The sequence below is a fragment of the Aquitalea magnusonii genome, from assembly GCF_003202035.1.
GTDB lineage: Bacteria > Pseudomonadota > Gammaproteobacteria > Burkholderiales > Chromobacteriaceae > Aquitalea > Aquitalea magnusonii.
Genome location: NZ_QJKC01000007.1, coordinates 169,644 through 222,024, shown reverse-complemented (window position 1 = coordinate 222,024; position 52,381 = coordinate 169,644). Strand labels below are relative to the sequence as shown.

Sequence of the window (52,381 nt, the reverse complement as noted above, 5' to 3'; positions counted from 1 at the left end):
AATCGTGCTGGGAGCCCGGTGCAATGCCTTTGCAATGGCCCTGGCACTCTCTCCCTGCTGTTTCATTGCCATGATGAACCCGCGTTCTTCGGCACCGAGGTGCTCATAAGTTCTTTGCATGCAACAACTTAACCTTTAATTGGTTGGTGTTGCACTTAGCTCTTGAAACCGCCCAGTCTTCCGGCAGGCCTTCCTTCAGCGTGGATACATAGCTGGCGGTACGCGGGTTTTGCGGCTGCAAAAACAACTGGCGGCTGCTGCCTTGATCCACGATGCGGCCATCTTCCAGAAACACCACGGTGTCGGCCAGCGTGGCTGCCAGTCGCAGGTCGTGGGTGGCAATCAGCATGGTCATCTTGTTGGCGGCCAGTTGGCGCAGCACAGCCACCACTTCGCTGGCCAGCTCCGGGTCCAGTGCCGAGGTGGGTTCGTCACACAGCAGCAGGCCGGGGGACTGGGCCAGTGCGCGGGCGATGGCCACCCGTTGCTGCTGGCCGCCGGACAGGGTGCCGGGCCAGGCATCGGCCTTGTGCGCCATGCCTACTTGTTGCAGCAGCTCGCGGGCGCGGGCTTCGGCCTGGGCGCGCGGCCATTTCTTTACCACCAGCAGGCCTTCCATCACGTTTTCCAGCGCGGTGCGGTGCGGAAACAGCTGGAAGTTCTGGAACACCATGCCGGTTTGCAGGCGCAGGCGATGAATGTCCTGACGGCCCGGCTGGGCATGGCCATGGCCAAACTGCAGGCTGGCATCGCCCAGGGTAATCTGCCCGGCGCTGGGGGTCTCCAGCAGGTTGATGCAGCGCAGCAGGGTGCTCTTGCCGCTGCCGGACGGGCCGATCAGTGCCGTCACCTGGCCAGGTGCCACTTGCAGCGACACGTCCTTCAGCACGTGCTGGCTGCCAAAATGCTTGTCGATATTGTGCAGTTGAATCATTTCGTCTCCTGGGCCTGGTGCAGGTGCTGGCCAAAGCGGGCTTCCAGCTTTTGCTGGCCGGCGGACAGCACGGAGCTGAACGCAAGGTAGATCAGCGCGGTTTCGGTATACAGGATCAGCGGTTCATAGGTGACCGAGGCAATGCGCTGTGCGGCCTGGAAAATTTCCGGCACGGTCAGCACTGCTGCCAGCGAGGTGTCCTTGATCAGCGAGATAAAGGTATTGGCCAGGGGCGGCACGGCCACGCGGCTGGCCTGCGGCAGGATGGTGCGGCGCATGGCCTGGGCCCAGGTCAGGCCGATGGAATAGGCGGCTTCCCACTGGCCGCGCGGTACCGCCAGCAGTGCGGCGCGGATGACTTCCGAGGTGTAGGCACCCACATTCAGCGAAAAGCCGATGACGGCGGCGGGCAAGGGGTCGAACACGATGCCGGCCTTGGGCAGGCCGTAAAAAATCAGGAACAGCTGCACCAGCAAGGGCGTGCCGCGGATCAGCCACACATAAAAGCGGAAGCCGTCCGCCAGTGGCCTGGGGCCATACAGCCGCACCAGCGCGGTGACAAAGCCCAGCGACAGGCCACAGGCAAAAGACAGCAGGGTAAGCGGTACGGTGAACACCAGCCCTGCATACAGCAGCGGCGGCAGCGATTCCACCATCAGTTTCAACCATTCAGGCATGTGCTGACTCCATTATTGTTATCGTGTTGTGCAAAAAAACTTGCCCCGCAGGACGGGGCAAGCTGGCAAGTCCGGGGCGGAATGCGCTTAGTGCGACACGTCTTCGCCAAAATACTTGAAGGAAATCTTCTGATAGCTGCCGTCAGCCTTGATGTCAGCCAAGGCCTTGTTGATGGCGGCCTGCAGCTGCGGGTTGCCCTTGCGGAAAATGATGCCGGAGAAGTCGGCGTCCTTTTCGGTGGCGGCAATGCGCAGTTTGGAATTGGGCTGGTGCTTCTTGTAATCCAGGAAGGACAGGCTGTCGTTGATGGTGGCATCCACGCGGCCGGAAGCCAGCAGCTCCAGCGAATCGTTAAAGCCTTGTACCGGGACGACTTCTGCACCGAAGGATTGCGCCAGCTTGCCGAAGTTGCTGGTCAGGGTATTGGCGGACTTCTTGCCCTTGAGGTCGGCAAAGCTCTTGATGGGGCTGTTGCCATTCACGATCAACGCGGCCTTTGAGGCGATGTAGGCGTTGGAGAAGTCGTACTTGGCCTTGCGCGCTTCGGTAATCGACACTTCGTTGGCCACGGCGTCGTAACGGTTGGCATCCAGGCCGGCAATCAGGCCGTCCCATTTGCCTTCGATGAATTCGGCTTTCACGCCCAGCTTGGCGGCCACGGCCTGGGCAATTTCCACATCAAAACCCACCAGCTTGCCGCTGGCATCGTGATAGGTAAACGGGGCGTAAGTGCCTTCGGTGCCCACGCGGATGACACCGGCGGATTTGATTTTGGCCAGGTCTTCGGCGGCGGCGAGGCCCGGCAGAACGGTGGCGAGCAGGGCGGCAATGGCAAATCGTTTCACAATGTACTCCTGGCTGTTGTTTTGTTTGTCATCCCGCCATCCGGCGGTCTGGAAGGACTATAACAAGCCAGGCTTATTTCCAATAAACAAGAATTTACTCATTCATTATCAGAAAATTGAATAATGATTTACGCCATTCCTAACCTCTCCGCATCGTCTTTCTGGTGATGAACTCGGCCCAGCCTGCAAGTCAGGGTATGCTATGCCATATGACTGAAATGGCGGGCTGCAGGAAATTGGCGCGCCGGAAAACATTTTTCACTTTTTCATATTGAGTGCATAAGGTATGGGCATGGTGTGGTCGGCTTGGCAGGATGGCCCAGTTAGTAATAGGGGAGTATTCAACAAGAAGTTGCAGCGGGCCTGGCACAGGGTTTTCCTGGCGCTGTTGCTGATTGTCGCCGCGATGACGGTACAGGCGGAAACCCTCGCGGAAACCCAGCCCGGTAATGCCCGGCCGCTGGCGTGGCAGATTGACCCGGTCAGTACTGGCCGCCAGAGCGAGGCTGGCGAGGTAAAACTGAACCTGGCCATTCACCTGCCAGCCGACGGGAAAATCAGGCATATCGTGCTTTACCCTTCGCCCAATGGTCAGCCTGCGATAAAAAGTACGGCAGGCGGGCCGCACATAGACCTGAACGGGCCATGGATACGGACCAGCGCAGTTCTTGAGCAAAAAGGCATTGCCGTGGCCTTTGCCGACCCGCCGGACGACGCTGCAGGCCATATGCCTGAGAACCGTCCACCCTTGTCACTGCGTCGCGATTTGCAGGCCGTGCTGGATTATCTGACGACCAGATATCCGGGCGTCCCGGTCAGCCTTGGCTTGTTTGCCGGCGAAGCCGTGCCGGTGCTGGATGTGGTATCCCGCCTTGAAGGTGTGCATGGCGTCATCGTGGCCAGTGGCGGTTTTCTCAAGGCCAGAACCAAAGACTGGCATGGCATAAAAACCCCGGTCTTGCTGATTCATGCACCTGGCGCGCAGTGCGATGCCGCCCCATATCCGGAGGCCGAATATCTGGCACGTCTCAATGGCTTTGCACTGGTACAGGCGCGCTATCCGCACCGCGAATGGAAGCCGGGCTGCGGCAAAGACAGCCAGCATGTGCTTGCTGCACTGGATGAAGAATTTGCCGCCCTGGTGGCCCGCTGGCTGGATGGCGCGGCGGTGGCTGCGTTCATAGGCCATGGCGACATGCTGCCAGCCTGGCACGAGGAAATTGTCCACTATGCCGTCCCCGCAGTACTGGGACATGTCGAGCTGGAAATGACGCTGTTGTTTCCGGATGGGACGGGGCCGTTTCCGTTGCTGGTGTTCAACCATGGCGACATGGAACTGGATAGCCCGCATGTACGGGACAAGCAGCGCTTTCGCGACATGATCGTGGCGCGCGAGTTTCTCTATCACGGCATTGCCGTGGCCTTTCCCTCACGCCAGGGCGTGGGGCTTTCCGAAGGGGGATTGCAGAATCATTTCTCCATCAACGATGCCGCGCCACTTTACAAGGCCAAGGCCCAGTCGGCAGATATCGTCCCGGCCATCGATTATCTGAAAACAAGAAAAGAAATCGACCCGGGGCGGATCATCCTGTCCGGGCAGTCTGCCGGTGGGTATTGTGCGATGTATCTGGCTGGCATCAATCTGCCGGGGGTGATTGGCGTGGTCAATTTTTCTGGTGGGCGTACCACGAACAAGACAGCCAGCGGCGGGCCGGAATATCGCAACCAGATGATGATTGATGGCTTTGCCGAGGTGGGAAAAACAGCACAAGTGCCGGCCTTGCTGGTTTTTACTGAAAACGATAGCCGCTATTCCGCCAATACCATCCAATCCTCACAGGATGCTTTTGTCAGTGCGGGGGGCAAATCCACGTTGCTGCTGTTGCCGCCCATTGCCGGCGACGGGCACTTTGTCTTTCACCAGCCACAGCTATGGCGCGCGGCCTTGAGCAAGTATCTGGGCGACATCGGAATCCGGCCGCTGTCGCAGCAGGAGCGGGGAGTACAGGCAGATCCTTGAGGAATCTGCCCGTACCCATGGCTGCCGTGCTCAGCCAGCCGCTGGTGCTTGCTCAGGACTGCGGCAGTGTGGTGGCCGCTTGCCATTCATTGCCATACAGCTCCGGTTCGGCATATTGCTGCAGTCGGGCATAGTGCTGATCGATGTCTTCTTCCAGCAAGCTGGCAATCAGGCCGGAAGCCAGGCGCTGTGCGCCGTCGCTGACTTGCGTGATATCACCGGCGCTAGCCCCTTGCGACAGGGCTGCCGTGTAGTTGAAGCAATGAATCCGCTCCAGTCCCGGCAGGCTGCCGGGCTGTTTTTCCAGAAACTGGTATGGCGAGCCAAGATAAGGCGAGCCTGCCAGCTCACGATCGGGCGCGCCGGGCAGGCTGGGGTAGTGGTCCTGCCACAGCCGCACATGGCCGGCGACGCGGGCATATTCCGGCCGCTGTGCCCAGTCGGTGCAAAAGCCGGTGCAGAAGATGACGAAGTTGGTATTCACTTCGCCCAGATTGCTACTGAGCACCACCTTGTCATCCACCAGTCGGGCGGTTTCCACCTGAATGCCAAAGTGAAAGCTGGCATTGGGGTGCTGGGACATTCGTAGTACTCCAGTGTTTCTTGAATAGGGAAGGCCAGAAGGCTGGCTGAATTGCTGCACTCTGAACCGGGGATGCCCGACTATGTCACTTCGCGGCCGTTTTGGTACTGATCTTCACTTTTATTGTCATCGCTGATTTGCAGGATTTTTGGCACTGTGTGCGCTTTGATTGCCACGGGCTGCTTAACTCACAGCGATCTGACGCGTCCTTGCCGCCACCTTTCCCAGTGATGGAGGAGGGTGTTTCCATCCAGTTTCAGGTTGCCTTGCTGCGATCTGAAAATAAAAACCCCCTGCTTGATGGCAGGGTGCGGTGACGGCAGGCTTTGGCCAAAACCACCATTGGCGCAGGACGGATTGATGGACTGGTTCCTCCTGTCCAGCCGTCACCCGCTGATGGCGACCAATGCCGGGACGATCCAGTTGCCAGTGCCAGGCCAGGCTGGATTTCCGCTAAGCCCCCCTGGCTGGCCGCCAGTCTGGCTAGTTGCAACTGGCCAAGCGCAGCGGGCTGTGCTGCCCGGTTAGTTGCAGAGTCAATGTAACCGGTCCACCCACCGCCTCCAGTAGCAGGATTTCACCACGGGCCTTGCCCGGCTGCCAGCTGGTACCGCGCCCCAGAATAACATCCTGGCCACAGTAGCTGATCCAGATGCGCCCCTGCTGTACCTGCAAGGACTGCGGCAGTTGACCGCTCAGACGTATCAGTTCGCCACGCTGCAATATCAGTGTGCTCATCTTGCTGCTCCCTTGCTGTTGATGAACAACAGCTTAGAGGGTGAAGCACGGTCCCCGGTAGCCACACAGTTGCCGATATATCGCCATGACAGTTGCTGTTTTGCGGCAACTGTACTGCCTGTTTTTGTGCGTAACTGTCCGTGGTGAGCTGCCGGCAATCCCTTATCATGGCTGCATGGATACCCAGCCCCTCTACCTGCAACTGGCGGATGATATTGCCGCTCAAATCAGCGCCCGCGTGCTGCGTGCCGGCGAACGTCTGCCTTCCCTGCGTGAGATGAAACTGCGGCGCGGACTCAGCCTGAGCACGGTGCAGCAGGCTTTCCGCCGGCTGGAGGACCTGGGGCTGGTGGAAGCCAGGCCGCAGTCCGGCTACTTTGTCCGCTATCGCAGCGAGCCCGGACATGCGCTGCGACTGGCCGCCCCTACCGAAGTGGCGGTCGATCCGCTGCTGTGGAGCTATGTGGAGGACCAGTCGGAGCAACGCACCGAGCGGATGCAGGGCTTTCGCAGTGCCGTTGCGCCGCATGCCCTGTTGCCTGTTGCCCAGTTGCAGCGCTACACGCTGGATTGCATGCGCCGGCACCCGGATTTGCTGTCCGATTATGGCCGGCCCAGCGGCTATCTGGATTTCAAGCGCCAGATTGCCCGGCTGGCCATGGAGTGGGGTGGCCAGCTGCACCCGGAGCAGCTGATTGTGACCCAGGGCACCATCGAGGCGCTCAATCTGGCTCTGCGTGCCCTGACCCAGCCGGGTGATGTCGTGGCGGTGGAGTCGCCGGCCTATTTTTCTCTGCTGTACACGCTCAAGGCGCTGGGCCTGCGCGTGGTGGAAATTCCTACCGACCCGGTCAGCGGTATTTCGGTGGAGGCACTGGAGCTGGCCACGCGTGATGCTGCCATCAAGGCGGTGATTCTGGTTCCCAATTTTTCCAATCCACTCGGCGCGCTGATGCCGGACGCTGCCAAGGAAAAGGTGGCCGACATGCTGGCGGCGCGCGGTATCCCGCTGATCGAGGATGATGTCTACGGCGAGTTCTACTATGGCCGGCAGCGGCCACGCCCCATCAAGGCCTTCGATCGCAGCGGCAATGTGCTGTACTGCGCCTCGCTCACCAAGGATGTGGCACCCGGCCTGCGCATAGGCTGGATAGATCCTGGTCGCTATCGCAGCCAGGTGGAGGTGCAGAAATACCTGAGCACCCATTCCACGCCCACCCTCAATCAGGCGGTGCTGGCGCGTTTTCTTGCAAGCGGTGCCTATCCGCGTCACATGCGGCGCTTGCGCCGTGCCATCGCCAGCCAGATGCAAGGTTTGTTGCAGGGCTTGGCGCAACATTTTCCGGCAGACGTGCAATACACGCCGCCGCAGGGTGGTTTTGCCCTGTGGCTGGTGTTCCCGCAGGGCTTCGACAGCCTGGCCCTGCATCAGCAAGCGCGGCAGGAGGGCATAGGGCTGGCACCCGGCCCGCTGTTTTCGCCACGTGGCGACTACCGCCACTGTCTGCGGCTGTCGTGTGCCGAGCCCTGGACCGAGGCCCAGCAGGCCAGGCTGGTACGACTGGGCGAGCTGGTACGCCGGCAATATGCCGACTAAAGCTGGCAGGCAGCCGACCCGCCATGGCTGCCAATGCCGCAGACCGCGGGGGCCAATCAGCGCATCTGCCTGAATTGGCTGCTGCGGAGGATGACGCAGCCGGTTTTTTGTAATGACTCCCCTGATTGGCTGGATGGGCTGGCTGGCCAGATTAAGCAAGCGGGTCTGCAATGTGCGCTAAACAAACCGGTCGCCCAAATCAGCACGGATTTGATGTGTATCGTAAATGATGACCAGCTTTTCAATCAGGCCTTGCGCATTGAAGTCAAAGACATCGATGCAATCGAAACAGACCTTGCTGCCATCACGCAATACCCAGTCGTAGCGGAAGTAGGCATTGGCGGAGTGCTTGCCTTGCGTGCTGTGGAAAATATCCAGCAAGGTAATGCGGCTGTTGCCGGATGCGTCGGCCAGTTTCGCGTAAAACGGCCTTGGACTGACCCAGCCCAGCAAGGGCGAGTAGATGCGGGCATCGCTGGCAAACAAGGCGACAACACCGTCTACATTGCCCTCTTCCAGTTGTTGCAAGTACTCTTGCAGTTTGCCGGCAAACTGCTTCGCTTCTGCGTCAGACATCGGTTTCACCTGTTTCTCATTGGAAGCCAGACCTTAGCAAGGATGATCGTGAGCGGCATATCGACTAATTCTGAAGAGGGGGATGCAGAGCATGCATACCCCCTGGCCACCTTGACGCGGCCCTTGCCGTCCATGATGGGATTGCAAGCCTTTGTCGCGGTGGCGAAGCTGGGCAGCCTCACCCGTGCCGCCCGGCAACTGTGTCGTACCCAGGGGGCGGTCAGTCGACAGATTCAACAGCTGGAACAGTTTTATCAGCAGCCGCTATTCCAGCGCACACCCAGTGGCATGAGCATGACCCCGTATGGCGAACGCCTGTATGTGGTGGCGAACAAGGCACTGGGGAGCTTGAGCGGTTTCTCCTGCCATTCGCCGCAGCAGCCGGACCGGTTCCGGCTGCGTTTGCCTTCCACCTTTGCCTTGCGCTGGTTCCTGCCCCGCCTTGCGGCCATCCAGCGCTGCCTGCCGGCTATCCAGCTGGAAATCAGCACCACGGTGATCGATAAGCCAGAGTTTGGCACCGGTGATTTTGATGCCATGATTGTGCGGGGACATGGGCAATGGCCAGGCTTGAGGTCGGAGCTGCTGTTTGCCGAGCAGCTCACCCCGATGTGCAGTGCCGAGCTGTCGATGGATCTGCCGCAGCCCGCTGAGCTGGCGCAGCAGCGGCTGATCCACGCCAATGGTAGCCAGCAAGAATGGCAAGCCTGGTGGCAAGCCTATGCGACAGGCCCCATGCCGGGGCAGCAGCTGTATTTCGACTCTCTGGACGCTGCGGTGAATGCCGCCGCACAGGGTTATGGTATTGCCTTGGCTGACCCGCGATTATTTCAGGATCAGCTGGGGCAGGGCGCCTTGGTCATGCCATTTCCCCAGTGGTGTAGCGGGGAGTATGGCTATTATCTGGTGCACCCTGCGTCAGCTGCCGACCTTTCGCCGCTACGCTTGCTGGCCGCAACCCTGCACTCGCTGCTTTGCAATACCGGTTCGACTACCGGATAGCGGCGGATACCTCTCCGGTGACCATGATGGGCATGCTGGCAACGCCTGCAATATCCCGGGCGAATTCCAGAAAGTACGCTTCCCCCGCCAGGGTGCGGCCATCACGCGTCTGGCCGTGCATGGCCGGTGCTTCATCGCTACCCCCGGACAGCTCGATCAGATCCACGCCCAGCGGATTCACCCACTGCACCACCTGCCGGGCATCATCCGCACTAAAGCCACCGCGCATGGATTGCAGGCTGAATGCCGCTAGAGTCACCCCGCCATCCCTGGCTAGACTGCAGGCGCAGTCTGACGGCGTTGCTGAACCCCGTTGCGCCCGGCATGTTTGGCGGCATAAAGCGCTTTGTCGGTGGCGGCTAAAAATGCTTGTTCGCTGTCGCCGCTCTGCCACTGGGCCAGCCCCAGGCTGACGGTGGCGTGCAGCGCACGGGCGCCATGGGCCAGTGGCGAGCTGGCAATCGTATTGCGGATCGCTTCGCACATGATGAAAGCCTGCTCCATGCTGGTGTCGGGCAGCAGGATGGCAAACTCCTCGCCGCCAATGCGGCATACCAGGTCTTGTGCACGTACCTGGTGTTGCAGCAGTTTGGCAATGTGGCACAGCACCTTGTCGCCGGTGTCGTGGCCGTAGTTGTCATTGATGCGTTTGAAAAAATCGATATCCAGCATGGCCAGGCAGAACGGGTGCTGGTCCAGCTGGTGGCGGAATTGCAATTGCGCCAGCCTGGAATAAAAGGCACGCCTGTTGGCCAGACCGGTCAGCATGTCGGTGCTGGCCATCAGCTGGATGCGGTTGACCAGCGCATCAGAAAAATGTTCGCCAGCCAGCAGGGCGACAAACAGAATGATGGAGCCTGACAGCAGCACACCCAGATTCAATAGGCTGATCACCGTGGGGCCGAGGGTCTGCACGCTTGGCGTGGCGGGCCACTGCATGAATTGGAAAAAGGAAAACCACCCCAGGCAGATTGCGCAGACGATGGTCATGCCGCGGCGATCGCTGATGGGGACGATGAGTGGCGCAGTCAGGAAAAACAGCAGGAAATAAAAGTGCGAGCCGAACAGTGTGCCCTGTCCGCCAAGAATGCCCGCCAGCACCGTGGTCTGGCAGATAAAGCAGGCTTTCCAATAATGAGGCGGTTGGCCGCAAGCCTGGCGCCAGCGGAACCACGCCACACCGGCGGCGGGGATGGGCATGTCTTGCAGGCAGGATCGGGCCAGCTCGCCATTGCCCAGCACGAGAAACAGCAGGTAGTAAAACAGCACCATCAACAGCACCAGCGCAGGAACCGCATTGGTAATGTATTGCCGCCGCCGCAGTGTGCCGTTCAGTGCGGGATCCACGCCCGCAGTGATCCAGCGCCACGCCAGGGTGAGGGCAATGGGTGGCTTGGGCGTGGTCGTTTGATGGGGTAGGCCCATGGCGGCTCATCCAGATTATTCATCGTCTTTTTATTCAGCATAGCGAAAAACCGGAAAATCACTGTGATTGCTTTGGTGACCTGTCATGGTCCGTATAAAAGAGTCCGCCTGCTGCGGTACCGGCCATTGACATGACCCTGCATGGGCAAGCCTTTGCGCCGCGATTCGCCTGCATACAAAAACAGGGTGCATGTTATACTGCGCGTTTTCGCAATGGGATGCGGGCCTGATCGTTGCTGCGCGCGCACAGCAGGGCTTGCACTTGTAGCCGGGGCTTGTGGCCCCATATAGAGCCGAAGCCTCCCAAGGGTTTCACCTGTTTTCCAAAATACGAAATGTTCGCGCAAAGGCCGAACTCGTATTCAGATGACTAGTTAAGGATTGAACATGCAAGTACAACTGGAAACGTTGAGCAATCTTGAGCGCCGCATGAACATCGCTCTGCCGATGGCTGCCATTGATGCCCAAGTCACCGAGCGCCTGAAGCGCGTGGCACGTACTGCCAAGATTCAAGGTTTCCGCCCGGGCAAGGCTCCGCTGAAAATCGTTGAAGCAAACTACGGTGCCCAGGTACGCGAAGAAGTGCTGGGTGAGCAGGTTCAGCAAGGTTTTTACAGTGCAGTCAGCGAACAGAAGCTGCGTGTTGCCGGCTATCCGCGTTTCGAGCCGGTAGCGGCCGAAGGCGATGTCGAGAATTTCAAGTTTGCCGCGACCTTCGAGGTTTACCCGGAAGTCAAGGTTGGCGAGCTGGCCGACAAGGAAGTCAAAAAGCCGACCACCCCGGTGACCGATGTCGAAATCGACAAGACCATCGACATCCTGCGCAAGCAGCGTACCCGTTACAACCGTGTTGAGCGCGCTGCCGCCGAAGGCGACCGTGTGATCATCGACTTCAAGGGCAGCATCGATGGCGTGCTGTTCGATGGTGGTTCCTCCGAGAACTTCCCCTTTGTATTGGGCCAGGGCCAGATGCTGGCCGACTTCGAAACCGGCGTGACCGGCATGAAGGAAGGCGAAGTCAAGAACGTGGAAGTCTCCTTCCCGGCTGACTACCATGGCAAGGACGTTGCCGGCAAAACCGCCGTCTTCGAAATCACCGTGAAGAATGTTGCCGAAGCGACCCTGCCGGAAGTGAACGAAGAGTTCGCCAAGCAGCTGGGCATTGCCGATGGCGACGTGGAAAAAATGCGCGCCGAAATTCGCAAGAACGTCGAGCGTGAAGTGAAGCGCCGTCTGCAGGCCCGCACCAAGGAAGCCGTAATGCAGACCCTGCTGGATGCCACCGAAATCACCCTGCCCAAGGCACTGGTGCAGCTGGAAATCGGCCGTCTGATCGAGCAGGCACAGCGTGACATGCAGCAACGTGGCATGAATGTCAAAGACATGCCTTTCCCGCCGGAACTGTTTGCCCAGCAAGCAGAACGCCGCGTGGCCCTGGGCCTGATCCTGGCTGAAGTGGTTGACGCCAACAAGCTGGAAGCCAAGCCGGAACAAGTGAAGGCGATGATCGAAGAATTCGCCGACAGCTATGAGCATCCGGAAGAAGTGCTGACCTGGTACTACGCCAGCGCCGACCGTCTGGAAGGCCCGACCTCCATGGTGCTGGAAGACAATGTGGTGGAATTCGTTCTGTCCAAGGCCAAGGTTGAAGTAGAAGAATTGTCCTTTGATGCCCTGATGGGTAGCAACGCCTGATAACGACACAAACGGAGTTGGTCGATGAAATCGATGATTGAACCGCAAGGGCTGGGCCTGGTGCCCATGGTAGTGGAGCAGAGTGGTCGTGGCGAACGTGCTTATGACATCTACTCGCGACTGCTGAAGGAGCGTATCGTGTTCCTGGTAGGGCCCGTCACCGACGAATCGGCCAACCTGGTTGTGGCGCAGATGCTGTTCCTCGAGTCGGAAAATCCGGACAAGGACATCTACTTCTACATCAATTCGCCAGGTGGCTCGATTACGGCGGGCATGTCCATTTACGACACGATGAACTTCATCAAGCCGGACATCTCCACGCTGTGTATCGGTCAGGCAGCCAGCATGGGGGCCTTCCTGCTGTCGGCAGGGACTCCGGGCAAGCGTTTTGCCCTGACCAATAGCCGCGTGATGATTCACCAGCCCCTGCTGTATGGTGGTGGTCTGAGCGGCCAGGTGACCGATATCGAAATCCATGCCCGCGAGCTGGTGAAGGTAAAGGGCAAGATGAACGAGCTGCTGGCCAAGCATTCCGGCCAGACCATGGAACGTCTGCAGGCAGATACCGAGCGCGACAATTTCATGTCCGCCGAAGAAGCCCGCGAGTACGGTCTGATTGATAAAGTGCTGACCTCCCGCAAGGATGTCACGGCGTAAGCAGTGGAACTAGCTAATGGCTGATAAAAACAGCAACGAAAAACTTCTGTATTGCTCTTTCTGCGGCAAGAGCCAGCATGAAGTCCAGCGTCTGATCGCCGGTCCCCAGGTCTTTATCTGCAATGAATGTGTCGAGCTGTGCAATGACATCATTCGCGAAGAACTGGAAAAGGTGGTTGGCGAAATCGGCGATGCCACGGGCACTGCCACCGCACTGCCCACTCCGCAGGAAATTCGCGCGGATCTGGACCAGTACATCATCGGTCAGGATTTTGCCAAGAAGACGCTGTCCGTTGCCGTGTACAACCACTACAAGCGGCTGTACACCCCGGCGGGCGACAAGGATGAAGTCGAGCTGGCCAAGAGCAACATCCTGCTGGTGGGGCCTACCGGCTCCGGCAAGACCCTGTTGGCACAGTCGCTGGCACGGCTGCTGGATGTGCCTTTTGTGATTGCCGATGCCACCACGCTGACCGAAGCCGGTTATGTGGGGGAAGATGTCGAGCACATCATCCAGAAGCTGCTGCAGAAATGTGACTACGATGTGGAAAAGGCGCAGCGCGGCATTGTCTACATCGATGAAATCGACAAGATTTCGCGCAAGTCGGAGAATCCGTCCATCACGCGTGACGTGTCGGGCGAAGGCGTGCAGCAGGCACTGCTCAAGCTGATCGAAGGTACGGTGGCTTCCATTCCGCCGCAAGGTGGGCGCAAGCACCCCAACCAGGAATTCATCCAGGTTGACACCACCAATATCCTGTTCATTTGCGGTGGCGCATTTGATGGTCTGGAAAAGATCATCCGTCGTCGCTCGGAAAAGGGCGGTATTGGTTTCGGTGCGGAAGTCAGTTCGCGGGATGACAGCAAGTCGACCTCGGCCCTGTTCAAGGAAGCCGAGCCGGAGGATCTGATCCGCTTCGGCCTGATTCCGGAACTGATCGGCCGTCTGCCGGTGGTGGCTACGCTGGAAGAGCTGGACGAAGAGGCCATGGTCACCATTCTGACCCAGCCGAAGAATGCGCTGATCAAGCAATACCAGCGCCTGTTCCAGATGGAGTCGGTGGAGCTGGAAGTCCGTCCGTCAGCCTTGCGTGTCATCGCCAAGCAGGCACTGATCCGCAAGACCGGTGCACGGGGTCTGCGTTCGATTCTCGAACGTGTGCTGCTCGACACCATGTACGAACTGCCGTCCATGGAAAATGTTGAAAAAGTAGTGGTAGATGAAAAGGTTATCGAAAAAGGTGAGAAGCCTTTGTTCATCTATCGCGACAAGGGCGACGAAGTTCAGTCGGCCTGAGCTTTTCGGCTGTGATGGAAAACCGCCCGTCATGGGCGGTTTTTCTTTTGTGTTGTCGCCAAACTGATTTAGTATGGGGTGTTGATTTTCAGCGTGCATGCCCCATCTTTCATGCATTGTTTCACGTACGCAAGGTTAGGTGATATGCCCCAACCCGCAGAACTCCGCGAAGAAACCACATTGCCCTTGCTCCCGCTTCGGGATGTGGTTGTTTTCCCCCACATGGTCATTCCGCTGTTTGTCGGAAGAGCCAAGTCGATCCGTGCGCTGGAAAGCGCCATGGATGAAGGCAAGCAGGTGCTGCTGGTCGCCCAGCGCTCGGCTTCCAAGGACGAACCTGAGGCCGACGACCTGTATGGCGTCGGCACCATTGCCTCTGTCCTGCAAATGCTCAAGCTGCCTGACGGCACGGTCAAGGTCCTGGTCGAAGGGCGCCAGCGAGCGCTGATCAGCCAGGTGGCTGAAGATGGTGGCTGCTTTGTCGGCACCATCACGCCGCTGGCCGCGGATGGCGAAGACTCCACCGAGTCCGAAGCCATGCGTCGTGCCCTGCTGGCGCAGTTTGAACAATACGTCAAACTCAACAAGAAGATCCCGCCCGAGGTCATGACCTCGCTGGCCGGTATCGAGCGTGCCGGCCGCATGGCCGACACCATCGTGGCGCATCTGCCGCTCAAGCTGGAACAAAAGCAGGAAGTGCTGGAGATGTTCGACGTGCGCGCGCGTCTGGAACACCTGCTGTCCCAGCTGGAGGGCGAGATCGACATTCTGCAGGTGGAAAAGCGCATCCGCGGCCGCGTCAAGCGCCAGATGGAAAAGAGCCAGCGCGAGTACTACCTGAACGAACAGGTCAAGGCCATCCAGAAAGAGCTGGGTGATATTGATGAAGTCAGCGACCTGGACGAGCTGGAAAAGAAAATACGCCTGGCCGGCATGCCCAAGGAAGCCAAGGACAAGGTCAGTGCCGAGCTGAAAAAGCTCAAGATGATGTCGCCGATGTCGGCGGAAGCCACTGTGGTGCGCAATTACATCGACACCTTGCTCGAACTGCCCTGGAAGAAGAAAACCAAGATCAACAAGGATGTTGGTAATGCCGAGGCAGTGCTGGATGAGGATCACTTTGGCCTGGAAAAGGTCAAGGAACGCATTCTCGAGTATCTGGCGGTGCAGCAGCGCGTGGACAAGCTCAAGGCGCCGATTCTCTGCCTGGTCGGGCCGCCGGGGGTGGGTAAGACCTCCCTGGGGCAGTCCATCGCCCGTGCCACCAACCGCAAGTTCGTGCGCATGGCACTGGGTGGCGTGCGTGACGAATCGGAAATTCGCGGTCATCGTCGCACCTATATCGGCTCCATGCCCGGCAAGGTCTTGCAGAACATGAGCAAGGTCGGTGTGAAGAATCCGCTGTTCCTGTTGGATGAGGTAGACAAGATGGGGGCCGATTTCCGCGGCGACCCGTCATCCGCCTTGCTGGAAGTGCTGGATCCGGAGCAGAATCACTCCTTTGTCGATCACTATGCCGAGGTAGAGTACGACCTGTCGGATGTCATGTTCGTGGCTACCGCCAATTCGCTGAACATCCCGCATGCCTTGCTGGACCGGATGGAAATCATTCGTCTGGCCGGTTACACCGAAGACGAAAAGGTCAATATTGCCCTGAAATACCTGGTGCCCAAGCAGATCAAGGCGAATGGCGTGCAGGAGGGTGAGCTGGTGCTGCAGGAATCGGCGCTGCGTGACATCGTGCGTTACTACACCCGTGAAGCTGGTGTGCGTAGCCTGGATCGCGAAATTGCTAAGATCTGCCGCAAAGTGGTGACCTCTACCTTGCTGGGCAAGAACAAGGCGGCCAAGGTCACGGTTACTGCCAAGAACCTGGACAAGTACCTGGGTGTGCACCGTTTTGATTACGGCGTGGCCGAGCAGGAAAACCGTATCGGCCAGGTGACCGGGCTGGCGTGGACCGAGGTGGGTGGCGAATTGCTGACCATCGAAGCCGTGTCGCTGCCGGGCAAGGGCAATATCATCCGCACCGGTCAGCTGGGTGAGGTGATGCAGGAGTCGATTACTGCGGCAATGAGTGTGGTGCGCAGTCGTTCGCGCACTTTGGGAATCAAAGCCGATTTCCATGAAAAACATGACATGCACATACATGTGCCGGAGGGTGCGACACCCAAGGATGGACCGAGTGCAGGGATCGCCATGACGACCGCGATAGTTTCCGTTCTGGCGGGAATTCCGGTACGCTCTGACGTTGCCATGACGGGTGAAATCACCCTGCGCGGCGAGGTTCTGCCGATTGGCGGCCTGAAGGAAAAACTGCTTGCTGCGCATCGCGGCGGAATCAAGCATGTGATTATCCCGCATGGCAATGCCAAGGATCTGGTGGACATTCCCGCCAACATCAAGCAGAAGCTGGAAATTCATCCTGTGAAGTGGATCGACGAGGTGCTGGCTCTGGCGCTGGAACGCCAGCCGGAGCCTTTGCCTGAAGAAGCCAAGCCGGACGAGTTGCACCCTGCGCCGGAAGGTGCGGCCGGTGTATCCGTAATGACGCATTAAAATCAGTATGTTGCAGCAGTAGTGAATTTACCGGGCCGCTAGCGCTTTCCAGCAGGGTTTGCGAAATGGCAATATTCCGCTGGAAGCCGCTTGACACAAGGATTTTAGCCTTGCTATAAAGCAAGCGGTTTTTATCCGAATTACGTAGACCGAAGAACGACGAAAGGGGACTTACGTGAACAAGTCTGAACTGATTGATGCAATCGCCGCTGAAGCCGATATTTCCAAAGCTGCAGCTGCCAAGGCACTGGATGGTATGGTTGCCGCTGTTACCGATGCTCTGAAAAAGGGCGATACCGTGACTTTGGTAGGTTTTGGTACATTCTATGTTGGCGAGCGCGCTGAACGCAGCGGTCGCAACCCGAAGACTGGCGAAACCATCAAGATCCCGGCTGCACGTTCTCCGAAGTTCCGTGCTGGCAAAGCACTGAAAGACGCGCTATAATTTGCAACCTTGTCGTTAGCGATAACGGCGAGGTTTTATAGCGGGCGTTTAGCTCAGTTGGTAGAGCGTCTGCCTTACAAGCAGAATGTCGGCGGTTCGACTCCGTCAACGCCCACCACAGTTTGGAGTGGTAGTTCAGTTGGTTAGAATACCGGCCTGTCACGCCGGGGGTCGCGGGTTCGAGTCCCGTCCACTCCGCCAGAATCTACAGAAAAGGTGAACGTATTCAGTCGTTCACCTTTTTTTTTACCAATGGGGTGGCTTGCGCCGATATCGCCATGTTCGATTTTGTTCAGAATAATAAAATTGCCATTCAAGTCATTCTGGGTGCGGTAGCGCTGACTTTTGTCGGCTTTGGTGTGGGTAGCTACTCCTCAGCCGTGGAAGATCCTTATCTGGCCAAGGTTGGCTCGGCCAAGATCTACAAGCGTGATCTGGACCGGCTTCTGGAAGGGCAGCCCAGCGATGCGGCAACCCGCCAGCAAGCCATGGACGACCTGATCCGCCAGAACCTGCTGCTGGCCGCCGCGCACGATGGCGGAGCCGTGGTCACGCCTGAGCAATTGCGCAAGGTGATTGCCGGCATCACGGAGTTGCAGGAAAACGGCCAGTTCAGTGCGGCGCGCTACAAGGAATTCCTTGCCGCGCGCAATATGTCGCCTGAGGCTTTTGAAGCCAAGATCAGCCGCGACATCATGTTGCAAAACCAGATCAACAATTTTGCCGGTACCGGCTTTGTTTCGCGCAGCATGGTGGAGCGTCTGGGCAGTCTGATGGCTGAAGAGCGCCAGGTTCGCCTGCTCTTGCTCAAGCCCGCCGATTTTGCCGCCCAGGTGAAGACCGATGACAAGGCGCTGCAGGCATTTTACGATGCCAATGCCAAGCGTTTCCGCAGTGCGGAAGCGGTCAAGCTCGACTACGTCGTGCTATCGCCGCAAGCGGTGGCTGCTGGCCTGGCGGTGAGCGACGCCGAGGTCAAGCAGTATTACGAACAGCACAAGGCCGAACTGGCGGGAGAAGAACGCCGCGCCTCGCACATCCTGCTGACTGTTCCCAAGGATGCCAAGCCGGCTGACAAGGCCAAGGTCAAGGCAGAAGCAGAAGCCTTGCTCAAGCAATTGCGTGCCGATCCGTCCAAGTTTGCTGACATTGCCAAGGCCAAGTCGCAGGACCCTGGCTCGGCAGCCAATGGTGGCGATCTGGGCTTTTTCGCGCATGGCGTGATGGTGAAGCCGTTTGATGATGTGGTGTTCCGCATGCAGCCGGGCAAGATCAGCGAGGTGGTGGAAACCGAATTCGGCTATCACATCATCAAGCTGGACGAGATCAAACAGCCCGATTTCGCTGCAGTGAAAAGCGCGGTTGAAGCCAAGCTCAAGCAGCAGAAGGCCGCAGGCCAATTGCGCAGCATGTCGGACAAGCTGGCCGAAGTGGCTTACCAGCAGGCTGACTCGCTCAAGGGTGTGCAGGATGCGCTGAAGCTGGAGATCAAGCATTCCGACTGGTTGTCCCGTGACAAGAAACCTGCCGATCCGGCCCTGGCCAATGCCAAGGTACTGGATGCTGCTTTCAGTGATGATGTACTGAAAAAGAAGCACAACAGCGAACCGGTGGATATCGGTGGCGGCAACCTGCTGGTAGTGCGCGTGGCTGATCATCAGCCGGCACGCCAGCAAACATTGGCCGAAGTTCGTGAGCAGATCAAGGCTGAACTGATTGCGACCGAAGGTGCCAAGCTGGCCGAGAAACAAGGTCAGGCCTTGCTGGCACAGCTGAAGGCAGGCAAGGCGGTGGATGCGCCCAAGTGGGGTGAGCTGCAGGCTGTTTCGCGTCGTAACCCGGGGGCGCTGCCGACTGCTGATGTGCGGGCAGTATTCGCCGTGGCGGCCAGCCCGCTGCCGGCCTTTGCGGGTAGCAAGCACGACAACGGTGACTATGCCATCTATCAGATTGCCAGCGTTGCTGCTGGAGCCCCGGTGAATGATGCGGAGCGAGCCCAGCTGGCCGCGGCGATGGAACAAATGTCGGCGCGTAATCAGCTTGGTAGCTATCTGGAGACCTTGCGCCAGAAATATCCGATTAAGATGGGTAAGCAACAGCTGAATGATCAGAGCGAGCAGTAATTGGCTTACGAAAAAGCCGACCTTATGGTCGGCTTTTTTTGTTTGTCGCGCTGGTGCCGGACAATAAAAAAGGGCCGTTAGGCCCTTGTTCAGAACTCAAGTCTGCTTAGGCAGCGAAGTTCTTGGCAGCAAAATCCCAGTTCACCAGCTTCCAGAAGCTGTCCAGGTAGTTCGGACGGCTGTTGCGGTAGTCGATGTAGTAGGCGTGCTCCCATACATCACAGGTCAGCAGCGGGGTCTTGTCGGTGGTCAGCGGAGTGGCGGCGTTGCTGGTGGAAACCAGATCCAGCGAGCCGTCGCTGTTCTTGACCAGCCAGGCCCAGCCGGAGCCGAAGGTGCCAATGGCAGTCTGGGTAAAGGCCTTCTTGAACTCTTCAAAGGAACCCCATTTGGCGTTGATGGCATCAGCCAGCGCGCCGGTCGGTTCGCCACCGGCATTGGGTGCCAGGCCGAACCAGTAGAAGTTGTGGTTCCATACCTGGGCGGCGTTATTGAAAATGCCACCGGAAGATTTCTTGACGATTTCTTCCAGCGAAGCGTTTTCGAACTCGCTACCCTTGATCAGGTTGTTCAGGTTGGTGACGTAGGTCTGATGATGCTTGCCGTAGTGATATTCCAGGGTTTCCTTGGAGATGTGGGGGGCCAGCGCATCCAGTGCGTATGGCAGTTCCGGCAGTTTGTGTTCCATCATGCTCTCCTTGTTGAGAATTGGGCTTGCAGAATTGCGTAAGCCGAATCTAGTGGGATGCGGTATGCCCAAGTGTACTGGAATCGCCTGTTAATCGCCAATAGTTGACTAAATAAGTAAAGTAAGAAAATGAATAAGTCATTTGACGTCATCGTGCTGGGTGCCGGAGCCGCCGGCATGATGTGTGCCGCTGTCGCGGGCCAGAATGGACGGCAGGTTTTGTTGCTGGATCATGCCGAAAAGCTGGCGGAGAAAATCCGCATCTCTGGTGGCGGTCGCTGTAACTTCACCAATAATGCGGCCCGGCCCGAGTGTTATCTATCAGAAAATGCCCATTTTTGCCGCTCGGCATTGGCGCAGTTCGGCCCGCGTGATTTTCTGGCGTTGGTGGAAAAGCACGGCATTGCTTACCACGAGAAAAAACTGGGCCAGCTGTTCTGTGATGATTCCAGCCAGCAAATCATCGACATGCTGGATGCAGAATGTACCCAGGGTGGAGTGGAGCGGCGCATGGGCGTGACCGTGAAGACGGTCAGCAGCGGCGCTGCGGGTGGCTTTGTACTGGATACTTCCTTGGGATGCTTTGAGGCAAGGTCGCTGGTAGTGGCGACCGGCGGTTTGTCCATTCCGCAAATTGGTGCTTCGCCACTGGGTTATCGCATTGCCGAACAGTTCGGTCTACCGGTGACTGGTTTGAGCCCAGCGCTGGTGCCATTGACCTTTCATGTTGACGATGCGGCAGCCTTTGCTCCCCTGGCCGGGGTGTCGCTGGATGTGGAGGTGCGGGCCGGCAAGGGGCGCTTCCGTGAGCAGGTGCTGTTCACCCACAAGGGGCTGTCCGGGCCAGCCATTTTGCAGATTTCTTCCTATTGGGAGCCGGGCATGGAGGTGGTGCTCAATCTGCTGCCCGATTGTGATGCGCTGGCATTTCTGGAGGAGCGGCAGGGTAGTGAGCAACTGCTCAGCAATGCGCTGGCAGAGCTGGGCTGGCCCAAGCGTTTTGCCGAGGCCTGGCTGGCGCGGCAGGGCTGCCCTGTACGGCTGAAGGAGCTGACGCCGAAGAAACGGTTGCAACTGGCCGAACAGCTGCACCACTGGCGTATCAAGCCCAATGGCACCCAGGGTTACAAGAAGGCGGAAGTCACGCGTGGTGGCGTGTCCACCAAGGCCCTGTCCTCCAAGACCATGGAGGCAAGGGAGGTGCCCGGTTTGTATTTTATCGGCGAGGTGGTGGATGTTACCGGCTGGCTGGGTGGGTATAACTTTCAGTGGGCGTGGTCATCCGGCTATGTGGCAGGTAAAAACTGCTAGAATTGCCATCTGATTCCCTGCTGTAGCCTGTAGCACATTTCATTGAGTCTCCATGACCGAACAGTACGAAAATTTTGACGGCGCCATGGCGTCCCTGCGCACCCCGCCGCACTCGACCGAAGCTGAGCAGTCGGTGCTGGGTGGCCTGATGCTGGATAACGGCGCCTTTGACAAGATTGCCGATGTGGTATCGGAGGCCGATTTTTATCGGCATGACCACAAACTGATTTTCAAGCACATTGCCCGTCTGATCGAGTTGGGCCGTCCGGCCGATGTGGTGACGGTGTCCGAGGTGCTGGACAAGAATGCCGAGCTGGCCGACATCGGGGGCCTGTCTTATCTGGCCACGCTGGCGCAGAATACGCCGTCGGCCGCCAATATCCGCCGCTACGCCGAGATTGTGCGTGAGCGCTCCATCATGCGCCAGCTGGCGGTGGTTGGGGCGGAAATTGCCGAGTCGGCCTATGCGCCGCAAGGGCGCGATGCGGCCCAGTTGCTGGATGAAGCCGAGGGCAAGGTGTTCCAGATTGCCGAGTCCACCGCCAAGTCCAAGCAGGGCTTTCTGGAAATGCCCGGCCTGCTGAAGGAAGTGGTCGAACGTATCGACATGCTGTACAGCCGTGACAATCCGGACGAAGTAACCGGCATTCCCACCGGTTTTATCGACCTGGATGCCAAGACCTCCGGCCTGCAGCCAGGAGATCTGGTGATTGTGGCCGGCCGGCCGTCCATGGGTAAAACCGCCTTCTCCATGAATATCGCCGAGCATGTCGCGGTCGAGTACAAGGCCCCCGTGGCGGTATTCTCCATGGAAATGGGCGGGGCACAGCTGGTGATGCGTATGCTTGGCTCGGTAGGGCGGCTGGATCAGCATGTGCTGCGTACCGGCAAGCTGGGTGACGAGGACTGGCAAAAGCTCACCTACGCGATTGGCAAGCTCTCCGAGGCGCCGATGTATATCGACGAAACCCCGGCATTGACGGCGCTGGAGCTGCGTGCACGGGCACGGCGTCTGGCACGCCAGCATGGTGGCAAGCTCGGTCTGATCGTGATCGACTATCTGCAGCTGATGTCGGGCTCTGGGCGTGGCGACAACCGTACGGCCGAGCTGGGTGAAATTTCGCGTGGCCTGAAAGGTCTGGCCAAAGAGCTGCAAGTGCCGGTGATCGCGCTGTCGCAGCTGTCGCGGGCGGTGGAGCAGCGTCCCAACAAGCGGCCGATGATGTCCGACCTGCGCGAATCCGGTGCCATCGAGCAGGATGCTGACATCATCATCTTCATGTACCGCGAAGAGTATTACAACCCGGAAAATGCCGAGGTGAAAGGCATGGCCGAGGCGATTATCGGCAAGCATCGTAACGGCCCCACCGGTGCCGTGCGACTGGCCTTTGTCGGCAAGCATGCCAAGTTTGAAAATGCCGCCACGCTGGGTATCAGTGGCTGGGCGGATAGTGATGGTTAAGCGGTGGGATGGCAGCGTGCGGTGCCCGCTGCTGTCTGGCCTGCCAGGGAAAGGAAACTCATGAGTTTTTTCGACAAGCATGTTTTTGTCTGCTGCAATCAGCGCGCTGCGGGTGAGGATTGTTGCAATAATCATAGCTCCAGCGAGTTGCTGGCCTATATGAAAGACCGGATCAAGGCGCTGGGCCTGGCTGGTGACGGCAGGATCCGTGTCAACAAGGCGGGCTGCCTGGGGCGCTGTGACCAAGGGCCGGTCATGGTGGTCTACCCGCAAGAGACCTGGTACACCTTTGTCGACCGCGAGGATATCGACGAAATCATCGATGAGCATATGGTGGCGGGACGCATTGTGGAAAGGCTGAAAGTCTGATGCTGAAGGCGCAAAACAAGCTGCTCATCGCCGGGCCTGCCGGTGCGCTGGAAACCATCGTGGTGTCGCCGTCAGGCCAGGCCAGTGGCATTGCAGTGATCTGCCATCCCAACCCGCTGCAAGGTGGCACCAATACCAACAAGGTGGTGCAAACTGCTGCCAAGGCGCTATCCCAGCTGGGCTACGTCTGCTATTGCCCCAACCTGCGTGGTGTAGGGGCCAGCGAAGGCCAGCATGACCATGGCCTGGGTGAGGTGGATGATGTACTGGCCGTGGTGGCGCATGCGCGGGCGCAGCAGGGTGATTTGCCGCTGGCCTTGGCCGGTTTCTCGTTTGGTGGTTTTGTGGCGGCCAGAGTCCGCGCCGTGATCGAGGCCGACAAGCTGCTGCTGATGGGTGTTGCCGTGGGCAAGTATGCCATCCCCACGCCGGCCGTGCCGAATGACACCCTGGTCATTCATGGTGAGGAGGATGAGGTCATCCCGCTGTCTGCCGTGTTGGACTGGGCTCGGCCGCAGGATTTGCCGGTGCTGGTGTTTCCGGGAGCCGGACATTTCTTTCACGGTAAGCTGATCAAGCTGGCGCAGATGATTCAGCGCTGCTGGTAAGCCGGTTCTGCCGACATGAAAACAGCCAGTCTTTTGACTGGCTGTTTTTGATTAGCGATGCAGATCGCCGGCCGCTTCCGGCTGGTAGGTCACTTCCAGCACCGTCAGCCTGGTCTGGCCTGCCAGTGTGGGCCAGTCTATGCTCTGGCCTTCTGCCAGACCTAGCAGAGCCGCGCCGACCGGGGCCAGTACCGATACGTGGCCAGCAGTGCCATCCGCCTGATTGGGGTAGACCAGCGTCAGCAGTTTTTCTTCGCCGCTTTGTTCGATGCGCACCCGTGCCGTGCTGTTCATGGTGATGATGCCGGCCGGGATGTTTTCCGGGTCTACCACCTCTGCGCGTTCCAGTTCTGCTTCCAGTGCCGCCAGGGTTGCCTTGTCCTGTGCGGGAAGTCGCTCCATCCAGGCGGCCAGCCTTTCATAGTCCAGGCTGGAAACGATAATGGCCGGTTGGGTCGGCATGGTTTTACTCCTTGTTCATCAATAAAAAACACAGGATGACAGAGGTCATCCTGTGCGGGTCGGTTAGCCTTGCTACCGGTTGTTTGCTGAAACTTGGAGTGCTGCCGCGCGATAAAGTTGCCTGACTTAGCCGAGCAGGCTGAGTGCACTGCGCTGCGAGATATTGGCCTGCCCCTGGATGGCCAGCGCAGCCTGGCCAAGTAGCTGTTGCTGCACCAGTTGTGCCGTTGCGGCGGCATAGTCGGTATCGCTGATGCGACTGTTGGCGGCCTGCGCATTCAGCGCGGAGTTCTGCAGATTATTGATGGCTGCGGTGAACTGGTTGCTGCTTGCCCCAAGCTGGGTGCGTGAGCTGCTGATGGTATTCAGATCCGTCTGGATATGACTCTGCGCGGCCAAGGCGCTGGCCGGGTTGGAAAGGTCGATGGTGCCGGTGGCATTCAGATTGGCATTGTAGCTGTGCAGACCGCCACTGGCGGGGCTGGCACTCAGGTCTGTGGTGTTTACGCTGATCTGGTTGCTGCTGTTGCCATCAGGGCCAATCTGGAATTGCAGGGCATTATTACTGCTCAGCAAGGGGGTGCCGTTGTACTGGGTGTTCTGGATGATGGCCGAGTTGCTTTGGGTCAGCTGATCGGCCTGTTGTTGCAATGATTGACGATTGCTGCTGCTCAGGGCAGCGTCACCGGCCTGAATCGCCAGATCCTGCAATTGCTGGCTATTGTCCTGTAGCTGGCTTAGTGCACCGTCCGCAGTCTGCACCAGGGAAATGCCATCCAGCGCATTGTTGCTGGCCTGGTTGTCTCCGCGTACTTGTGCTTCCAGTGATTGTGACAGGGCGGTATTGGCTGCATTGACGGCGGCACTGCTCAGCTGGGTGCCGGAAGACAGTTCAGCCAGCGTCTGTTCTGTCTTCTTATGCGATTTGTCCAGTTGAGTCTGTGCATTGAGTGCAGAGAGATTGCTACCGATGGTAAGCATGTCGAGCTCGCTTGAATTGCTGTCGGATCATGCAGTTACTATAGGCCCTGTTGCTGGCCTTAACCAGCATTTACATGAAAAACACCCGCTATCAGCGGGTGTTTACTGTGGTATTGCTAACAAAACTCAGCGGCTGGCTGGTTTGGCCGGGGTGCCGGCTGACTGGGTCAGAACCTCATACCCGGTTTCGGTTACCAGAATGGTGTGTTCCCATTGTGCAGACAGACTGCGGTCCTTGGTGGCCACGGTCCAGCCGTCAGCCATCATGCGCAGGTGACGCTTGCCCTGATTGATCATGGGCTCGATGGTGAAAATCATGCCAGCTTGCAGTTCCAGTCCGGTGCCCGGGCGACCGTAGTGCAACACCTGCGGTTCTTCGTGGAAGCGTTTGCCAATGCCATGGCCGCAGAATTCCTGCACCACGCTGTAGCCGTTGCTTTCCGCGTATTGTTGGACGGCGTAGCCGATATCGCCCAGCGTGGCGCCCGGCTTGACCTTTTCAATACCGCGCCACATGCATTCGTAGGTGATCTTGCACAGGCGACGGGCATGTTCGCTGACTTCGCCGACAAAGAACATGCGGCTGGTGTCGCCGTGGTAGCCATCCTTGATCACGGTGATGTCGATATTCATGATGTCGCCGTTTTTCAGCGGCTTGTCATTGGGGATGCCATGACACACCACGCTGTTGATCGAGGTGCAGATGGACTTGGGGTAGGGGTTGTGGCCATCCGGGGCGTAGTTCAGCGGGGCCGGAATGCAGCCTTGCACATTGACCATGTAGTCATGACACAGCTTGTCGATGGCTTCGGTGGTCACGCCCGGTTTGACAAAGGGGGTGATGTAGTCGAGTACTTCGGAGGCCAGCTTGCCGGCGATACGCATTTTCTCGATATCGGCGGCTGTTTTCAGTTCAACGCTCATTGTGGTGGTCTTGGTGTGTGCGGCAATGTTCCATTCTAGCAAATGATGAAAAAACGGGCATCCATGTGGATGCCCGTTTTGCAGTTTGTTGCTAAGCGGTATGCAGCTTAGAACGCAACTTTCAGACCAACACCGAAGGCTTGCGGGTCGACACCTTGGGACAATACGCCGTAAGTAGTGCCGCTAGAGGTTTGTGCTGTACTGGTGTAAACCGGGGTGTTAGCAAAGTTTGCCTCTTGCTTGCCCTTATTTGTGATCTTGGTGTAGTAGCTGAACAGCTTGGTGGTCTTGGACAGGTTGTAATCCAGACCAAGTGCCCATTGGTGAGCTTTATAGTCATCCTCTGTGCCTGCGGTTGCACCTTTCAGGCGACCCAGCGAGCTGTACTCAATTTTAAATGTAGCTGCGCCATAATCTTGACCAAGGGAAATTGTCCAGTCGTCTTGCTTCAGAGATGCTGCCCCAGCTGTGGACTGGTCCAAGCGACCAAACTCGTAACCAGCACCTACAAATGTACCCGTCGCAAATTTGTAGCTGGTAGCCAATTTGGTGTAAGTGATATTGGCGCCACTCAAAGCACCTGTTGTGTACGCCGAGTTTTGGAAAGAGTTCAGCGCAATGCCTGTGTCATTGGTACGATCCCAACCGAGGGCAACTTGCAGACCACCATTGGTGTAGTTACCAGCAAGAGAGATGCGCGATGCATTGGTGCCATTTTTACGGGTTTCATCAACACCATAAGACGCACCAACCTGGAAGCCGGACCAGTTCGGCGAGAAGTAGTGAACCGAATTTTTCAGACGGGCTTCGCCGCGGCTGTAAACGTTGGAGGCACCGTTGTTCTCAGCAGTGCTGTCGCCGAACAAGTTCAGACCGATGTTGGTCATGGACTTGTAAACAGAGTCGTTGTAGCCCAGGATCACTTTGCCAGCATTGGAATTATCCAGGCCAACAAAGGAGTTACGGGTGGCGAAGGTAGCGGTTTGGCCAATATCGTTAGTGCCGCCTTGTTCAAAGTATTTCAGGCTTTGCTCAACCTGCCATACGGCCTTGGTGCCATTGCCCAGATCTTCAAAACCCTTGAAGCCGATGCGGGAGTTGTCATCGACGATACGAGTACGGGATTTGTAGTCAGGTTGGTTAGGGTTAGTAGCGCCAGTGGCTTTGGTGGACTCAATGCTGCTGCTGATGAAACCGTAGATGGTTACATCGGCGTGAGCGGCGAACGGAACGGCGAACAGGGTTGCAACCAGTGCGGCTAGGCTTTTCTTTTGCATCATCAGTGCTCCATCAGGGGTTTTGTGTTTCGTTATGCGTACTGGTTGTGGCGAAACTCTATGCTTGAGCCGTCCAGCACCTCAGTACTGTCGAAGTTTAACCACAAAATGTGACGCGGATGTTGCAGAAAAGATGCAAAGCTCTGCGGGAAAAAAGCGATGTGTTGTTTTTACGCTAAAAACTTGTTCGGATAAACCTCGTCGATTAGTGTCCGACAATCAACAATGCGCAAGTCATTGTCTTTGGCAAAGTCCATCAGGAACTGAAAAACCTGCGGATCGATCTTTTGCAGCTTTTTGTCGACGGCGACGCAGCGCACGCCTTCCAGCAGCATGGGGCGAACATAGGCGTGGTAGGACAGCTTCTGGTCGCCGCCAAAGGAGGCCAGAATGCCTGCCAGGCGTTCTGCCCAGTCGCTGGGACGGAAAGTGCGACCTTCGGAGGTCAGCCCCTGGATGACTACTTCATATGGATTACAGATCATGGTGATGAACCGGAGTGTGCTTTTAAGGTGTGGTCTCTGTATTTATCTATAGCAAAGACAGTGTTGTTGTTTTGGACTGTCTTTGATGCAGGGCAATAGCGGGTTTACCCGCAATTTTACCCGAAAATCAAATGCGCTTGAATGGCGGTAGCGAGGCAAGTAGTTTTTTTCCGTAACTTTGTTTCAGCAGGCGGTTGTCCAGAATGGTGACGCGACCATAGTCGCGCTCGGTGCGGATCAGTCGGCCCACGGCCTGGATCAGCTTGATGGAGGCCTCCGGCACGGTGAGTTCCACAAAGGGATTGCCGCCGCGTTTTTCAATCCAGCGTGACAGGGTCTTGCCCACCGGGTCGTCCGGCATGGCAAAGGGCAGCTTGGCAATGATGACGTGCACGCAGCTTTCACCTGGCAGGTCCAGACCTTCCGAGAAGGAGTCCAGGCCGAAAATCACACTGGCCTGACCTTGCTGCAGCCTGTTGTGATGGGTTTCCAGCAAGACGGATTTGGGAATTTCCCCCTGGATCAGTAATTGGCTGCGCAGGGTTTCCGGCAGTGCTGCAGCAACATCCTGCATTTGCTTGCGCGAGGAAAACAGCACCAGGGTGCCGACCGCTTCGCCGGTATCGACCAGTTTGGGCAGCCACTCGACGATTTCACGGGTATGGCCTTGCGGGTCTTTCGGGCTGGCCAGCATGGGCGGCAAATAGAGTTCACCCTGCTCGGTGAAATTGAATGGTGAGTCCAGCGCCACGCAACTGACTTGTGGCAGCCACTTGAGCCCGGTTTGCGACAGCAGCAAATCAAAAGCACCCAGCGAACGCAGCGTGGCGGAAGTCAGTACGGCGCCCGCCGCACGACGCCACAGGGTGGCCGCCAGACTGGCGGCGGCACTGACCGGCGAGGCGGAGAACAGATAGTCGCCCTTGCCCTCGGTGCGCCGGGTGATCCATTTGGCGATGGGGGGGGAGGCTTCGTCGGTTTCTTTCTCGAACAAATCCCACACCGCCATCAATTGCTCGGCGCGGCCATTGAGAAAGCCGATGTCAGCGGCAGCCTTGTCAATCTGGGTGGTGTCGCTGCCTTTTTCCTTGCGCGCTTCGGTCAGGGCATCGTTCAGTGCCGCCAGATGCTTGAAGATGGCGCGGGCGGCAAGCGCCATATTGCGGGCGGGTTCTTGCAGGCGTTCCGGCAGCTGACCATCGTCCATCAGCCAGGTAGGCTCCATGTTTTCGCTGCTGGCGCTGAGGGCTTCTTCACCACTGAGCAGCCATAGCCATTCATTGAGCGTTTCCATGCAAGCGCTGGCGGCATCCATGGCCTGGGTGGTGATTTCCACCTTGCCGGTCAGGGTTTCCACACGGGCGGCCGTAGGCGCAACCTTGTCCAGCCAGCCCATGGCCTGCGCCAGCGAGTGTTCGGCCGAGAACTGGTTGATGGCCTTTTTGGCCAGATGGTGTGCCTCGTCAATGCAGTAATAGCTGTCTTCCGGCGCAGGCAGGATGACGCCGCCACCCATGGAGACATCGGCCAGCATCAGGTCGTGGTTGGCCACGATGACGTCGACGGTTTCCAGGGTGTCGCGTGCCAGGTAGAACGGACATTCCGGGCGATTGGGGCAGGCGGCTTTCAGGCAGCCGTGGCGGTCGTTGGTGACGCGGCTCCACAGGCTGTCTTCGATGATGTCTTTCCAGGTGTCGCGATCGCCATTCCAGCGGCGGTAGTAAAACTCGTCCGCCATGCTGCGCAGGGCTTCGATTTCTCCGGCCTGTGGCTTGCGGTCCCACAGTGCCAGCATGGGGTCGGGTGCCAGCAGTTGCCCCTGGGCGTTTTCTGCGGTGAGGGCGTAGATGCGTTGCGGGCACAGATAACGGCCACGGCCCTTGGCCAGGGCAAAGGTCAGCGGCAGGCCACTGTTTTCCACCACGAAGGGCAGGTCGCGATTGACCAGTTGCTCCTGCAGGGCGACGGTGGCGCTGGTCACCACCAGCTTCTTGCCGCGCGAGCGCGCCATCACGCCGCCGGCCAGCAGGTAGGCCAGGCTTTTGCCGACACCGGTCGGGCCTTCGATCACGGCGATGCTTTCGCCTTCACGATTGGGGTAGGCATCACCCTGTTTGTCCAGGCTGCGCGACAAGGCATTGGCGATTTCCGCCAGCATGCGGCGCTGGGCCGCGCGTGGTCGGAAGCCGGGCAGGTTGTCGGCAATGGTGCGGTAGTGATCGCGGATGGCGTCTTTTTCAGCATCGTTCAGCATGGCGCGATTGTACCGCAAGCCAGTGCCGTGCTTGCGGCTAAAGCGTCACGATTTTTCGTCTGTGCGCAAATGCTGCTTTGCAAAATGACGCGCTGCTCAGCTTGTGGATACGATAGCCAAAAAACAATTCAGCCAGAGAGCCAGCCAGCATCGCCGCAAATCCGGGAAAACGGATGGTGACAGATTGGCCGTGCCGGCTCTCAACGCGTACGCATGGACAGACAGACAATAAAGTACGCAGCGTTCTACACACAGGAGAAATCAGTTCATGACACCCGTTAGCCGCGTTCTGGTGGTAAGCGATGATGCAAAGTGGCAGGCCGATGTGCTGGCCGGGCTGGGGGCCGTGGCCGTGCGTCTGGAGAATCCCTACGGTTTGACCTTTGTCGGCGCGGCGCGCCTGAAGGAGGCCATGGATGTGATACGCCGCGACGGCGATATCCAGGCCGTGCTGGTGGACAAGCAGTTGCAGGAAAAGGGCATCAGTCAGGCTGCGGTCCAGCTGGCCAACCAGATCAGCGACTTTCGTCCCGAGCTGTCGCTCTATGTATTGCTGGTGGATGACGATGAAAGAGTGCTGGTGGAGAGTCTGGCCAGTCATGCGGTGGATGGTTATTTTTACCGTGACGAAACCGATTACAACGGCTGGTTCCGCATCCTGACTGCCGAACTGGCGGAAAAATCGGCCACGCCGTTTTACGACAAGCTCAAACAGTATGTGCGCATGGCCAAGGATTCCTGGCACACGCCGGGCCATGCCGGTGGCGATTCGCTCAAGGGCAGTCCGTGGGTAGGGGATTTTTACGATTTTGTCGGCGAGAACATGCTGCGTGCTGACTTGTCGGTTTCCGTGCCGATGCTGGATTCGCTGCTGCACCCGACCGGGGTGATTGCCGAGTCGCAAAAACTGGCGGCCAAGGCTTTTGGTGCGCGCAAAACCTATTTCGCCACCAATGGCACCTCCACCTCCAACAAGGTGATTTTCCAGACCTTGCTGGCGCCGGGCGACAAGCTGCTGCTGGATCGCAATTGTCACAAATCAGTCCATCACGGGGTGATTTTGTCCGGTGCCTTGCCGGTGTATCTGGACTCCTCCATCAATCGCCAGTACGGCATTTTCGGGCCGGTCCCCAAGGCCACCATTTTTGCCGCCATCGAGGCCAATCCGGATGCGCGGGTGCTGATCCTGACATCCTGCACCTATGATGGTCTGCGCTACGACCTGGTGCCCATCATCGAGGCCGCGCACGAGAAGGGCATCAAGGTAATCGTGGATGAAGCCTGGTATGGCTTTGCCCGCTTCCATCCGGCATTCCGCCCGACGGCGCTGGAGTCCGGTGCCGACTATGTCACGCAAAGCACGCACAAGATTCTGTCGGCCTTCTCGCAGGCCAGCATGATTCATGTGAATGATCCCGGTTTTGACGAGCATCTGTTCCGGGAAAACTTCAATATGCATACCTCCACCAGCCCGCAATACAACCTGATTGCCAGCCTGGATGTGGCGCGCAAGCAGGCGGTGACCGAGGGCTATCGCTTGCTCGACCGTACCCTGAAACTGGCCGAGGAATTGCGCGACAAGATCAACTCCACCGGCGCTTTCCGCGTACTGGAGCTGGAAGACCTGCTGCCAGAGGATATCCGTGAGGATGGCATCCGGCTGGACCCCACCAAGCTGACCGTCGACATCACCCAGTCCGGATTTACCACCGACGAGCTGCAACACGCGCTGTTCGAGCGCTATAACATCCAGGTGGAAAAATCGACCTTCAGCACCATTACCTTGCTGTTGACCATGGGCACCACGCGCAGCAAGGTGTCGCGGCTGTACGATGCGCTGCTGCGCCTGGCCAAGGAGAAACGGCCGCCGCGTGCGCTGGGGCGCATGCCGGAAATCCCGCGTTTTTCCCGGCTGGCCTGCCTGCCGCGTGATGCCTTCTATGAGGCGGGCGAACGGCTCCCCTTGCTGGATGATGATGGCCGCCCCAATGCCGAGCTGAATGGCCGGGTGTGCTGTGACCAGATCGTGCCTTACCCGCCCGGCATCCCGGTGCTGGTGCCGGGGCAGCTGATTGACGACAGTATCCTGTCATACCTGGCGCGTCTGCAAAAGACACAAAAGTCCATAGAAACGCATGGATTGGCGGAAGATGGTGGGGAAATGTATGTCAGAGTGCTGAAAGATAGGGAGTTATCGCATTTGCCTGACAGATTGTTGTTCAGCTGAGAGCTTGTCAGAACGGCCAAATTCCGATAAATATAACAATTGTCGCAAATATGTAAATTTTGCATCCGTTTGCTACGGGATTGCGACACCAGTTAACTGACTTGAGACCAGCGTGTAGTAATGTGCCATTGCGCATGAAGACACACACCGTGTTCTATGCGTGATGGCCTTTTTTTTTGGAAATCTTACCCATGAAGCCAGTAGGACATTACCTGCAATTCAGCGACCTGAACCACGAGGAGTATCGCCACATCTTCGAGCGTGCCAAGGTACTGAAGCGACGACACAGCGAAAAACAGCTGTATCAGCCGCTGCTTGGCCGCGTAATGTCCATGATCTTCGAGAAGAATTCCACCCGTACCCGGGTCTCTTTTGAAGCCGGCATGGCACAGCTGGGTGGCCATGCCATGTTCCTGGACACCAAGACCTCGCAGCTGGGGCGCGGCGAGCCGATCGAAGACACGGCACGGGTGCTGTCGCGCATGAGCGACATCATCATGATCCGTACCTTCGAGCAATCGCTGGTAGAGCGTCTGGCCGCGCATTCCAAGGTGCCGGTCATCAACGGCCTGACCAATGAATACCACCCTTGCCAGATCCTGGCCGACATCTTCACCTTCATCGAGCATCGTGGCTCGATCAAGGGCAAGACCGTGGCCTGGATTGGTGACGGCAACAATGTCTGTCGCACCTGGCTGCAGGCGGCCAAGATTCTTGGTTTCAAGCTGAAGGTGGCCACTCCGGTAGGCTATGAGCTGACCGTGCTGGATGGCGAGCATTATGGTCCCGAACATTTCGAACCCACCCACAGTGCCGTCAAGGCGGTGGAAGGTGCCGACCTGGTGACCACCGACGTGTTCACCAGCATGGGCTACGAGGCAGAGAGTGCTGCCCGTCTGGAAGCATTCGCCAGCTATCAGGTGAATGCCGAGCTGATGAAGCATGCCAAGCCGGATGCATTGTTCATGCACTGTCTGCCGGCCCACCGTGGCGAGGAAGTGACCGCCGAGGTCATCGACGGCCCGCAAAGCGTGGTATGGGACGAGGCGGAAAACCGCATGCATGCCCAGAAAGCCCTGATCGAATATCTGCTGCTTGGTCATCAATACGACTGAAGCTGCAGGACAACCCACTAGATTCGCTGGAAAGAAAACGCATCATGTCTGACATCAAAAAAGTAGTGCTGGCCTACTCCGGTGGCCTGGATACCTCCGTCATCCTGAAATGGCTGCAAGACGTTTATCACTGTGAAGTGGTCACCTTCACCGCCGATATCGGCCAGGGTGAGGAAGTGGAACCGGCCCGCAAGAAAGCCATCGCGCTGGGTATCAAGCCGGAAAACATCTTTATCGAAGACCTGCGCGAAGAATTCGTGCGCGACTACGTTTACCCGATGTTCCGTGCCAATGCCATCTACGAAGGCGAGTACCTGCTGGGTACCTCCATCGCCCGTCCGCTGATCTCCAAGCGCCAGATCGAAATCGCCAACGCAGTGGGCGGTGATGCGGTATCGCACGGTGCCACCGGCAAGGGTAACGACCAGGTGCGTTTCGAGCTGGGCTATTACGCCCTGAAGCCGGACGTCAAGGTGATTGCACCGTGGCGCGAATGGGACCTGCTGTCCCGTGAAAAGCTGCTGGCCTACGCTGAAAAGCACGGTATCGACATCAGCAAGAAAAAGAACGGTGGCAGCCCGTACTCAATGGATGCCAACCTGCTGCACATCTCCTACGAAGGCACCGTGCTGGAAAACCCGGCGGCCGAGCCGGAAGAAGATATGTGGCTGTGGACGGTCAGCCCGGAAAATGCCCCGGACCAGGCCGAATACATCGAGCTGAGCTACGAAAAGGGTGACATCACCGCCATCAATGGCGTGGCCATGACCCCGGCCCAGGTGCTGACCGAGCTGAACCGTCTGGGCGGCAAGCACGGCATCGGTCGTCTGGACATCGTGGAAAACCGTTACGTGGGCATGAAGTCCCGTGGCTGCTACGAAACCCCGGGCGGCACCATCATGCTGAAGGGCCATCGCGCCATCGAATCCATCACGCTGGACCGCGAAGTGGCCCACCTGAAGGATGAGCTGATGCCCAAGTACGCCAAGCTGATCTACACCGGCTACTGGTGGAGCCCGGAGCGTCAGATGCTGCAAGGCCTGATCGACGCTTCGCAAGCCACCGTCAATGGCTGGGTACGCCTGAAGCTGTACAAGGGCAATGTCATCGTGGTGGGCCGCGAATCCAAGACCGACTCGCTGTTCGACCCGAACATCGCCACCTTCGACGAAGACGGCGGCGCTTACAACCATGCCGACGCGGCTGGCTTCATCCGCCTCAATGCCCTGCGCATGCGCATTGCTGCCAACGCCAAACTCAAGCGCGGCTGATTGTCCGCCTGCTGAAACAGCCGCCTGCGGGCGGCTTTTTCGTTGGCAGCAGTTGCTGGCCTGTGTGTAAAAGTTGAGCTGCCAGGGGATGCGGCGTATCGTAGTGGCTTCGTCCGGGATGGCCCGGTCACTGCCGCGGCGATTCAAGCGCCGGCTGCACCGCGCAGCCGCAACAATGAAGGAATGTCTGGGTGTCTGAAGATCAATTTACCGATATTTCCATGGCCGTATGTCTGTCAGGGCTGATCATTTTCATGGGTTTCATCATCTGGGACCTTGGCAAGAAATCGCAGGCCGGCAAGATGGGGACGGCCATCCTGTTTCTGGTGCTGGGTTTCGGTGTGTTCGGCTTTATCTTCAAGAACGTGCTGGTGGAATTCCTGGTGCTGAAATAAGCCGGCAGGGAAAAACAGCAACGGGTTGGCCATGGCCAACCCGTTTTGCATGGTGCCGGTCAGGCGCCCGCTTAGCGCGTCGGTGCCAGCATCAGCCGCAGGCCCAGTGCGATGAAGACGCCGCCGGCAATACGGTCCAGCCACTGGCTGGCCTTGGGCGTGCGGTTAAGCCAGCTGCCGATGGCTCCGGCAAAGTAGCCCAGGCTGCCAAACAGCAGCGCAGCCTGCGCGGTAAAGATCAGGCCCAGAATGGCGATCTGCCAGCCGCTGTGGCCCTGTGCCGGATTGACGAACTGCGGCAGGAAGGCCAGGAAAAACAGCACCACCTTGGGGTTGATGGCATTGGCCAGCAGGCCTTTGCGAAAGTGCGCCGCCAGCGGTGTGCCATCTGCCGCACCATCCGCTGCCTGCAGCCGGCTGCCACGGCTGCGGATGGCATGCCAGCCCAGATACACCAGATACGCGCCGCCAGCAATTTTCAGCAGGCCGAAGGCGAGGGGCGAGGCGGCGATCAGCGCGCTGACGCCGATGGCAGCCAGCACGGTATGTGTCAGGCAACCCAGGGCACAGCCCAGGCCAAAGGCCATGCCCTGGCGACGGCCTTTGGCAATGCCCAGGCTCAGCACCATCAGATTATCCGGGCCGGGGGAAAGGGTGATCAGCATGGCGGCGGCGGTAAAGGCCGCCAGTTGTTCCGGGGTGACGATCATGGCGATGTTCTCAAGTTAACCCAGACAGCATCATTCAGTATTTTCTGGTAGCGGGCAAGCCGTTTGCTTCGCCGTGGCCAGGTGATTTCACCGCAGCCCATCCCAATGAAAACGGCCATGCCGGGCATGGCCGTTGTACTGGGTGATCGCCGGCTCAGGCGGTCTTGTCCAGCGCGTTTTCAATTTCACGAATATGCGCCTGATGTTTCTGGATGCGCTCGCCGACCGGTGGCCCCTTGAACTGCTTGCGCACCCCCAACACAAACCAGAAGAACAGCAAGACCAGTAGCAGGGCGATGGTGAGGTAGAGCACCTTCTCATTGGGTGGCTGTACGCCGACAAAGGCCAGGATGGCACCGCCAATGGTGGCCAGCAGGGCAATCGGCTTGGAGGCGGCACCCAGGCTGAAAGGGCCTTTGTGAGTCCAGCTCTTGCCTTCGGCAAACAGGCCGGCCGTGGTGGGCAGGATGTAAGAAATGTACAGGAATACCGCAGAGCCGGCCGACAGCACGGTAAAGGCATCGCCATACAGGGTGGCGACAATGGCCAGGATGGCGCTGACCCAGATGGCCAGGCCCGGTGTGCGGTGTACGGGATGGACCTGTTTCAACTGGTGGGAGAAGGGCAGGCCGCCGTCACGGGCAAAGGCATACATCATGCGCGAGGTGGAGGTCAGGCAGGCCAGGCCGCACAGATAGTTGACCAGGAAAATGCCGATCCCCAGTAGCGCTTTCAGTGCCGGTGGCAGGCTGCTGAGCAGCAGGTCGAAAAAGCCCATGCCGGCTTTGACCCCGGCCTGCATGTTTGGCAGCACCAGCACAAAGGTGCAGATCAGGATGTAGCCGAACAGGGCCGACCACAGCACCGAGCGGATGATGCCCTTGGGCACATTGTGCGCGGCCTGGTGGGTTTCTTCCGAGGTATGCGCCGAAGCGTCGTAGCCGGTAAGGGTGTAGACGGTCAGCAGCAGGCCGGACAGGAAGAGCATCAGGCTGCTGTCGGTCTTGGGCCAGGTGCCGCCGTCGGCTCCGCTGAAGTTGGTAAAGGTGAACAGGCGCGAGAAATCCAGCGGGCCCGGTGCATAGGCCAGCAGTGAAACCGTCAGCAGCAGGGCGATGGCAAAGATCAGATAGCCGGACATGTCGGTCAGCCGGGTAGTGAGCTTGATGCCCAGGTGATTCAGCCAGGCCTGGCTTAGCGTGATGCCGGTCAGGAACAGCGTCTGCTCGGTCCAGGTGAGATGGTCTGGATTGATGCCCAGCAGGGGGGCGATCAGGGTTTTGAAAAAGGGGTCGTATACGCCGAAATTGACCGAGGCCACCACGAAGATCAGCCCCAGCAGATTGATCCAGGCGGTTACCCAGCCCAGCCCCTTGCCACCCAGAATGGACGACCAGTGATAGAGCCCGCCGGCGGTGGGGTAGGCGGAGGCGATCTGGGCCATGGCCGCGGCCACGATGCTGGCAAACAGCGCACCCACCGGCCAGCCTATGCCGATGGAAGCACCGCCGCCAGCGCTGATGCCGGCGGGAAAGGCGGTGATGCCGCCAGCCAGTATGCAGATGATGGAAAAGGAAATGGCAAAGTTGGAAAAGCCGCTCATGCGCCTGGAGAGCTCCTGAGCGTAACCCATGCTGTGTAACAGTTTCTCGTCCTCACCCTGCGGTGCGGAGCCGTGCTGATCTCGGTTCATGATGATCCTCTTGCATGTGTTGACCTACACTGTATGAAAATGCACTGTGCTGAGACTTCACCCTTTGCTGCGCCCGCGGCAGACGGCGGGCAACAGCGCGGCCTGCGTCCGGCCTTGCCGTGGCGGCAAGAGCCATACCCATCTGCCTTCTGTCCGTGTCTGTTGCGCGGCGCCCTGCGCGCCCGTGTTGCCGGGAATGCGCGGCAATACCTGCCGCTCTTGCTGTCGGCTTTAGTGACTGCGTTTGCTGCTCATGCGGACCAGCTCATCAAACAGCCCTTGCTGGCTGCTGTCTTCCCGTGCAGATAATTCCGGATGCCACTGCACGGCAATCAATTGCGGAAACCCTGCCACCTCGATGGCCTCGATCACGCCATCGGCAGCCCAGGCCACAGCCTGCACGCCCTGGCCCGGCTGGTCGATGGCCTGGTGGTGCCAGGACTTGGTGGCCACTTCGGTGCTGCCCAGCAGCCCGGCCAGGCAGGAGTCGGCCGCCACCCTGACCCGGTGCAGCGTGGGGTCGCGCGGTGCCACCCGGTGCTCCACCGCCTCGCCCACCACATCCGGCAAATGCAGGTGCAGTGTCCCGCCCAGTACGGTATTGAGAATCTGCAAGCCACGGCAGATGGCCAGTGTCGGCAGCTTGCGTTGCAGCAGGGCTCGGGCCAGCGCGGTTTCGGTGTGGTCACGCTCCGGACTGAGGTTGTAAATGGTGGGGTGATCGCCGCCGTCGAACAGTTCCGGGTCGATATCGCCGCCGCCTATCAGCACCACGCCGTCCAGCGCATCCAGCCAGCTGTCGATGGCGGCAGCGCCCACGGGCGGCAGCAGTACCGGCGCCCCGCCCGCGCGAACCACCGCATGCACGTAGTCCACCGGGGTGTGATAGCCATGGCCCTGGCCGGCGGGGTAGGTGGTCAGGCCGATGAGCGGGGGCTTCATGGCAGCTGGCCTTGCACGGCAGCCAGATAGATGGCGCTGTAGTCGCTGGCACTCAGCGGCAGCGGATTGCCACCATCGCTGGGGTCGGCCTTGGCCATGCGGCCGATCTCGCTGGCCTGTTCTGCCGGAATGTTGATCTGCCCCAGGCTGTGCGGGATGCCCAGGTCGCTGCGCAGCTGCAGTATCCAGGCCAGGAAACCATCAAAACTGCTGTCGGCCAGGCCGATATAGCGGGCTGCAGCGGCCAGTTTGTCGGCAATGGCCGGACGATTGCGCACCAGCACATAGGGCAGCAGGATGGCATTGGCCAGGCCGTGGTGGGTGTCGAACACCGCCCCGATGGGATGCGCCAGGGCATGTACCCCGCCCAGTCCCTTCTGGAAGGCGGTGGCGCCCATGATGGAGGCGGCCAGCATGTGCGAGCGGGCTTCGATATGGCTGCCATCGGCATAGGCGGTGGGCAGCCAGTCGTGCACCAGTTTCATGCCCTCCAGCGCCACGCCCTGCGCCAGCGGGTGGTAGGTGGGCGAGCAATAGGCTTCCAGATTGTGCACCAGCGCATCAATGCCGGTGGCGGCGGTCAGCTGCGGGGGCAGGCCGGCGGTGAGTTCCGGGTCGGCCAGCACCAGTCTGGGCAGCATGGACGGGTGGAAGATGATGACCTTGCGGTGGTCTTCTTCATCAATGATCAGCGAGGCACGGCCCACTTCCGAGCCGGTGCCGGAGGTGGTCGGTACGGCAATGGTGGGCGCCACGCCGGCCACATTCACCCGCAGCCAGTTATCGCCCACGTCCTCAAAATCCCATAGCGGACGGTCCTGCCCCACCATCAGCGCAATGGCCTTGCCCACATCCAGTGCGCTGCCGCCCCCTACCGCGATCACGCCATCGTGCTTGCCCTCCTTGTAGGCATTGACCCCGGCATAGACATCACGGCCTACCGGATTGGGGCGCATATCGCTGAATACATGGGCGTCCATGCCGGCGGATGCCAGATAGTCGAGCAGGCGGGCCACCAGTGGCAGCCGGGCGAGACCAGGATCGGTGACCAGCAGCGGGCGGCGCATGCCCAGTTGCTGGCACAGCGCGGGCAGCTCGCTGGCGCGGCCTGCGCCAAAGCGGATGCTGGTCGGATAGTTCCAGTTACCTTGCAGTTGCATGCTTTACCCCTTGAGATGGAAGGATTTGATACGGGTGAGCTGCTGATAACCCAGCACGGATAGCGAAATGCCGCGGCCAGTGTCCTTGACCCCGGTCCAGGCCAGGGCAGGGTCCAGGTAGTCACAGCGGTTCATGAATACCGTGCCGGTGGCAATCTCATTGCCCAGGCGGATGGCGGCTTCGCGGTCCTGCGTCCACAGCGAGGCGGTGAGGCCATAGGCGCTGTCGTTCATCAGGGCCACGGCCTGCTCATCGGAATCCACCGGCATGATGCCGATGACCGGGCCAAAGCTTTCGTCCCGCATCACGCTCATGCCGTGGTGCACGTCTACCAGGACTTGCGGAGCCAGATAGGCCGTGCCTACGGCATCGGCAGCAAAGTGCCCGGCTGGAATCAGCGCCCGCGCCCCTACGGCGACGGCATCGGCAATCTGGCTGCGCACAAAGGCGGCAGCACTGGCGCGTACCATGGGGCCGAGGTTGGTGGCGGCATCCAGCGGGTTGCCAAAGCGGTAAGCCTTGGTCAGTTCGACAAAGCCATCGACAAAGGCGCTGTAGTGGCTGCGGTGAACATAGATGCGTTCGATGCCGCAGCAGGATTGGCCGGAGTTGAAAAAGGCACCGTCCACCAGATTTTCGATGGCGCTGGCCAGGTCGGCATCGGCGCGCACATAGGCCGGGTCCTTGCCGCCCAGCTCCAGCCCCACGCCGATAAAGCGTTCACTGGCGGCTTGTTGTACGGCACGGCCACCAGCCACCGAGCCGGTAAAGGCGACAAAATCGATCTGCGGCGCGGCCACCAGCCGCAGGGTGGCCGCATGGCCCAGCTGCAGGCTCTGGAATACCCCGGCAGGCAGGCCGGCCGCATCAAAAGCCTGCTGGAACAACTCGGTCACCAGCGGGGTTTGCGAGGAGTGCTTGAGGATGACGGTATTGCCGGCAGCCAGCGCCGGCACGATGGTGTTGATGGCGGTGAGGAAGGGGTAATTCCACGGCGCCAGCACCAGTACCGTGCCCAGTGGCTCGCGGCGCAGAAAGCGCTGGAAACCAGGCTTGGCGGCGGGGTGGATGTCGGCCAGCCCTTCCTCGGCAATAGCCAGCATGTGGCGGGCGCGCTCTTCCAGCCCGCGCACCTCACCGGGTGACTGGCTGATGGGGCGGCCAATCTGGCGGGTGATGGCTTCGGCACAGGCGTCCTGGTGGGCCACCAGCCAGTCTACCGCTTTGCCGATCAGCGCCTTGCGTTCGGCCAGCGGGGTATGTCGCCAGCCGCGCTGTGCTGCCGTGGCAGCATCCAGTACGGCCTGGGTCTGGCTGGGCGTGGAGTAGGGGCGCTCCAGCAGGATGGCACCATCGACGGGGGAGATGACGGAATAGGATGTGCTCATTTAGATGATCTCGAAGTAGCGTTTCAATTCCCAGTCGGTGACATGGCGCTGGAACTCGCGTTCTTCCCACTCGCGCGTGGCGGCGAAGTGGTCGACAAAATCATCGCCAAACCAGTCGCGGGCGGCGGCCGAGGCGCGCAGCGCCTGGGCGGCGTCCCACAGGGTGCGATGCAGTTGCAGATGGGGCGGGGCTTGCAGCAGATAGCCATTGGCCGTGACCGGCTCTTCTGGCTCGATCTTGTTTTCGATGCCGTACAGGCCGGCAGCCAGCCCGCTGGCCAGCGCCAGATAAGGGTTGGTATCGGCACCCGGCAGGCGGTATTCCACCCGCTGCGATTTGCTGCTGCCCGGAATGGCGCGGATGGCCACAGTGCGGTTATCCACCCCCCATAGCGCGCTGGTAGGCGCCCAGTAACCCGGCACCAGCCGGCGGAAACTGTTGATGGTGGGGGCGGCCAGGCTCATGAATTGCGGCATCAGTTTTTGAATGCCGCCAATGAAATGGCGCATGGTGTCGCTGATATTGTGATCGCGCCCGCTCTGGTGAAAGGCGCTGTGGCCGTCGCGGTTCTTCAGCGAGATATGGATGTGTCCGCCCTGGCCGGAGTGTTCTTCGTTCCACTTGGCCATATAGCAGATCATGCGCCCCTGTTTTTCTGCCAGCACCTTAGAGAAGGTCTTGAAGCACACCGCGTTGTCGGCGGCGGTCAGCGCCTTGTCCACCGTCAGCGCGGCTTCCAGGGCGCCGGGGCCGGTTTCTTCGTGAAAGCCTTCTACCGGCATATTCATCTGCTCGCACAAATCAAGCAGGCCGCGGTAAAAGTCGGTATTCACCGAATTGCGCAAAACCGAGTAGCCAAAAGCACCGCTGCCCAGCGGCTTGGGGTTCTGGTACAGCTTGTCTTGCAGGGCGGCATTGCTTTCGTCAGTGACCAAAAATTCGTACTCGAAGCCAGCCATCGGCTCAAAGCCCATGGCGCGAGCCCGTTCCACCACCCGCCGCAGTACGCCGCGCGGACACAGCCCTTCCAGCCGGCCCACCACCTCGCCCTGCACGAAGATCATATTGTCTTCCAGAGGCAGTTCACGACAGGACTCGGGAATCAGCCGGATCTGCGCGTCGCCATAGCCACGGCCCCAGCCGGTGAGCAGGGTGTTGTCGTACAGCTTGTCGCCCACGTCCCAGCCGAACACCACATCACAGAAGCCGAAGCCGCCCTCCAGCGAGGACAGGAACTTGTCACGCGACATGTATTTGCCGCACATCACGCCATCGATATCAACCAGGCCAACCTTGATCTGCCGTAGCTGGCGCTGTTCGATCAGGGTCTTCAAATCTGCCATTGTCTTTACATGCCGAGCATCCATGATTGCTCCTTGCGCTGGTGTTGGGTGGGTGGCAGGGGGATTCCTTCTCCTGTTGCGGCTAGTATTGTTCGTTAGAAAAACAGCAATCAAGATAAAAATGTAATAAAAATTAGATTGTGCTGTGCAATGTGGAAGCAATGCCACAGTGCCGTTTTGGCGCTGTGGACTGCTATCATTGCCGGGTGAAGGTTGGCTGCGCCTTGTTGCCGGCCATTGATAACAGGTACTTGTCAGCCAGTGCCTGATTGCGGAGAAGCCTGTGAGTAATAGCCGGTCCATCGCGGAAGAACTGCGCGTGCTGTTTGAAACCCTGACCCCGACCGAGCGCAAGGTAGGGCGGGTGCTGCTGGCGAATTACCCGGTGGCCGGGCTGGAAACCATCGCTCAGCTGGCGCTCAGGGCGGATGTCAGTGGCCCGACCGTGCTGCGCCTGATCAGCAAGCTGGGCTTCGACAGCTACACCGCCTTTCAGACCGCCTTGCGGGATGAGCTGGAAATCCGCCTGCAGTCGCCACTGGTGCGCCACGACCCGGCCCAGCTGCAGGGCGACAGTGATTTTCTGGTCAGCTACGCGGCGCGCATCACCCAGCTGATGCAGGAAACGGTGGCGCATCTGCCGCGGGTGGAGTTCGATGGCGTGGTGGACCTGCTGGGCGAGCGCAAGAACCGCATCTGGCTGCTGGGCGGCCGGCTGACCGATCCCCTGGCGGCCTATCTGTGCCACCACCTGAAAGTGGTGCGCGCCGACGTGGTGCATCTGCGCGGCGTGCCATCCAGCTGGGCCGATTCGCTGGTGGACATGGGCAAGCATGATGTGCTGGTGATTTTCGACATCCGCCGTTATTGGGATGGCGCCTTGCACATTGCCGAGATGGCCGCGCAGCGCAAGGTCAGCGTCCTGCTGTTTACCGACCAGTGGCTGTCACCGGTATCGCGGGTGGCGCGCTTTACCCTGGCGGCCCACACCGCCGGCCCTTCCGGCTGGGATACCAATACGCCCTTGATGTTGCTGGTGGATGCCGTCATCGCCGCCCTCAACACCCGGCAATGGGCGGCCATCAGCGACCGTCTGCAGGAAGTGGAAGCCATGCGCGCCCGGCTGGGCGAGGGCAGCCACCGGGCTGACGAGTGACAAGGGCCGGCGCAGCCACTAAAATTGCCCGATTCAGCCTTATCTGCCTTACAGGACCAGTCCCATGCCGTCTTTTGATATTGTTTCCGAAGTCAATAAAGTAGAAGTGCGCAATGCCATCGAGCAGGCCAACAAGGAAGTGTCCACCCGCTACGATTTCAAGGGTAGCGATTCCCGTATCGAGCAGACCGACAAGGAAGTCACCCTGTATGCCGACGCCGAATTCCAGCTGGACCAGGTCAACGATATCCTGGTCAGCAAGCTGTCCAAGCGCGGTGTCGATGTGCGCAGCCTGGAATATGGCAAGCTGGAAAAAGTGAGTGGCAACAAGGTGAAGAAGGTGCTGACCGTGAAGGAAGGCCTGGAAACCGAAATGGCCAAGAAGATCGTCAAGCTGATCAAGGATTCCAAGCTGAAAGTACAAGCCAGCATCCAGGGTGAGGCGGTACGGGTGTCCGGCGCCAAGCGCGACCTGCTGCAAGAATGCATCGCCTTGCTGCGCAAGGAAATTGCCGATGACAAGGAAAACGGCGTACCGCTGCAGTTCAACAACTTCCGCGACTAAGCCCGTTTTCTTCTGTGCAAAACCGGCCCCTGGTGGCCGGTTTTGCTTTTGGCGGGCGTCCCTCCTACAATACGGCCCTTGTTGAATAGACAGCAACCTGTGCATTGGAATCAGCATGTTACGCATTACCGAACTCAAGCTGCCGCTGGATCACAGCGCAGCAGAACTCGGCGACGCCATTGTCGCCTTTCTCGGCATCAAGCCGGCCGACCTGAAAAGCTACACCGTATTCAAGCGCAGCTATGACGCGCGCCGCGGTGTGATGAGCCTGGCTTACATCATCGATATGGAAGTGGAAGGCGAGGCCAAATTGCTGGCCCGCTTCAAGGGCAATCCGCATGTGCTGCCCACGCCGGATACCCGCTATCACTTTGTCACCCAGGCTCCGGCCACGCTGAGCAAGCGCCCGGTCGTCGTGGGCTTTGGCCCCTGTGGCCTGCTGGCAGCGCTGGTATTGGCGCAGATGGGCTTCAAGCCCATCGTGCTGGAGCGCGGCAAGAAGGTGCGCGAACGTACCAAGGATACCTGGGGCCTGTGGCGCAAGAATGTGCTGAATCCGGAGTCAAACGTGCAGTTTGGCGAGGGCGGAGCCGGTACTTTTTCTGACGGCAAGCTGTACAGCCAGATCAAGGACCCGCGCCATCTGGGGCGCAAGGTGCTGACCGAGTTCGTCAAAGCCGGTGCGCCGGAGGAAATCCTGTTCATCGCCAAGCCGCATATCGGCACTTTCCGCCTGGTCAGCATGGTGGAAAAGATGCGCGCGGAAATCGAGTCGCTGGGCGGGGAAATCCGCTTCCAGCAGCGCGTGACCGATCTGCACATCGACAAGGGTCATATCCGTGGCCTGACGCTGGCCGATGGCAGCCAGATCGAAGCCGATCATGTCATTCTCGCCCTCGGTCACAGTGCGCGCGACACTTTCGAAATGCTGTATCAGCGTGGCGTGTTCATGGAAGCCAAGCCCTTCTCGGTGGGCTTCCGTATCGAGCATCCGCAAACCATGATCGACAAGGCGCGCTGGGGCAAATATGCCGGCCACCCGATTCTGGGGGCGGCTGACTACAAGCTGGTACACCACGCCAGCAATGGCCGTGCGGTGTACAGCTTCTGCATGTGTCCGGGCGGGCAGGTGGTGGCGGCCACCTCGGAAGAGGGCCGTGTGGTCACCAATGGCATGAGCCAGTATTCGCGCGCCGAGCGCAATGCCAACTCCGGCCTGGTGGTCAGCATCAACCCGGAAGACTATCCGGGTGGTGCACTGGCTGGTATTGCCTTCCAGCGCGCGCTGGAAAGCCACGCCTATGTGCTGGGTGGCAGCACCTACGAAGCACCGGCGCAACTGGTGGGCGACTTCCTGGCGGGGCGTGCCTCCACGGCGGTGGGATCGGTGGAACCTTCCTACCAGCCTGGCGTGCACTGGACCGATCTGGCCAGCGCGTTGCCGGATTTCGCCATTACCGCCATGCGCGAAGCGCTGCCGGAATTCGGCAAGAAAATCCGCGGCTATGACATGCACGATGCGGTGCTGACCGGGGTGGAAACCCGTACCAGCTCGCCGCTGCGCATTACCCGTGGCGAAGATTTGCAAAGCCTGAACGTGAAGGGCCTGTATCCGGCCGGCGAGGGCGCTGGCTACGCTGGCGGCATTCTGTCCGCCGGGGTGGATGGCATTCGCGTGGCCGAGGCGCTGGCGCTTGAGATGGTGGCGCAGGGATAAGCCAAGCCAGCGTCACCATATTGATGCCGGGCGTTTGGCCTGGCTGCTTGGCCTCCCCGTTGTGGGCAGTGAAAAGCGCTTCGAATGAAGCGCTTTTTTTATGCCTGCCGGCAATGGCCGGCCCGATATGCTGCAATCCGCGGTTGATCCCATCCCGATACCATTCGGGTAATGGCCAGGCTTATTTTCGGGTGGATCATTTTAGAAGATGAATGCGAGAGCGTCATGTCAACTTCCCGTTCTAAATGACATCTGTCAACAGTTTTGTCTTCCTGTTTATCGGTATTGGCTGATGCTATAAGAAATGATTAACCGCTTAAATACAGGTGTTCAAGATGAAACTGTCATCCCAATTACTGGCGGCCATCTTTTTCTCCGTCATGGTGATCATTACCCTGGTTTTCATGGCCATGTATTTTGAAAGGGAAGCGGATGGTCGCCTGGTGGGTGCGCTGAGTAATCTGATTCCCTCGGTCAAGGATTTGAATGCTGCAACCGATTCATTTGTCAATTTGCGCACCGCGGTGAATCAGACCGCGCTGTCGGTTACCACGACAGACCGAGGCAAGACAATGGAAATGATCAGTCAGGCTGAAAAGGGGGTAAGCGCTGCATTGTATCGCTATGGTCAGAATGATATCTACGATGAGGCTGACCGGAATTTGTTGCAAAAAGACAGGATGACATTTGAGCACTATGTGCAGCGTATTCATGCGGCCATTGCCGGCGAGAAAGATCAGGCCGGCCGGGATATTGCCATTAATCGTTTTCTGGCCGGTGATATCAAACAGGCAGCGGAAGGATTTTTACAGGCCATTCGGGCGCATGTTGCCTACAATGTCAAGTTGGCGGCCGACTTTCAGGACCAGGATGAAAAGGTATCCGCAAGAAATAAAGTCATCTTAATGTCGGTGGCAATCACTGCCTTGTGTGTGCTTGCGGTCATCTATTGGGGGGTCTATCGTTCTGTTATTGGTGGCCTGCAAGAAATAAAAACCGTGATTATTGCTTTGAGCAAGGATAAAAATTTCACGGTACGGCTTTCGCGTCATGGCAAGGATGAGGTCAGTGAAACATTCAACTACATCAATGAGCTGATCAAGAATCTGCATCGCAGTTTCAGTGAAATGCAGGCCAGTGCGCAGGATGTCATCGTCGCTTCAAAGCAAGTCAGCCAGTCTGCACGCAGAGTGTCTGCAGCTTCCGGCCAGCAAAGCGAGTCATCTGCCAGCATGGCAGCCTCGATCAGGCAAATGACACAAAGCGTGAATAATATTTCCGACCGCAGTGCTGATGCGCGCAGCCTGGCGCACGAAGCCGGGCGCTTGGCCAATCAGGGTTCGGCAACCATTTCGCAGACCATTCGCGATATTCACGATATAGCCAGTGCAGTCGGGCAGTCCGGCGAGAGTATCCGTGCCATGGAAAGCTATAGCGGTAACGTCAATACCATTGTGCAGGTTATCAAGGAAATCGCCGATCAAACCAATCTGCTGGCCCTGAATGCGGCAATTGAAGCAGCCAGAGCCGGAGAGATGGGGCGTGGTTTTGCGGTTGTTGCCGATGAGGTACGCAAGCTGGCGGAAAGAACCTCTGTTTCGACGCAGGAGATATCGCAAACCATCAATGCCATGCGGGAGAAATCGAGCATGGCCACCGAGCAGATGCGGATTGCCGAGGAGCTGACCGGTGTGGGCGTGCTCCGGGCGGATGATGCGGATCAGGCGATTGCCAAGATCGGTAGTGCGACGGCCCAGACGGTAAAGATGGTGGAGGAGATTGCCAATACCATTCAGGAGCAGCGGGCGTCCGCCAATAATATCTCGCGCCAGATCGAACATGTGGTGCAGATGGCTGAAGAGTCCTCCGAGACAGCCGCAGGCGTGGCCCAAAATTCTGTCAGCCTGCTTGAACTGGCAGAAAAACAGACCAGCATCATCTACCAGTACCAGATCTGAGTGCCGGGAGCAGCACCATGGAAAAAGAGCCTTTGCAAACCGCAAAGGCTCTTTGGGGGCCAATCACAGCGGCCAGGCCGGTATTACAGCTTGATCAGCGTGCTCTTCAGCTCACTGTATTTTTCCAGCGCGTGCAGCGATTTGTCGCGGCCATTGCCCGACTGCTTGAAGCCGCCGAAGGGGAAGTTCATGTCGCCGCCTTCGTCGTAGCAGTTGACCCACACGGTGCCGGCGCGCAGGCGACGCGAAACCTGGTGGGCGGTGCTGACATTGGAAGTCCATACCGCAGCGGCCAGGCCATACTCGGTATCGTTGGCGATGCGAATGGCTTCGTCCAGGGTGTCAAAGGTGATCACCGACAGCACCGGGCCAAAGATTTCCTCGCGGCAGGTGGTCATGTCCGGGCGTTGGCAATCAAAGGCGGTCGGCTCGATGAACAGGCCCTTGTCGGTGTGGGCGGCCTTGCCGCCGCAGATCAGGCCGGCACCTTCGCTGATTCCCTTGTCGACATAGGACAGCACCTTGTCGTACTGGATCTTGTCGACAATGGCCCCCATGCTGGTGGCCGGGTCCAGCGGATCGCCGGGGAACCAGCCCTGGGCAGCCTTCTTGAACTCGGCCAGGAAAGCCTCTTTCACGCTGCGCTGTACCAGCACGCGCGAGCCGGCGGTACACATTTCCCCCATATTGAAGAAAATGGCGCCGGCTGCGGTACGGGCAGCCTTGGCAATGTCCGGGCAGTCTTCCAGCACGATATTCGGCGACTTGCCACCCAGTTCCAGCCAGACACGCTTGAGGTTGGATTGCGCGGCATAGCCGGCAATCAGCTTGCCCACGCCGGTGGAACCGGTAAACGCCAGGCAGTCCACGTCCATGTGCAGGGCCAGTGCCTTGCCGACGTCACCGGCGCCGGGCAGTACCTGGAAGATGCCATCCGGGATGCCGGCATCCTTGGCCAGTTGCGCCAGGCGGATGGCGGTGAGCGGGGATTTTTCCGACGGCTTGACGATGACGGCATTACCCGCTGCCAGGGCAGGGCCGAATTTCCAGCTGGCCATCAGTATGGGGAAGTTCCACGGCACCACCGCAGCCACCACGCCAATCGCTTCGCGGGTCACCAGGCCCACCAGCTTGGGATCGACCGGCGCCACTTCGCCACCGATCTTGTCGATGGCTTCGGCAAACCATTCCACGCAGTAAGCCGCACCCGGCACATCCACCGTGGTGGAGTCGCCAATCGGCTTGCCCATGTCCAGTGTTTCCAGCAGCGCCAGCTCGTCGCCATGTTCGCGAATCAGCGCGGCAAAGCGTTTCAGGATCTTGCCGCGAGCCAGTGGCGCCAGTTCCGACCATTTGCCGGAATCAAAGGCGGCGCGAGCAGCGGTCACGGCAGCGTTGACCTCGGCTTCGCCGCAGCTGGCGATGTCCGCCAGTTTCTGACCGTTGGCCGGATTGACGCAATCGAAGGTCTTGCCATCGGCGGCGCTGGTGTAGGCACCGTTGATGAAGGCTCGGCCTTCGATGTTCAGTTGTGCAGCAAGCTGTTTCCACTCTGCATGGGTACGCGCCATGGGTCTTCTCCTGATATTTATGTAAGGTGATTCCGGTTGCTCGTTGCTGGCGACCGTCAATCAGAATGTGGGCGGCGAGCTGGCGCTGACCATTTCGCAGATTTCATTGCCGATGTTGCGAAAGCGATGCGGCAGTTTGCTGTCGAAATAGTAAGAGTCGCCCGGACCCAGAATGCGGGTTTCGTTGTTGACCGTGATTTCAATCGAACCGGCAATGATGACGCCACCTTCCTGGCCTTCATGCATCAGCATGTCGGGGCCGGTGTCGGCACCCGGTTCGTAGTGCTCTTTCAGAATGGCGATATCGCGCCGTTCATGGGCGGTGCCGACCAGCAGCAGCTTGATTTGATCATTGCCCAGATTGGGGAGTTCTTTTGCCTGGTAGAACACGCGCGGCTGTTGCGGCTCTACATCAAAAGTGAAAAATTCCGCCAAGGTCATCGGCAGGCCTTCCAGTACCTTCTTCAAGGAGCTGATCGACGGGCTGACGCGATTCTGCTCGATCAGGGAGATCGTGCCATTGGTGACGCCTGCCCGCTTGGCAAGTTCGCGTTGTGACAGACCAAACCGGTCTCTGACCACTCTCAATCGTGCGCCTACATCCATCTGGCTGCTTCCATCTATGTTAATAATTTTAGACGTTCCATCATATGGTTTTTGATCGTATCCTGCATCTGTTGTTGCGCTGCAAAATCAAATTTCTTTGCATGTTTTGGAGTTTATAGCCAGAATCAGCCTCAGGAATCAAGGGTGTTGTGGATTTTTTTAAACATCTGCAACAGTATATTTGATCAAACCTTGGTTTGTGCGATGATAGCATTCATGCTGTCCGTCATGGTTTGCCGGACAGCATGATGGGTACTTCCTTCTGTTCAGTTTCTTGTGGCCGCTATGGCCGGACATGAGTCACACTGGACAGGCGCGGTACCAGGCTGCAGCCAGGCCGTGGTGTGCAGCCGCTGGCAACCTGTCGGGAACCGCGTGTGCGGTTTCTCCAATCGAGTCAACGAGGTCCTTATGCAGCAACCGATTATCGGCATTCCGTGTGATGTGAAAATGGTGGGCGGTCTGCCATTTCATGCGGTTGGCGAGAAATACATTGCAGCTGCCGCAGGTGGCGTGGGTGGTATTCCGGTGTTGATCCCGTCGCTGGGTGATGCAGCGCCGCTGCGCGAATATCTCAAGTTTGTGGACGGTGTGCTGTTGCCTGGTTCACTGTCCAATGTAGAGCCTCATCGTTATGGCGGCGCTGCCAGCCGCCAGGGAACACTTCATGATCCGGCGCGTGATGCAACCACGCTGCCGCTCATCGACCTTCTTCTGCAAGAAGGCATCCCGCTTCTGGGTATTTGCCGCGGTTTCCAGGAAATCAATGTTGCACTGGGCGGCGAACTTTTCCAGCACGTACAGGAAGAGCCAGGCTTTAGCGATCATCGCGAGCCGGATACTCAGAATCTGGATGAGATGTATGGTCTGGCACATGCCCTGCACCTGCAACCGGACAGCCTGCTCAAGAGCTGGCTGGGGCAGGATGAAGTCAGGGTGAACTCGCTGCACCAGCAAGGGATCAAACGTCTGGCCGACCGCCTGATTGCGGAAGGCGTGGCGGATGACGGGCTGGTGGAAGCATACCGGGTCAGGGATGCCAAGGGCTTTGCCTATGGCGCGCAGTGGCATCCTGAATGGAAATACTGGGAAAACCCGGTGTCCATGGCCATTTTCAACGCGTTCGGTGACGCTTGCCGCGCGCGTCGTGCCAGCCGTCAGGGCTGAATCGCACGTCATCCAGAGCCGGTTCACCGGCCACTATGGAAGTAGAGGAAAACATGAACCAAATCAATGATTGGCTGCGAGAACATCGCATCACGGAAGTCGAGTGCATCGTCCCGGACATGACCGGCGTGGCACGCGGCAAGATCGTCCCCAAGGACAAATTCGTCTCCGACCCGGAAATGCGTCTTCCGGAAGCGGTACTGATCCAGACGGTGACCGGCGACTATCCGGACGACAGCATGCTGGACCTGACCGACCCGGACATGGTGCTGACGCCGGATCCGAACTCCCTGCGTTTTGTGCCGTGGGCTGCCGACCCCACCGCCCAGCTGATTTACGACTGCTACCGCGCCGATGGCTCGCTGGTGGACGTGGCACCGCGCAGCGTACTCAAGCGCGTGCTGGGCCTGTTTGACGAACTGGGCTTCGAACCGGTACTGGCGCCGGAGATGGAGTTCTACCTGATGTCGCCGAACCCGGATCCGGACATCCCGCTGACCGCACCGATCGGCCGTACCGGCCGTGCCGAGTTTGGCCGTCGTTCCTACTCCATCGATGCGGTGAACGAATTCGACCCGCTGTTCGAGGACATCTACGACTACTGCCATGCGCAGAATCTGGAAGTGGACACGCTGATTCATGAAATCGGCACCGCCCAGATGGAAATCAACTTCCTGCACGGCAACCCGCTGGATCTGGCCGACCAGGTCTTCCTGTTCAAGCGTACCGTGCGCGAGGCAGCCTTCCGTCACAATATGTACGCCACCTTCATGGCCAAGCCGATGGAAAACGAACCGGGCTCGGCCATGCACATGCACCAGAGCCTGATCGACAAGAACACCGGCAAGAATGTGTTCACCAATGAAGATGGCAGCCCGTCCGACATCTTCTTCCACTTCATCGGCGGCATGCAGCACTACATCCCGGAAGTGATGCCGTTCTTTGCCCCGTACGTGAACTCCTTCCGTCGCCTCAGCCCGTATACCGCTGCGCCGACCAATGTGGAGTGGGGCTATGACAACCGCACCGTCGGCCTGCGCGTACCGCATTCTTCCCCGGCCGCCCGCCGCGTGGAAAACCGTGTGCCCGGCGTGGACGTGAACCCGTATATCGCCATGGCGGCCACCCTGGCCTGCGGCTACCTGGGTATCGTCAACAAGATCAAGCCGCGTGAGCCGATGTCCACTGATGCTTACGAGTTGCCTTTCCAGTTCCCGCATGGTGCTGAAGAGTCGCTCAAGCGTCTGGCCGCCTGCCCGGATATTCCGGAAGTGATGGGCCCGCATTTCGTGAAGATGTACCTGGGCATGAAGGAGAAGGAATTCTCCGAGTACTTCCGCGTCATCAGCCCGTGGGAACGCAAGTTCCTGTTGCTGCACGTATAAAAAAACGTTTCAGGT

At 58.9% G+C, this 52,381-nt stretch carries 48 protein-coding genes and 2 tRNA genes; 25 read left to right on the top strand and 25 right to left on the bottom strand.

Annotated features, from left to right (window positions below):
* The 5 genes from DFR38_RS21870 to DFR38_RS21225 all read right to left on the bottom strand — a co-directional run.
* The coding region (locus DFR38_RS21870; RefSeq protein WP_425320051.1) for a helix-turn-helix domain-containing protein at positions 1-66 on the bottom strand (66 nt) is incomplete at its 3' end.
* Between the two features lie 37 nt (positions 67-103).
* Complete coding sequence (locus DFR38_RS09675; RefSeq protein ID WP_082694040.1) at positions 104-934, bottom strand: amino acid ABC transporter ATP-binding protein; 831 nt, start codon at positions 932-934, stop codon at positions 104-106.
* Positions 931-1,611: an amino acid ABC transporter permease gene (locus tag DFR38_RS09670; protein ID WP_110313329.1), complete on the bottom strand. Its 681-nt coding sequence runs from the start codon at positions 1,609-1,611 to the stop codon at positions 931-933. The genes DFR38_RS09675 and DFR38_RS09670 overlap by 4 nt, the downstream gene beginning before the upstream one ends.
* 87 nt (positions 1,612-1,698) lie before the next feature.
* Positions 1,699-2,457, bottom strand: a complete 759-nt coding sequence (locus DFR38_RS09665) for an amino acid ABC transporter substrate-binding protein (RefSeq protein WP_239688579.1) — start codon at positions 2,455-2,457, stop codon at positions 1,699-1,701.
* A gap of 190 nt (positions 2,458-2,647) precedes the next feature.
* Positions 2,648-3,184 carry a hypothetical protein gene (locus tag DFR38_RS21225; RefSeq protein WP_158527721.1) on the bottom strand — a complete coding sequence of 179 codons (537 nt, stop codon included), beginning with the start codon at positions 3,182-3,184 and terminating at the stop codon, positions 2,648-2,650.
* Between DFR38_RS21225 and DFR38_RS09660 the strand changes: the two genes are divergently transcribed.
* Positions 3,185-4,477, top strand: coding sequence for a dienelactone hydrolase family protein (locus DFR38_RS09660; protein WP_158527720.1), 1,293 nt, complete (start codon positions 3,185-3,187; stop codon positions 4,475-4,477).
* Positions 4,478-4,529: 52 nt separating this feature from the next.
* Here the strand turns inward: DFR38_RS09660 and DFR38_RS09655 are convergent, their stop codons facing one another.
* Together DFR38_RS09655 and DFR38_RS09650 are read right to left on the bottom strand one after the other, a co-directional pair.
* Positions 4,530-5,060: a hypothetical protein gene (locus DFR38_RS09655; protein ID WP_059285392.1), complete on the bottom strand. Its 531-nt coding sequence runs from the start codon at positions 5,058-5,060 to the stop codon at positions 4,530-4,532.
* Positions 5,061-5,543: 483 nt separating this feature from the next.
* Positions 5,544-5,798, bottom strand: coding sequence for a hypothetical protein (locus DFR38_RS09650; protein ID WP_059285391.1), 255 nt, complete (start codon positions 5,796-5,798; stop codon positions 5,544-5,546).
* Between the two features lie 175 nt (positions 5,799-5,973).
* Here DFR38_RS09650 and DFR38_RS09645 point away from each other — a divergent pair, with 175 nt between their 5' ends.
* Positions 5,974-7,395 carry an aminotransferase-like domain-containing protein gene (locus tag DFR38_RS09645; RefSeq protein WP_059285390.1) on the top strand — a complete coding sequence of 474 codons (1,422 nt, stop codon included), beginning with the start codon at positions 5,974-5,976 and terminating at the stop codon, positions 7,393-7,395.
* Positions 7,396-7,572: 177 nt separating this feature from the next.
* Here the strand turns inward: DFR38_RS09645 and DFR38_RS09640 are convergent, their stop codons facing one another.
* Positions 7,573-7,971, bottom strand: coding sequence for a nuclear transport factor 2 family protein (locus tag DFR38_RS09640; RefSeq protein ID WP_059285389.1), 399 nt, complete (start codon positions 7,969-7,971; stop codon positions 7,573-7,575).
* A gap of 132 nt (positions 7,972-8,103) precedes the next feature.
* On the opposite strand from DFR38_RS09640, the gene DFR38_RS09635 reads away from it, so the two are divergent.
* Complete coding sequence (locus DFR38_RS09635) at positions 8,104-8,973, top strand: LysR substrate-binding domain-containing protein (protein WP_059285388.1); 870 nt, start codon at positions 8,104-8,106, stop codon at positions 8,971-8,973.
* Here DFR38_RS09635 and DFR38_RS09630 read toward each other — a convergent pair.
* The gene (locus DFR38_RS09630) at positions 8,963-9,232 is read right to left on the bottom strand and encodes a beta/alpha barrel domain-containing protein (protein ID WP_204377435.1); all 270 of its coding nucleotides are present in this window, start codon (positions 9,230-9,232) and stop codon (positions 8,963-8,965) included. The genes DFR38_RS09635 and DFR38_RS09630 overlap by 11 nt on opposite strands.
* A 14-nt stretch (positions 9,233-9,246) precedes the next feature.
* The gene (locus tag DFR38_RS09625; RefSeq protein ID WP_059285386.1) at positions 9,247-10,398 is read right to left on the bottom strand and encodes a GGDEF domain-containing protein; all 1,152 of its coding nucleotides are present in this window, start codon (positions 10,396-10,398) and stop codon (positions 9,247-9,249) included.
* Between the two features lie 387 nt (positions 10,399-10,785).
* Between DFR38_RS09625 and tig the strand changes: the two genes are divergently transcribed.
* The 8 genes from tig to DFR38_RS09585 all read left to right on the top strand — a co-directional run bounded on the left by tig (position 10,786) and on the right by DFR38_RS09585 (position 19,174).
* On the top strand, positions 10,786-12,093 hold the full coding sequence (tig, locus tag DFR38_RS09620; protein WP_059285385.1) for a trigger factor: 1,308 nt from the start codon (positions 10,786-10,788) through the stop codon (positions 12,091-12,093).
* A 24-nt stretch (positions 12,094-12,117) separates the two neighbouring features.
* Positions 12,118-12,750, top strand: a complete 633-nt coding sequence (gene clpP, locus DFR38_RS09615) for an ATP-dependent Clp endopeptidase proteolytic subunit ClpP (RefSeq protein ID WP_059285384.1) — start codon at positions 12,118-12,120, stop codon at positions 12,748-12,750.
* A 16-nt stretch (positions 12,751-12,766) separates the two neighbouring features.
* Complete coding sequence (gene clpX, locus DFR38_RS09610; RefSeq protein ID WP_059285383.1) at positions 12,767-14,047, top strand: ATP-dependent Clp protease ATP-binding subunit ClpX; 1,281 nt, start codon at positions 12,767-12,769, stop codon at positions 14,045-14,047.
* A 144-nt stretch (positions 14,048-14,191) separates the two neighbouring features.
* A complete protein-coding gene (lon, locus tag DFR38_RS09605; RefSeq protein WP_059285382.1) occupies positions 14,192-16,606 on the top strand; it encodes an endopeptidase La in 2,415 nt (804 codons plus the stop codon).
* Positions 16,607-16,781: 175 nt separating this feature from the next.
* Positions 16,782-17,051 carry an HU family DNA-binding protein gene (locus DFR38_RS09600; protein ID WP_043572292.1) on the top strand — a complete coding sequence of 90 codons (270 nt, stop codon included), beginning with the start codon at positions 16,782-16,784 and terminating at the stop codon, positions 17,049-17,051.
* A gap of 42 nt (positions 17,052-17,093) precedes the next feature.
* Positions 17,094-17,169 (top strand) — tRNA-Val (locus DFR38_RS09595).
* Between the two features lie 6 nt (positions 17,170-17,175).
* Positions 17,176-17,252 (top strand) — tRNA-Asp (locus DFR38_RS09590).
* Between the two features lie 77 nt (positions 17,253-17,329).
* Complete coding sequence (locus DFR38_RS09585) at positions 17,330-19,174, top strand: SurA N-terminal domain-containing protein (RefSeq protein WP_059285395.1); 1,845 nt, start codon at positions 17,330-17,332, stop codon at positions 19,172-19,174.
* A 106-nt stretch (positions 19,175-19,280) separates the two neighbouring features.
* On the opposite strand, the gene sodB is transcribed toward DFR38_RS09585, so the two are convergent.
* On the bottom strand, positions 19,281-19,862 hold the full coding sequence (gene sodB / locus DFR38_RS09580) for a superoxide dismutase [Fe] (protein WP_059285394.1): 582 nt from the start codon (positions 19,860-19,862) through the stop codon (positions 19,281-19,283).
* 129 nt (positions 19,863-19,991) lie between these two features.
* On the opposite strand from sodB, the gene DFR38_RS09575 reads away from it, so the two are divergent.
* Genes DFR38_RS09575 through DFR38_RS09560 form a run of 4 tightly spaced genes read left to right on the top strand, consistent with a single transcriptional unit; the run spans position 19,992 to position 23,612 of the window.
* Complete coding sequence (locus DFR38_RS09575; protein WP_059285381.1) at positions 19,992-21,173, top strand: BaiN/RdsA family NAD(P)/FAD-dependent oxidoreductase; 1,182 nt, start codon at positions 19,992-19,994, stop codon at positions 21,171-21,173.
* 52 nt (positions 21,174-21,225) lie between these two features.
* On the top strand, positions 21,226-22,635 hold the full coding sequence (gene dnaB, locus DFR38_RS09570) for a replicative DNA helicase (protein ID WP_110313327.1): 1,410 nt from the start codon (positions 21,226-21,228) through the stop codon (positions 22,633-22,635).
* 60 nt (positions 22,636-22,695) lie between these two features.
* Complete coding sequence (locus DFR38_RS09565; RefSeq protein WP_059285380.1) at positions 22,696-23,004, top strand: (2Fe-2S) ferredoxin domain-containing protein; 309 nt, start codon at positions 22,696-22,698, stop codon at positions 23,002-23,004.
* Positions 23,004-23,612 (top strand): alpha/beta hydrolase, encoded by a 609-nt coding sequence (locus DFR38_RS09560; RefSeq protein WP_059285379.1) that lies wholly within the window; start codon positions 23,004-23,006, stop codon positions 23,610-23,612. Before DFR38_RS09565 ends, DFR38_RS09560 begins: the two co-directional genes overlap by 1 nt.
* Positions 23,613-23,663: 51 nt before the next feature.
* Here the strand turns inward: DFR38_RS09560 and rnk are convergent, their stop codons facing one another.
* From rnk to dinG, 6 genes are all read right to left on the bottom strand, one after another.
* On the bottom strand, positions 23,664-24,074 hold the full coding sequence (gene rnk / locus DFR38_RS09555; RefSeq protein ID WP_059285378.1) for a nucleoside diphosphate kinase regulator: 411 nt from the start codon (positions 24,072-24,074) through the stop codon (positions 23,664-23,666).
* Between the two features lie 126 nt (positions 24,075-24,200).
* Positions 24,201-25,055, bottom strand: a complete 855-nt coding sequence (locus DFR38_RS09550; RefSeq protein WP_059285377.1) for a flagellin N-terminal helical domain-containing protein — start codon at positions 25,053-25,055, stop codon at positions 24,201-24,203.
* Between the two features lie 126 nt (positions 25,056-25,181).
* Positions 25,182-25,979 (bottom strand): type I methionyl aminopeptidase, encoded by a 798-nt coding sequence (gene map / locus DFR38_RS09545; RefSeq protein WP_059285376.1) that lies wholly within the window; start codon positions 25,977-25,979, stop codon positions 25,182-25,184.
* A gap of 107 nt (positions 25,980-26,086) precedes the next feature.
* Positions 26,087-27,259, bottom strand: a complete 1,173-nt coding sequence (locus DFR38_RS09540) for a porin (protein WP_059285375.1) — start codon at positions 27,257-27,259, stop codon at positions 26,087-26,089.
* Positions 27,260-27,426: 167 nt separating this feature from the next.
* Positions 27,427-27,741 carry a DUF3579 domain-containing protein gene (locus DFR38_RS09535; protein WP_059285374.1) on the bottom strand — a complete coding sequence of 105 codons (315 nt, stop codon included), beginning with the start codon at positions 27,739-27,741 and terminating at the stop codon, positions 27,427-27,429.
* A 127-nt stretch (positions 27,742-27,868) separates the two neighbouring features.
* Entirely contained in the window at positions 27,869-29,995 is a 2,127-nt protein-coding gene (gene dinG, locus DFR38_RS09530) for an ATP-dependent DNA helicase DinG (RefSeq protein ID WP_059285373.1), read from the bottom strand.
* A 268-nt stretch (positions 29,996-30,263) separates the two neighbouring features.
* On the opposite strand from dinG, the gene DFR38_RS09525 reads away from it, so the two are divergent.
* The 4 genes from DFR38_RS09525 (at position 30,264) to DFR38_RS09510 (ending at position 35,003) form a co-directional block, all read left to right on the top strand.
* Positions 30,264-32,222 (top strand): aminotransferase class I/II-fold pyridoxal phosphate-dependent enzyme, encoded by a 1,959-nt coding sequence (locus DFR38_RS09525; RefSeq protein ID WP_059285372.1) that lies wholly within the window; start codon positions 30,264-30,266, stop codon positions 32,220-32,222.
* Positions 32,223-32,413: 191 nt separating this feature from the next.
* Entirely contained in the window at positions 32,414-33,337 is a 924-nt protein-coding gene (gene argF / locus DFR38_RS09520; RefSeq protein WP_110313326.1) for an ornithine carbamoyltransferase, read from the top strand.
* Between the two features lie 44 nt (positions 33,338-33,381).
* On the top strand, positions 33,382-34,608 hold the full coding sequence (locus DFR38_RS09515; protein ID WP_059285370.1) for an argininosuccinate synthase: 1,227 nt from the start codon (positions 33,382-33,384) through the stop codon (positions 34,606-34,608).
* 221 nt (positions 34,609-34,829) lie between these two features.
* The gene (locus tag DFR38_RS09510; RefSeq protein ID WP_181836620.1) at positions 34,830-35,003 is read left to right on the top strand and encodes a DUF2788 domain-containing protein; all 174 of its coding nucleotides are present in this window, start codon (positions 34,830-34,832) and stop codon (positions 35,001-35,003) included.
* Positions 35,004-35,074: 71 nt separating this feature from the next.
* Here DFR38_RS09510 and DFR38_RS09505 read toward each other — a convergent pair whose 3' ends face one another.
* From DFR38_RS09505 to DFR38_RS09480, 6 genes are all read right to left on the bottom strand, one after another.
* A complete protein-coding gene (locus tag DFR38_RS09505; RefSeq protein ID WP_059285368.1) occupies positions 35,075-35,713 on the bottom strand; it encodes a LysE family translocator in 639 nt (212 codons plus the stop codon).
* A 154-nt stretch (positions 35,714-35,867) separates the two neighbouring features.
* The gene (locus tag DFR38_RS09500) at positions 35,868-37,406 is read right to left on the bottom strand and encodes an amino acid permease (protein WP_110313325.1); all 1,539 of its coding nucleotides are present in this window, start codon (positions 37,404-37,406) and stop codon (positions 35,868-35,870) included.
* A gap of 231 nt (positions 37,407-37,637) precedes the next feature.
* Complete coding sequence (locus tag DFR38_RS09495; protein ID WP_110313324.1) at positions 37,638-38,348, bottom strand: gamma-glutamyl-gamma-aminobutyrate hydrolase family protein; 711 nt, start codon at positions 38,346-38,348, stop codon at positions 37,638-37,640.
* A complete protein-coding gene (locus DFR38_RS09490; RefSeq protein WP_059287539.1) occupies positions 38,345-39,508 on the bottom strand; it encodes an iron-containing alcohol dehydrogenase in 1,164 nt (387 codons plus the stop codon). The genes DFR38_RS09495 and DFR38_RS09490 overlap by 4 nt, the downstream gene beginning before the upstream one ends.
* A 3-nt stretch (positions 39,509-39,511) precedes the next feature.
* Entirely contained in the window at positions 39,512-40,897 is a 1,386-nt protein-coding gene (locus tag DFR38_RS09485) for an aldehyde dehydrogenase family protein (RefSeq protein ID WP_059287538.1), read from the bottom strand.
* Complete coding sequence (locus tag DFR38_RS09480; RefSeq protein ID WP_244909894.1) at positions 40,898-42,241, bottom strand: glutamine synthetase family protein; 1,344 nt, start codon at positions 42,239-42,241, stop codon at positions 40,898-40,900.
* Positions 42,242-42,524: 283 nt separating this feature from the next.
* Between DFR38_RS09480 and DFR38_RS09475 the strand changes: the two genes are divergently transcribed.
* The 4 genes from DFR38_RS09475 (at position 42,525) to DFR38_RS09460 (ending at position 47,637) form a co-directional block, all read left to right on the top strand.
* Positions 42,525-43,397, top strand: coding sequence for a MurR/RpiR family transcriptional regulator (locus DFR38_RS09475; protein ID WP_059286474.1), 873 nt, complete (start codon positions 42,525-42,527; stop codon positions 43,395-43,397).
* A 64-nt stretch (positions 43,398-43,461) separates the two neighbouring features.
* Positions 43,462-43,962, top strand: a complete 501-nt coding sequence (locus DFR38_RS09470) for a YajQ family cyclic di-GMP-binding protein (RefSeq protein WP_059286473.1) — start codon at positions 43,462-43,464, stop codon at positions 43,960-43,962.
* Positions 43,963-44,077: 115 nt separating this feature from the next.
* Positions 44,078-45,679 (top strand): NAD(P)/FAD-dependent oxidoreductase, encoded by a 1,602-nt coding sequence (locus tag DFR38_RS09465; protein ID WP_110313322.1) that lies wholly within the window; start codon positions 44,078-44,080, stop codon positions 45,677-45,679.
* Positions 45,680-46,014: 335 nt separating this feature from the next.
* A complete protein-coding gene (locus tag DFR38_RS09460; RefSeq protein WP_110313321.1) occupies positions 46,015-47,637 on the top strand; it encodes a methyl-accepting chemotaxis protein in 1,623 nt (540 codons plus the stop codon).
* An 83-nt stretch (positions 47,638-47,720) separates the two neighbouring features.
* On the opposite strand, the gene DFR38_RS09455 is transcribed toward DFR38_RS09460, so the two are convergent.
* A complete protein-coding gene (locus DFR38_RS09455; RefSeq protein WP_110313320.1) occupies positions 47,721-49,208 on the bottom strand; it encodes an aldehyde dehydrogenase in 1,488 nt (495 codons plus the stop codon).
* A gap of 60 nt (positions 49,209-49,268) precedes the next feature.
* A complete protein-coding gene (locus DFR38_RS09450) occupies positions 49,269-49,796 on the bottom strand; it encodes a cupin domain-containing protein (protein ID WP_233170427.1) in 528 nt (175 codons plus the stop codon).
* A gap of 429 nt (positions 49,797-50,225) precedes the next feature.
* Between DFR38_RS09450 and DFR38_RS09445 the strand changes: the two genes are divergently transcribed.
* Both DFR38_RS09445 and DFR38_RS09440 read left to right on the top strand, forming a co-directional pair.
* On the top strand, positions 50,226-50,981 hold the full coding sequence (locus tag DFR38_RS09445) for a gamma-glutamyl-gamma-aminobutyrate hydrolase family protein (protein ID WP_059287324.1): 756 nt from the start codon (positions 50,226-50,228) through the stop codon (positions 50,979-50,981).
* Positions 50,982-51,034: 53 nt separating this feature from the next.
* On the top strand, positions 51,035-52,366 hold the full coding sequence (locus DFR38_RS09440) for a glutamine synthetase family protein (protein ID WP_103523626.1): 1,332 nt from the start codon (positions 51,035-51,037) through the stop codon (positions 52,364-52,366).
* Positions 52,367-52,381 lie beyond the last annotated feature (15 nt).

Coding starts and splice junctions, on each gene's coding strand:
- DFR38_RS09440 (WP_103523626.1), top strand. CDS start 51,035: ATGAACCAAATCAATGATTGGCTGCGAGAACATCGCATCACGGAAGTC.
- DFR38_RS21225 (WP_158527721.1), bottom strand. CDS start 3,184: ATGGCCTGCAGCGTCGTCCGGCGGGTCGGCAAAGGCCACGGCAATGCC.
- DFR38_RS09445 (WP_059287324.1), top strand. CDS start 50,226: ATGCAGCAACCGATTATCGGCATTCCGTGTGATGTGAAAATGGTGGGC.
- DFR38_RS09640 (WP_059285389.1), bottom strand. CDS start 7,971: ATGTCTGACGCAGAAGCGAAGCAGTTTGCCGGCAAACTGCAAGAGTAC.
- DFR38_RS09460 (WP_110313321.1), top strand. CDS start 46,015: ATGAAACTGTCATCCCAATTACTGGCGGCCATCTTTTTCTCCGTCATG.
- DFR38_RS09645 (WP_059285390.1), top strand. CDS start 5,974: ATGGATACCCAGCCCCTCTACCTGCAACTGGCGGATGATATTGCCGCT.
- DFR38_RS09515 (WP_059285370.1), top strand. CDS start 33,382: ATGTCTGACATCAAAAAAGTAGTGCTGGCCTACTCCGGTGGCCTGGAT.
- DFR38_RS09485 (WP_059287538.1), bottom strand. CDS start 40,897: ATGAGCACATCCTATTCCGTCATCTCCCCCGTCGATGGTGCCATCCTG.
- sodB (WP_059285394.1), bottom strand. CDS start 19,862: ATGGAACACAAACTGCCGGAACTGCCATACGCACTGGATGCGCTGGCC.
- lon (WP_059285382.1), top strand. CDS start 14,192: ATGCCCCAACCCGCAGAACTCCGCGAAGAAACCACATTGCCCTTGCTC.
- DFR38_RS09455 (WP_110313320.1), bottom strand. CDS start 49,208: ATGGCGCGTACCCATGCAGAGTGGAAACAGCTTGCTGCACAACTGAAC.
- tig (WP_059285385.1), top strand. CDS start 10,786: ATGCAAGTACAACTGGAAACGTTGAGCAATCTTGAGCGCCGCATGAAC.
- DFR38_RS09465 (WP_110313322.1), top strand. CDS start 44,078: ATGTTACGCATTACCGAACTCAAGCTGCCGCTGGATCACAGCGCAGCA.
- DFR38_RS09505 (WP_059285368.1), bottom strand. CDS start 35,713: ATGATCGTCACCCCGGAACAACTGGCGGCCTTTACCGCCGCCGCCATG.
- rnk (WP_059285378.1), bottom strand. CDS start 24,074: ATGCCGACCCAACCGGCCATTATCGTTTCCAGCCTGGACTATGAAAGG.
- clpX (WP_059285383.1), top strand. CDS start 12,767: ATGGCTGATAAAAACAGCAACGAAAAACTTCTGTATTGCTCTTTCTGC.
- argF (WP_110313326.1), top strand. CDS start 32,414: ATGAAGCCAGTAGGACATTACCTGCAATTCAGCGACCTGAACCACGAG.
- DFR38_RS09585 (WP_059285395.1), top strand. CDS start 17,330: ATGTTCGATTTTGTTCAGAATAATAAAATTGCCATTCAAGTCATTCTG.
- DFR38_RS09535 (WP_059285374.1), bottom strand. CDS start 27,741: ATGATCTGTAATCCATATGAAGTAGTCATCCAGGGGCTGACCTCCGAA.
- DFR38_RS09575 (WP_059285381.1), top strand. CDS start 19,992: ATGAATAAGTCATTTGACGTCATCGTGCTGGGTGCCGGAGCCGCCGGC.
- map (WP_059285376.1), bottom strand. CDS start 25,979: ATGAGCGTTGAACTGAAAACAGCCGCCGATATCGAGAAAATGCGTATC.
- DFR38_RS09500 (WP_110313325.1), bottom strand. CDS start 37,406: ATGAACCGAGATCAGCACGGCTCCGCACCGCAGGGTGAGGACGAGAAA.
- dinG (WP_059285373.1), bottom strand. CDS start 29,995: ATGCTGAACGATGCTGAAAAAGACGCCATCCGCGATCACTACCGCACC.
- dnaB (WP_110313327.1), top strand. CDS start 21,226: ATGACCGAACAGTACGAAAATTTTGACGGCGCCATGGCGTCCCTGCGC.
- DFR38_RS09625 (WP_059285386.1), bottom strand. CDS start 10,398: ATGGGCCTACCCCATCAAACGACCACGCCCAAGCCACCCATTGCCCTC.
- DFR38_RS09655 (WP_059285392.1), bottom strand. CDS start 5,060: ATGTCCCAGCACCCCAATGCCAGCTTTCACTTTGGCATTCAGGTGGAA.
- DFR38_RS09650 (WP_059285391.1), bottom strand. CDS start 5,798: ATGAGCACACTGATATTGCAGCGTGGCGAACTGATACGTCTGAGCGGT.
- DFR38_RS09490 (WP_059287539.1), bottom strand. CDS start 39,508: ATGCAACTGCAAGGTAACTGGAACTATCCGACCAGCATCCGCTTTGGC.
- DFR38_RS09560 (WP_059285379.1), top strand. CDS start 23,004: ATGCTGAAGGCGCAAAACAAGCTGCTCATCGCCGGGCCTGCCGGTGCG.
- clpP (WP_059285384.1), top strand. CDS start 12,118: ATGAAATCGATGATTGAACCGCAAGGGCTGGGCCTGGTGCCCATGGTA.
- DFR38_RS09565 (WP_059285380.1), top strand. CDS start 22,696: ATGAGTTTTTTCGACAAGCATGTTTTTGTCTGCTGCAATCAGCGCGCT.
- DFR38_RS09635 (WP_059285388.1), top strand. CDS start 8,104: ATGATGGGATTGCAAGCCTTTGTCGCGGTGGCGAAGCTGGGCAGCCTC.
- DFR38_RS09550 (WP_059285377.1), bottom strand. CDS start 25,055: ATGCTTACCATCGGTAGCAATCTCTCTGCACTCAATGCACAGACTCAA.
- DFR38_RS09480 (WP_244909894.1), bottom strand. CDS start 42,241: ATGGCAGATTTGAAGACCCTGATCGAACAGCGCCAGCTACGGCAGATC.
- DFR38_RS09495 (WP_110313324.1), bottom strand. CDS start 38,348: ATGAAGCCCCCGCTCATCGGCCTGACCACCTACCCCGCCGGCCAGGGC.
- DFR38_RS09470 (WP_059286473.1), top strand. CDS start 43,462: ATGCCGTCTTTTGATATTGTTTCCGAAGTCAATAAAGTAGAAGTGCGC.
- DFR38_RS09525 (WP_059285372.1), top strand. CDS start 30,264: ATGACACCCGTTAGCCGCGTTCTGGTGGTAAGCGATGATGCAAAGTGG.
- DFR38_RS09675 (WP_082694040.1), bottom strand. CDS start 934: ATGATTCAACTGCACAATATCGACAAGCATTTTGGCAGCCAGCACGTG.
- DFR38_RS09510 (WP_181836620.1), top strand. CDS start 34,830: ATGGCCGTATGTCTGTCAGGGCTGATCATTTTCATGGGTTTCATCATC.
- DFR38_RS09660 (WP_158527720.1), top strand. CDS start 3,185: ATGCCTGAGAACCGTCCACCCTTGTCACTGCGTCGCGATTTGCAGGCC.
- DFR38_RS09540 (WP_059285375.1), bottom strand. CDS start 27,259: ATGATGCAAAAGAAAAGCCTAGCCGCACTGGTTGCAACCCTGTTCGCC.
- DFR38_RS09670 (WP_110313329.1), bottom strand. CDS start 1,611: ATGCCTGAATGGTTGAAACTGATGGTGGAATCGCTGCCGCCGCTGCTG.